Raw genomic sequence first — 57671 nt, forward strand, 5'->3', positions numbered from 1 at the left:
GCCCCCCCCCCCCCCCCCCCACGACTGCGTACGGCGGCCAGGACCGCGGCCGCGAACGGCAACGACTCGTGCACCGGCCCGTACCCCAGCCCGAACACCACCGTCCCCGGGTCCTGGTCGGCCTGCGCCGGCGAACCCTCTCCACGCACCAACCGGAGATGCCCCTCGAACACCTCCGGCGACCGCCACTCGACCCCGCTCAGCTCCGACACGGCGAAGCTCTGGTCCCCGGCTTTCCACTTCGCCGACGACGCCCCCGTCCAGAACCACCGGAACCGCACGGTCTTCCCGTCGAAGGACGCCTTCCCGTCGTACGCCTTGAAGGACAGCGGCGCCTCCGGCGGCGGTACGAGGAATCGTTCCGTCGGTTCCGACTCCTTCAGCCGGGAGCGCAGCTCGTCGGCGTAGTACTCCGCGAGCACCTCCCGCTCGGCGGGCAGCACCAGCCGGTAGGGGTCGGAGCCGTCCTTCAGCTGTCCCGCGGCCGCCTCGATCAGCGGATCGGCTCCGGCCCGCGGCTCCGCGCGCAGCACGACGGTCCCGCGCCTGCCGGGGGTGAGCGTCACCCCGGACAGCGCGGTGAGCGGAATTCTTCGTTCACCCAGCGTCGACAGCAGCCTGGGCGTGCGCATCCCCCGTTCGTAGCGGATGAGGACGGAGTCGGACTCGAACTCCCAGGCGGCATGAAATCCGGCCAGTACGTCACCCATGCGGCTCATCGTATGCGGGACACGCATCTTCGTCCCCTCCCCACGCACGCCGCAATTCCTGCGTCTCTACGCGCGTCCAGCCGTCGTCGTGTCGGACAAACCCTCCCGGCAGGCGCCGGAGTCGTCGGCGCACTCCACCGAACGGTACGCGCCAGTGCCGATGCCGGCGAGGTTGCGCAGGCTGTCGGTGCCCGGCACGAAGTAGCCGCCGTGGCCGTCCGCTTCCCTCGAGGACAGCAGCCGCGCCCCGAACACCCGGGCCATCGGGTCCTCGCCGTGCCCGAGCCCGCCGACCTCCAGATGCGGTACGTCCTGCACCCAGTCGTCGGCGTCGCGCATCGCCCACACGCGGGCGTCGGTGCCGAGCTGCGCCGCGTTCTCCACCCGCATCCCGGGGCTGCCGGCCACCGCTATGTCGGTCACCCGGGCCGGCATGGAGTGCGCGGCGACCCCGCACAGCACCGAGCCGTAGCTGTGGCAGAACATCGAGACCGGTGAGGTGCCGGGCAGGGAGCGCAGCAGGGCGTTCAGGCGTACGGCGCCGTTCTCGGCGCGCATCGCGGTCGCCGAGTCGATGCCGAGGCCGTCGGGGGAGGTGTAGTCGGCCCAGGCGATCACGGCCGTCCGGGTCGCGGGGCTCGTCTCGCGCTCCGCCGTGTACAGAGCCTCGGCCATGCCGACGGGCGCGGAGTACTTGCGGTTGGTGCGCTGGAAGGTGAGCAGGTCGGTGTCGACCCCGGGGACGACGACGGAGATCCGCTCGGCGCCGTCCAGGTCACCGAAGACCTCGGCGGCCCGGCCCGCGCCCTCCGGGTCGAAGGCGAGGATGTGCCGGCCGGTGACGCTCATCGCCTCGAAGCGGTGCATGCGCCGCCCGGCCTCCTGCTGTCCGGCGGGCGTGAGCCGGCTGTCGTGCATCCGTCTGCGCTCCACCCGCACCTGCTGGCGCAGCGCGATCCGGTTGGCTCGGTAGCGCAGCTCGACGGGGGCGCCGTTCATGTTGCCCACGGCGAGCGCGTAGTCGTGCGCGAGCCCGGTGCGCTGGGCGGCGGTCAGCGATGCGAAGAAGCGGGCGAGGCTGCCCGGGGCCGAGTCGGCCGCCGGCAACGCGTGGCCGGAGATCCGGCCGTGCTCCCAGGCCGAGCGCGAGGCCTTCAGCGCGGTGGTTCCCTGGTGGTGGCGTACGGCGGTCCAGCCGGTGGTCGCCAGCATCACGAACACCACCGCCAGGGCGGGGAGAGCGCGCCAGAGGCTCAGTTGCGGGGAGGTGTCGAAGGAAGTCACTGGGAGGACACACTAGGAGAACGGGAGGGTCTCAGGTTAATAAAGTGGCGGGTATCACGTTTCGAGCGGCGTGTCGTCGGCCATCAAAACCTTCAGGCCTCCGAAGCCTTCAGGCTTCCAGGGTCTTCAGGCCTCGCGCCAGCTCCCGAGGAGAGCGGGCCCGACCTGGTCGAGATGGCGGGACGTCAGCGCGCGGATGCCGGCCAGGCTGAACTCCTCCTGGGCCACCCACTGCCGCTCCGTCACCCGCATCACCCCGCTGAACACCGCCACCGCGAGCCGCGGCCGCGGATCGGCGTCCACGTCCAGACCCTCCCGCTCGGCGATCACACCCGCGAGGGTCTCCTCGACCTCGGCCGACCGCCGAAGATACGCGGCGAGCAGCACCGGCGTCGACTCGATCACCCGGTACATCCGCAGATACAGCTCCACGGGTACGACGTTCTCCACGACCTCGTTGATCGAGGACCAGCCGTCCAGCACGGCCTGGCGCAGCGCCTCCAGCGGGGGTTCGTGGGCCGGGCGCTCCCGCACCGCCTGCACGAACCGCTCCACGGTCAGCTCCACCAGGCCCAGCGCGGCCTCGTCCTTGCCGGCGAAGTAGCGGAAGAAGGTGCGCTGCGAGACGTCGACGGCCTCGGCGATCGCGTCCACGGTGGTGTGCTCGTAGCCCCGCGTGACGAACAGCTCCACCGCGGCCCGCAGCAGCGCGTCCCGGGTGCGCCGCTTCTTGCGTTCGCGCAGGGTCTGTTCGCGCAGTGTTCGCATAGTGTCAGTTACTGACTTGTGAACTCGTTTGTCAATTGTCAGTGGCTGTCCTTAGCCTCGACCGCATGACCAGTCAGACCACCATCGACACGAAGGGGCCGGGGGACAGGGCGTCAGCGGCCCCGTCGGACCTGCCGCCGGCCCAGGGACTGCGCGGCCATCCGTGGTTCACCCTCATCACCGTCGCCGTCGGGGTCATGATGGTCGCCCTCGACGGCACCATCGTGGCCATCGCCAACCCGGCCATCCAGAAGGACCTGGACGCCACCTTCGCCCAGGTGCAGTGGATCACCAACGGCTACTTCCTCGCCCTCGCGGTCTCCCTGATCACCGCGGGCAAGCTCGGTGACCGCTTCGGCCACCGCCAGACCTTCCTGATAGGCGTCGTCGGCTTCGCCGCCGCCTCCGGCGCGATCGGCCTGTCCGACAGCATCGCGCTGGTCGTCACCTTCCGTGTCTTCCAGGGCCTCTTCGGCGCGCTGCTCATGCCGGCCGCGCTCGGTCTGCTGCGGGCGACCTTCCCGGCCGAGAAGCTCAACATGGCCATCGGTATCTGGGGCATGGTCATCGGCGCCTCCACCGCGGGCGGCCCGATCCTCGGCGGTGTCCTCGTCGAGCACGTCAGCTGGCAGTCGGTGTTCTTCATCAACGTGCCGGTCGGCGTCGTCGCCCTCGTCCTCGGCGTGCTGATCCTGCTCGACCACCGTGCGGCCCTCGGGCGGAGCCCGGAAAACGGACACAGCGCGCCGCGGGGCTTCGACCTGCTGGGCATCGCGCTGCTGTCGGCCGCGATGTTCTGTCTGGTCTGGGCCCTGATCAAGGCCCCGACCTGGGGCTGGGGCGACGGCAGGACCTGGGCGTTCGTCCTCGGCTCCGTCGTGCTGTTCGCGGCCTTCGCCTTCTGGGAGACGAAGGTCGGCGAGCCGCTGATCCCACTGGCTCTGTTCCGCTCCGTCCCGCTGTCGGCGGGCGTGGTCCTGATGGTCCTCATGGCCATCGCCTTCATGGGCGGTCTGTTCTTCGTGACGTTCTACCTGCAGAACGTGCACGGAATGCAGCCCATCGACGCCGGTATGCACCTCCTCCCGCTCACCGGCATGATGATCGTCGGCTCGCCGCTCGCGGGCGCGATGATCACCAGGCTCGGCCCGCGCATCCCGCTGGCCGGCGGCATGGCGGCCACCGCGATCGCCATGTACGGCATGTCCACGCTGGAGACGGACACCGGCAGCGCCGTCATGTCCCTCTGGTTCGCCCTGCTGGGCCTCGGCCTCGCCCCGGTCATGGTCGGCGCCACCGAGGTCATCGTCGGCAACGCGCCGATGGAGCTGTCGGGTGTGGCGGGCGGCCTCCAGCAGGCGGCCATGCAGATCGGCGGCAGCCTCGGCACGGCCGTGCTCGGCGCCGTGATGGCCTCCAAGGTGGACGGCGACCTGCCGTCCAACTGGACCGCGGCGGGCCTGCCCGAGCTCACCCCCGCCCAGCTGGACCAGGCCTCCGAGGCGGTCCAGGTCGGGGTGGCGCCGGTGACGCCCGAGACGCCGGCCGAGGTCGCCGCGAAGATCACCGATGTCGCGCACGACACCTTCATCTCCGGTATGAGCCTCGCGTCCCTGGTCGCGGCCGGAGTGGCGGTCGTCGCCGTGTTCGTCGCGCTGCTCACCAAGCGCGGTGAGAACGCGGAGGCGGGCGCGGGGGTCGGCCACATCTGAGGCCCGTTCAGAGGCACGTGCACACGCCCGTACGCAGGCCGGTACGGAAGCCCGTGATCCGGGGGCGAACCTGACGCGACGTCAATGAAATTCCCCTATCAGGGTGACAACGCTAAAGGTCCCTCGCCTCCGGAACACGCCACACGCCACAGTTTGGTCAGGCCCTCCGGACGGGAGGGCGGCCAGGGCTGCGACGCGCTGCCGGAGGGGGACGGCGCGCCGCAGCCCTGGCCGTTCAGAGCTTGTGTCATATCCCCGGCCGGGCGCGCGACGCCTGGCACTCCCCCAGAGGGGGGACCCCCACCCCCAGAGGGGGGGACCCCAGCCGCGTTGCCGAAACACCCACGTGGCTCCTCCCCCACGCTCGGCTCCGCTCGAGCGGGAGGGGCCCCCATGACGCCGCGCGCTGATCCGACCGGGGATATGACACAGGCTCTCAGTGCTCGACCGGTGGCCGTTCCCGCAGCTCGGCGACCTCCGCGCGGAGCGCCCGGACCTCCTCGGTCAGCGCGATGATCGCCGCCGTCTGCGCCCGCTCCTCGACGTCGTCCTTCTCGAAACGCTCGATGAACCAGGCGGCGATGTTGGCGGTCACGACACCCAGCAACGCGATGCCGGACAGCATCAGCCCGACGGCGATGATCCGGCCCATCCCGGTGGTCGGCGCGTGGTCGCCGTAACCCACCGTGGTCATCGTGGTGAACGACCACCACAGGGCGTCATCCAGCGTGCGGATGTTCCCGTCCGGTGAATCCCGTTCCACCGACAGCACGGCGAGCGACCCGAACATCAGCAGCCCGACGACCACCCCCGCGACATACGTCGTCACCTGGATCTGCGTGGCCATCCGCGCCCGCCGCCCCAGCAGCAGGAGCGTGGAGACGAGCCGCAGCAGCCGCAGCTCCGCGACGAGCGGGAGCACCACCGCGCACAGGTCCAGCCAGTGGGTGCGGACGAACCGCCGCCGGTCCTCGGCCAGCGCCAGCCGCACCAGGTAGTCCGTGGCGAACGCCCCCCACACCACCCACTCGACCACGGTGCACGCGTCCGTCACCGTACGGCCGGCCGACGTGTCCACGATCGGTACGGCGTAGGCGACCGCGAACACCAGGGCGAGGGCCAGCAGTGGCCGCTGGCTCAGCTCTTCCCAACGCTCCTGCGCCGTTCGTTCGTGCATGCCCGCATCGTAAAGAACGCGTAAGGGGTGGTGGAGCCGTCGGGCTCCACCACCCCTTACGTGCTCTGTGGGCTACGCGTCGCCTCCGGCAGCCCCCGGGTCCGCCGCCGACACGTCGAGGAGCTGGTAGCGGTCGATGGCCTGCTTCAGCACCGACCGGTCGACCTTGCCCTCCCGCGCCAGCTCGGTCAGCACCGCCACCACGATCGACTGCGCGTCGATGTGGAAGAACCGGCGGGCCGCGCCCCGGGTGTCGGCGAAGCCGAAACCGTCCGCGCCCAGCGACTGGTACGACCCCGGCACCCACCGGGCGATCTGGTCCGGCACCGACCGCATCCAGTCCGAGACGGCCACGAACGGCCCCTCGGCCCCGGACAGCTTGCGGGTCACGTACGGCACCCGCTGCTCCTCCTCCGGGTGGAGCAGGTTGTGCCGCTCGACCTCGACGGCCTCGCGCCGCAGCTCGTTCCAGGAGGTCGCCGACCAGACGTCCGCCTTGACGTTCCAGTCCGCGGCGAGGATCTTCTGCGCCTCGACCGCCCACGGCACGGCCACACCGGAGGCGATGATCTGCGCCGGGACGGAGCCCGAGGTGCCCTCGCTCAGACGGTGGACGCCCTTGAGGATGCCCTCGACGTCCACGTCCGCCGGCTCGGCCGGGTGCTGGATCGGCTCGTTGTAGACGGTGAGGTAGTAGAAGACGTCCTCGCCGTGCGGATGCTCCGGCGAGCCGCCGTACATCCTCCTGAGCCCGTCCTGCACGATGTGCGCGATCTCGTACGAGTACGCCGGGTCGTACGCCACACAGCCCGGGTTCGTCGACGCGAGCAGCTGGGAGTGGCCGTCCGCGTGCTGCAGCCCCTCACCGGTCAGCGTCGTACGGCCCGCGGTCGCACCGAGCACGAAACCGCGCGCCAGCTGGTCCGACATCTGCCAGAACTGGTCACCGGTGCGCTGGAAACCGAACATCGAGTAGAAGACGTAGACCGGGATCAGCGGCTCGCCGTGCGTGGCGTACGCCGAGCCCGCCGCGATCAGCGAGGCCGTGCAGCCCGCCTCCGAGATGCCGTCGTGCAGCATCTGGCCGGTCGGCGACTCCTTGTACGCGAGCAGCAGATCGCGGTCCACCGACTCGTACTGCTGGCCCAGCGGGTTGTAGATCTTCGCACTCGGGAAGAACGAGTCCATACCGAAGGTGCGGTACTCGTCCGGCGCGATCAGTACGAACCGCTTGCCGAGCTCCTTGTCCCGCATGAGCTCCTTGAGCAGCCGCACAAACGCCATCGTCGTGGCGATCGACTGCTGACCGGAGCCCTTCTTCACACCCGCGTACGTCTTGTCGTCCGGCAGCGCGAGCGGCTTGGAGCGCACGACACGGGTCGGTACGTACCCGCCCAGCGACTTGCGCCGGTCGTGCATGTACTGGATCTCCTCCGAGTCCCGGCCCGGGTGGTAGTACGGCGGCGCGCCGGACTCCAGCTCCTGGTCGGAGATCGGCAGGTGCAGACGGTCGCGGAAGCCCTTGAGGTCGGCCACCGTCAGCTTCTTCATCTGGTGCGTGGCGTTGCGGCCCTCGAAGTTCGGGCCCAGCGTCCAGCCCTTGATGGTCTTGGCGAGGATCACGGTCGGCTGGCCGGTGTGCTCCACGGCCGCCTTGAACGCCGCGTAGATCTTCTTGTGGTCGTGGCCGCCGCGCCCCAGGTGCAGGATCTGGTCGTCGGTCATGCCCTGGACCATCGCGCGCAGCCGGTGGTCGTCACCGAAGAAGTGGTCGCGGATGTACGCGCCGGACTCGGTGGCGTACGTCTGGAACTGGCCGTCCGGCGTCGTGTTCATCTTGTTGACGAGGATGCCGTCCCGGTCCTGCGCGAGCAGCGGGTCCCAGGTGCGGTCCCAGATCAGCTTGATCACGTTCCAGCCGGCGCCCCGGAAGACCGACTCCAGCTCCTGGATGACCTTGCCGTTGCCGCGCACCGGGCCGTCGAGCCGCTGCAGGTTGCAGTTGACGACGAAGGTCAGGTTGTCCAGGCCCTCACGGGCGGCGAGGGACAGCTGGCCGAGCGACTCCGGCTCGTCCATCTCGCCGTCGCCGAGGAACGCCCACACCCGCGACTTCGAGGTGTCGGCGATCCCGCGCGCGTGCAGATAGCGGTTCATCCGCGCCTGGTAGATCGCGCCGATCGGGCCGAGGCCCATCGACACGGTCGGGAACTCCCAGAAGTCCGGCATCAGCCGCGGGTGCGGATACGACGACAGCCCGTACGGCGCCTTCGACTTCTCCTGGCGGAACGCGTCCATGTTCTGTTCGCTGAGCCGGTCCAGCAGGTAGGCGCGCGCGTAGATGCCCGGCGAGGCGTGCCCCTGGAAGAAGACCTGGTCGCCGCCGTCGCCCTCGTCCTTGCCGCGGAAGAAGTGGTTGAAGCCCACGTCGTAGAGGGACGCGGAGGACGCGAAGGTGGCGATGTGGCCGCCGACGCCGATGCCGGGCCGCTGGGCCCTGGACACCATCACCGCCGCGTTCCAGCGGGTCGCGTTCAGGATGCGGCGCTCGATCTCCTCGTTGCCCGGGAAGAACGGCTCGGCCCTGGTGGGGATCGTGTTGACGTAGTCCGAGCTGCGCATCTCCGGCACGGCCACGCGCTTCTCGCGGGCGCGCTCGATCAGACGCAGCATGAGGTAGCGGGCCCGCTCCCGGCCGCGCTCGTCGATCGCGGCGTCGAGGGAGTCGAGCCACTCCTGGGTTTCCTCGGGATCGAAGTCAGGAACCTGACTCGGAAGGCCGCCAATGATGATCGGGTTGCGATCGGATCCGGAAGCCACGCTGTTCCTTACTCTCGCTGTGAATCTCGCTGGTTCTCCAGTATCTGCACCGCCCCCATCGTGTACCTCGGAAGCCCAAACGTCATCTCTACCCCGGGGTAACCGGTGCCTGTTCGAGTCTCGTACCCTTGGATGGTTCTCAAATACGCAAACGGGGCAGATAGGTGTGGTGTACGTCACCATCCGTCCCGATGTCGTGCCTGGAGTTGCGTCGACACGGCCAGGATCGTCACCGTTTCGGCGGTCCGAACCGCCGGGTACTTGCGCGATCCGCCCCGCCCGTGTGGACTACGGCCAATGCTTCGCGCACGCGCGTGGCTGAGTTAGTTCCCAAGACATGATCAGGAGGCAACCCGTGAGCGCGACCGCGGACCACGCGGAGGAGCGGACCAACCCTGCCGTCAGGCTGGGTTTCCAGCCCGAGCAGGTGGTCCAGGAGATCGGCTACGACGACGACGTCGATCAGGAACTCCGCGAGTCCATCGAGGAAACCATCGGCAGCGAGCTGATGGACGAGGACTACGACGACGTCGCCGATGCCGTGGTGCTGTGGTTCCGCGACGAGGACGGCGACCTGACCGATGCGCTGGTGGACGCCACCACGTACATCGAAGAAGGCGGCTCGATCCTCCTCCTCACGCCGAAGACCGGCCGTGACGGCTACGTGGAGCCGAGCGACATCTCGGAAGCCGCGACGACGGCGGGTCTGTCCGCCTCCAAGAGCGTCAGCGTGGGCAAGGACTGGAGTGGCAGCCGGCTGGTGACGCCCAAGGCCGCCAAGTCCAAGAAGTGAGGTGACCCGGACGGGCCGGGCTTTTCGTGCCCGGCCCGTCCGACGGCTTCGGGCGGTGGCTGCGTAGGGTGTTCTCACCCAGACAGCCCACCCGAAGGGATATCCCCGCGATGGCGATCCAGGTCGGCGACAAGGCCCCCGACTTCGAGCTCAAGGACAACCACGGCGCCACCGTGAAGCTCTCCGACTTCCGCGGTGAGAAGAACGTCGTCCTGCTCTTCTACCCCTTCGCCTTCACCGGCGTGTGCACCGGTGAGCTGTGCGAGGTACGCGACAACCTGCCGAAGTTCGCCGACCGCGACACCCAGGTGCTCGCCGTCTCCAACGACTCCATCCACACCCTGCGCGTCTTCGCGGAGCAGGAGGGCCTGGAGTACCCGCTGCTCAGCGACTTCTGGCCGCACGGCGAGGTCTCCCGCGCCTACGGTGTCTTCGCCGAGGACAAGGGCTGCGCGGTGCGCGGCACCTTCGTCATCGACAAGGAGGGCGTGGTCCGCTGGACCGTCCTCAACGCGCTGCCGGACGCCCGCGACCTCGGTGACTACGTCAAGGCTCTCGACACCCTCTGAGCCCCAGCGGCCCCCGCCGTGGCCGACACCCGTGATTCATCGACTCCAGGGCCTGCGTGGGGCGGGAACCCGTCACTAGGATCGACTCGTTGATCCGATATCCAACGCACGACGGGGCTTCCCGCCCCGGGACACCAATGGAGGAGTCGTGGGAGTCAGCCTCAGCAAGGGCGGCAACGTATCGCTGAGCAAGGAGGCCCCGGGCCTCACCGCGGTCATCGTCGGTCTGGGGTGGGACATCCGCACCACGACCGGCACCGACTTCGACCTGGACGCGAGCGCGCTGCTGCTGAACAACTCCGGCAAGGTCGGCAGCGACGCCAACTTCGTATTCTTCAACAACCTCAAGAGCCCCGACGGCTCCGTGGAGCACACCGGTGACAACCTCACCGGTGAGGGCGAGGGCGACGACGAGCAGATCAAGGTCAACCTGGCCGGCGTCCCGGCCGACATCGAGAAGATCGTCTTCCCGGTGTCGATCTACGACGCCGAGAACCGCCAGCAGTCCTTCGGCCAGGTCCGCAACGCGTTCATCCGCGTCGTGAACCAGGCCGGCGGCACCGAGATCGCCCGCTACGACCTGAGCGAGGACGCCTCGACCGAGACCGCGATGGTCTTCGGCGAGCTGTACCGCCACGGCGCGGAGTGGAAGTTCCGCGCCATCGGCCAGGGCTACGCCTCCGGCCTGCGCGGCATCGCCCAGGACTTCGGCGTCAACGTCTGAGCCGTACGGCCCCGAAGGTTTCACCTATGCCCGGCGCCGCACCGTTTAGGGGCGGCGCCGGACGCGCAGGACAACCGAAGAAGCACCACGTGGCAGCACCAGGGGAGGACCAGCATCATGGGCGTCACGCTCGCCAAGGGGGGCAATGTCTCCCTGTCCAAGGCCGCGCCGAACCTCACACAGGTGATGGTCGGGCTCGGCTGGGACGCGCGCTCCACCACCGGAGCCCCCTTCGACCTCGACGCCAGCGCGCTGCTGTGCAACAGCGGCCGGGTGCTCGGGGACCAGTGGTTCATCTTCTACAACCAGCTCAAGAGCCCCGACGGCTCCGTGGAGCACACCGGTGACAACCTCACCGGTGAGGGCGACGGCGACGACGAGTCGCTCCTGGTGGACCTCTCGAAGGTGCCCGCCCACTGCGACAAGATCGTCTTCCCGGTCTCCATCCACATGGCCGACGAGCGCGGCCAGACCTTCGGCCAGGTCTCCAACGCGTTCATCCGCGTCGTCAACCAGGCCGACGGCCAGGAGCTCGCCCGCTACGACCTGAGCGAGGACGCGAGCACCGAGACGGCGATGATCTTCGGCGAGCTCTACCGGTACGGGGGTGAGTGGAAGTTCCGGGCGGTCGGCCAGGGGTACGCGTCGGGCCTGCGGGGCATCGCCCTGGACTTCGGGGTGGACGTCTCCTAGCGCGTCTCGCCCCTCACGTCTCGCCCAGCACGTCTCTCCTGGCGCGTTATGAGCAAAAGCCGGTCCCCCGTGGGCTCGGAAGAGGGCGCGACTAGACTGCAGCTTCAAAGTTTCGTAAAGCCGAGTACGGCGCGGGGGAGACCCGTACACACAGGGATTGGGTAGCCAGTGCTTCTGAAAACCTTCGGCTGGTCGTTCGCGGTCACCGCGCTCGGCCTGGTCGCTGCGGTCTTCTACGGGGGGTGGGAGGCCTTCGGCATCGTGGCGATCCTCTCCATCCTCGAGATCTCGCTGTCGTTCGACAACGCGGTGGTCAACGCCGGAATCCTGAAGAAGATGAACGCCTTCTGGCAGAAGATCTTCCTCACCGTCGGCGTTCTCATCGCGGTCTTCGGCATGCGGCTGGTCTTCCCCGTCGTGATCGTCGCGGTCAGTGCCAGCATGGGCCCGATCGAGGCCGTCGACCTCGCGCTCAACAACAAGGACCGCTACCAGGAACTCGTCACCGACGCGCACCCGGCGATCGCCGCCTTCGGTGGCATGTTCCTGCTGATGATCTTCCTCGACTTCATCTTCGAGGACCGGGACATCCAGTGGCTGCGCTGGATCGAGCGCCCGCTCGCCAAGCTCGGCAAGGTCGACATGCTGTCGGTCTGCATCTCGCTGATCGTCCTGCTCATCACCGCCTTCACCTTCGCCACCCAGGCCCACCAGCACGGCGGCGGTCATGCCGACAAGGCAGAGACCGTCCTGATCTCCGGCATCGCCGGTCTGATCACGTACATGGTCGTCGGCGGACTCTCCGGCTACTTCGAGGACAAACTCGAGGAAGAGGAGGAACGCGAGCACGAGGAGGAGGAAGAGGCCGCGCGGACCGGCAAGCCGAAGTCCGCGGTGCTGCTGGCCGGCCAGGCCGCGTTCTTCATGTTCCTCTACCTGGAAGTGCTGGACGCGTCCTTCTCCTTCGACGGTGTGATCGGCGCCTTCGCCATCACCAACGACATCGTCCTCATGGCCCTGGGCCTCGGTATCGGCGCGATGTACGTCCGTTCGCTCACGGTCTACCTGGTGCGCCAGGGCACCCTGGACGACTACGTCTACCTGGAGCACGGCGCCCACTACGCGATCGGCGCCCTCGCCGTGCTCCTGATGATCACCATCCAGTACGAGATCAACGAGGTCATCACCGGTCTCGTCGGCGTCGTCCTGATCGCCTGGTCCTTCTGGTCCTCCGTGCGCCGCAACCGCGCGCTGGCCGCGGCCGAGGGAAAAGATGAGGCCTCGGACGAGAAGACCGAGGTCTCGTCCGGGGTGTAGCCACGGCGTGTGGACACCCGAGGTGAGCCCGGCCGTGTGAACCGGGTTTCACCGAGGAACGCTCTTTGCGGGGCGGTCGGTGAGGACGCTGTCCTCCACGGCCGCCCCGCCGGTATGTCGTGCGAGCAACGTGGGGGCGGGAATGGGTTTCTTCGACGGGCTTCTGGGGAGCCGTACGGCCGAGTTCGACTCGGGCAGCGCGGCGACCAACGCGATCGAACTGACCAAGCGGCATCACTATGTCTCCCTGACCAAACAGGGCGCGGCCACGGGGAACCTGCGGGTCAACCTGACCTGGCGGATGCGTACCTCGGACATCGGCGGGCCCCAGCGGGAGAGTCTGCTGCGGCACCCCTTCAAGGCGCTGAGGCCGCCGGAGGTCGTCGGGCACAGCCAGAGCATGGTCAACGTCGACCTGGACCTGGGGTGTCTGTACGAGCTGTCCGACGGCACGAAGGGGGTCGTACAGCCGCTGGGCGGGCTGCTGGGGGACGTCAACGCGGCGCCGTACGTGAAGCTCAGCGGGGACGACCGGTTCGGGTCGGCGTCCGGCGAGACGATGTACGTCAACCTCGACCACCGGGACGACATCAAGCGGCTGCTGGTGTTCGTGTACATCTACGACCAGACGCCGGCGTTCGACCGGACGCACGCCATGGTGACGCTGTATCCCAGCAACGGGCCGCGGATCGAGATAGGCCTCGACGAACGGCATCCGCAGGCCCGGTCGTGCGCCGTGGTGATGATCGAGAACGTGAAGGGGGAGTTGCTGGTGCGGCGGGAGGTGCGGTTCGTGTACGGGTTCCAGGCGGAGCTGGACCGGTTGTACGGGTGGGGGCTGCAGTGGGGGCGGGGTTACAAGACCAAGGTGGAGAAATAATGCGGAGGTGTCCCCACTCACCGGCCGATGAACTGTGGCCCTTGGGGCGGTAGCTGGAAGGAACCGTCCGGGTAGGCGTAGCCGTGGGTCGGGAGGTTGTTCGGGTAGCCGTAGGCCGGCTGTTGCTGCTGTTGGGGGACCTGCGAGGTGGGCTGTTCCGGGGGGAGCGGCTGGGAGAGGCTCGGGGAGGGGGGCAGCGGGGCCGGGGTGGGGTCCGAGGAGTCGGCCGCCTCCTCCGCCTCGTCCACCGAGATGCCGAAGTCCGTCGCCAGGCCCTTGAGGCCGTTGGAGTAGCCCTCGCCCAGTGCGCGGAACTTCCAGCCCTCGCCGCGGCGGTACAGCTCGCCGCAGATCAGCGCCGTCTCCTCGCCCGTCTCGGGACGGATGTCGAACGTGGCGATCGGGTCACCGTCGGCCGTCGCGTCGTACAGCAGGATGCTGAGCGACCGTACGGTGTCGAAGGCGACGCCGTCCGCCGAAGCGACCAGGAGAATCTGGCTGACGTCGGGCTCGACACCGGCCAGATCCGTCTGGATGGTGTCGGTGAGGCCCTCGGCACCCCGCTTCTTGCCCAGCCGCCAGACCTTCCCGGAGGGGTGCCGGGGCTGGTTGTAGAAGACGAAGTCCTCGTCGGAGCGCACGCGGCCGTCGGGGCCGAGGAGCAGTGCGGAGGCATCGACGTCCGGGACTCCTTGCCCGGGCGTCCAGCGCAGTACAGCGCGTACCGTGGTTGCCTTGAGCGGGACGTTGGACCCCTTCAGCATCGCGTGCGTCATGCGGTCATCCTGCCCTCTCGGTCCTGATCACGACAACGCGGGGTACACGGACACACAGGGGAACCCACACGGGCGAGTTACCTGAAGTTCATGCCCGGAGGGAACCCCTGACATGGACTTCTACGTACTATTACCGGCCACCTCTTGTGGAATCCACAGCCTGACCTTGTAACATGGGGGAGATTTATGCGTCATTTCGGGCACCTCGCCCCAGAGGTGCGTCAGCGCCTCTTCCACCGGGAGCCCTGCGTCTTCGACGCCGACTCCCCGGCCAGGGTGCTCTCCGCGGCCCTGGGCGCCACGCTCTACAGCCCGGCCACCCGGCCCCGGCTGGCCGACGACGTCGTCAAGCAGACCGGGCGCGGCGTGGTCTCGATGGTGCTGTGCCTGGAGGACTCCATCGGCGACGAGGACGTCCTGGCGGGCGAGGAGAACCTCGTCCGGCAGTTCGCCGACCTCGCGGGGCGTGCCGACCTCGACCGGCCGCTGCTGTTCATCCGGGTGCGCACGCCCGAGCAGATCCCCGACCTGGTCCGCCGCCTCGGCCCGCACACGAACCTGCTGAGCGGGTTCGTCTTCCCGAAGTTCACCGAGGAACGCGGCATCCCCTTCCTGGAGGCCCTCGCCACCGCCGAGCACGCGAGCGGCCGCCGGCTGTTCGGCATGCCCGTCCTGGAGACCCCCGAGCTGATGTACCGGGAGTCCCGGGTGGACGCCCTGGAGGGCATCGCCCGCGCGGTCGACAAGTACCGGGGCCGAGTGCTCGCGCTGCGCCTCGGGGTGACCGACTTCTGCTCCGCGTACGGCCTGCGCCGGGCGCCCGACATGACGGCCTACGACGTCCAGATCGTCGCCTCCGTGATCGCCGACGTGGTGAACATGCTGGGCCGCGCCGACGGCACCGGGTTCACGGTGACCGGGCCGGTGTGGGAGTACTTCCGGGTCCCGGAGCGCATGTTCAAGCCGATGCTGCGGCACAGCCCCTTCCTGGAGGGACAGGCGGTGGAACTGCGCGAGAGACTGATTGAGCACGCCATGGACGGGCTGCTGCGCGAGATCTCCCTCGACCAGGCCAACGGCCTGCTCGGCAAGACCTGCATCCACCCCTCCCACGTGCCGGCCGTGCACGCGCTGTCGGTCGTCAGTCACGAGGAGTACAGCGACGCGGCGGACATCCTGCGGCCGGAACGCGGCGGTGGGGGTGTCCTCAGGTCGCAGTACACGAACAAGATGAACGAGGTGAAGCCGCACCGCGCCTGGGCCGAGCGCACCATGCTCCGGGCCGAGGTCTTCGGCGTGGCCAACGAGGACGTCAGCTTCGTCGACCTGCTCGCCGCCGGCATACCCGGCTGAAACCACCTCACTCTCTAGGGACGCATGAACAACGCAGTGAACACCGGGGTCTGGTCCGGCAGCTGGGTCGCCGAGCGGCTCGGGGTCGGGATCGTGGGGGACGACACGCTGACGCAGATGCTGGGACTGGCCCTGCGCCGCAACCCCAAGCGGGCCCATCTGCTGGTCTCCAACGTGCTCGGCAAACACGTCCCGCAGTCCCCGTCCGTGGTGTACGGCCATGGGGTCGCCCTCGGGCGCCGGGTGCGCGAACTGCTCGGTGAGCGGGACAGCGCCCGGGCGGTCGTCCTGGGCTACGCCGAGACGGCCACGGGCCTCGGCCACTCCGTCGCCGACGGCCTGGGCACGGCCCCCTACCTGCACTCCACCCGCCGCCCGGTCGCGGGCGTCGCCCGGGCGGGCGGCTTCGAGGAGTCCCACTCCCACGCCACCTCCCACCTCCTCCTCCCCGAGGACCCCTCCCTCCTGGTCGGCGACGGCCCCCTGGTCCTGGTCGACGACGAGTTCTCCACGGGCAACACGGTCCTCAACACGATCCGCGACCTCCACGACCGCTACCCCCGCCGCCGCTACGTGGTGGTCGCCCTGGTGGACATGCGCTCCCCCGCGGACGCGGCCCGCCTGGACGCGTTCGCGAGAGAGATAGGCGCGAGGGTGGACTTGGTGGCGGCAGCATCGGGCACGGTCCGCCTACCGGACGGCGTCCTGGAAAGAGGCCAGGACTTGGTAGCCAAGCACGAGTCGACTTACTCAGGGGCGCGGGGCGGTGACATATGCGGCTCCGCCGCGTGGGCGCGATCAACCCCCACCGACCCGCACCCGACACACAACCGAATAGACCTCAACTGGCCCCCCGGCCTCCCCGACGGAGGTCGCCACGGCTTCACCCCCGCCCACAGGGCACAACTGAACGCCGCACTCCCCGCAATGGCCGCCCGCCTGGCAACCGCACTGCCGAAAAACGCACGCCGCGTGCACATCCTCGGGTTCGAGGAACTGATGTACACCCCCCTCCGCCTGGCCGAGGAACTGGAGCGGACGCTCGACACGGAGATCCGCTACTCCACCACCACCCGCTCCCCGGTCCTCGCGGTCGACGACCCCGGCTACGCGATCCGCAGCCGAATCGTTTTCCCCGCCCATGACGACCCCGCCGACGGCCCCGGCGACCGCTATGCCTATAACGTCGCCGGTGCCGGGTTCGACGCCGTGATCGCGGTCGTCGACTCCGTGGCGGACACCCCCGCCCTGCACGCCCCCGACGGCCTTCTCGCCCAGCTCGCCGCGCACACCCCGCACGTGGTCCTCGCGGTCGTACCGTCGTACGTCCCCGAGCCGCTGTACGCGGCCGCACTGCCCGAAAAGAGACCCGCCATGCTGCCCGAGCCCCTCCGCGGCCCCGCCTTCTCCTCGTACGCGCCCGAGGAGGTCGGCTGGCTGCTCCAGGACCTCTCGGACGTGACGCTGGAGGCGCCGACCGAGGAGCGGGAGGAGGCCATCCAGAGCGGCGGCGCGCACTACGCGGAGTCGCTGCCGGTCGAGTACCAGCCGAGCGAGCAGTACCAGGAGCTGTTCCAGGCGGCGCTGGAGACGTCGGCGGCGCGCATCGCGCAGGCCGTGGGTGTCGTCACCGAGACGGTGATCGCGGAGCGGTCGCCGCGGCCCGTCCTCGTCTCGCTCGCCCGCGCCGGCACCCCGGTCGGCGTCCTGATGCGCCGCTGGGCGCAGTACCGGCACGGTCTCGACCTGCCGCACTACGCCGTGTCGATCGTGCGCGGCCGGGGCATCGACGCCAACGCGCTGCGCTGGCTGGCCGCCCACCACGACCCGCGGGACGTGGTGTTCGTGGACGGCTGGACCGGCAAGGGCGCCATCACCCGGGAACTGGCCGCGGCGATCGAGGAGTTCGAGGCGGCGGGCGGTGCGGCCGGGTTCGACGCGGAGATCGCGGTGCTGGCGGACCCGGGCTCCTGCGTGCGGACGTACGGCACCCGGGAGGACTTCCTGATCCCGTCCGCGTGCCTCAACTCGACCGTCTCGGGGCTTATTTCGCGGACCGTGCTCCGCGCCGACCTGGTCGGCCCGGACGATTTCCACGGCGCGAAGTTCTACCGCGAGCTGGCCGGCGCCGATGTCTCCGTCGCCTTCCTGGACGCCGTCGCCGCCCGCTTCGGCGAGGTCGCGGACGCGGTGGCCGCCGCTGTGAAGGAACTGCTCGCGAGCGACCGTACGCCCACCTGGGAGGGCTGGGCGGCCGTCGAGCGGATCAGCGAGGAGTACGGCATCCACGACGTGAACCTGGTGAAGCCGGGCGTCGGTGAGACCACCCGGGTGCTGCTGCGCCGGGTGCCGTGGAAGATCCTGGCGCGGGCCGGGGCGGGCGCCGACCTGGACCACGTACGGCTCCTCGCGGAGCAGAGAGGGGTGCCCGTGGAGGAGGTCGGCGAACTGCCGTACACCTGTGTGGGGCTGATCCACCCGAAGTACACGCGCGGGGCGACCGGCGCCGACGGCAAGGCGGTGACGGTCTGATGGCGGTGCTGGTGGCGAGCGACCTCGACCGTACGCTGATCTACTCCCCGTCGGCCCTCGCGCTGACCATGCCCGACGCGCGGGCGCCGCGGCTGCTGTGCGTGGAGGTGCACGAGGCCAGGCCGCTGTCGTTCATGACGGAGACGGCGGCCGCGCTGCTGACCGCCCTCGGGGACGCGGCGGTGTTCACGCCGACGACGACCCGGACGCGCAAGCAGTACCTGCGGATCAATCTTCCGGGGCCGGCCCCGAAGTACGCGATCTGCGCCAACGGCGGCCACATCCTGGTCGACGGCGTCTCCGACCAGGACTGGCACGCGGGTGTCCTGGCCCGGCTGGCGGAGCAGTGCGCGCCCCTCGACGAGGTCCGGGCGCATCTGGAGGCCACCGCCGACCCGCTGTGGGTGCGCAAGCACCGGGTCGCCGAGGACCTGTTCGCCTATCTCGTCGTGGAGCGCGAGCTGCTGCCCGAGGCGTGGGTGAAGGAGCTGGCGGCCTGGGCGGAGAACCGGGGCTGGACGGTGTCGCTGCAGGGCCGCAAGATCTACGCGGTGCCGAAGCCGCTGACCAAGAGCGCGGCCGTGCGCGAGGTGGCCCGCCGCAGCGGCGCCGAACTGACCCTGGGCGCCGGTGACTCCCTGCTCGACGCCGACCTGTTGCTGGCCGTGGACCGCGGCTGGCGGCCCGGGCACGGCGAGTTGGCCGACACCGAGTGGACGGCCCCCGACATCACCGCCCTGCCCGAGCGGGGCGTCCTCGCCGGGGAGCGCATCCTGCGGGAGTTCCTGAAGGAGGCGGCGGGAGTCCGCTGACAGTCTGTCAGTCGCGGCCTCTCAGGAGCAGCAGCCTCCGCCGCAGCAGCCGCCGCCTCCGCCCCCGCCGCCCGACCGGGGCGCGGGGGCGGTCGCCGTTCCGCCGACGGACACGGTGGACAGAAGCTTCACGGAGTTCTCATGTCCGTCCGGACAGGCCGCCGGAGCGGAGGACTCCGCCATGGGACGGCTCAGTTCGAACGTGTTGTCGCAGGTCCGGCAGCGGTACTCGTAGCGAGGCATGCGGACAGGCTAGGGCCTGTCCGGCGGATCAGGTCGGAGGAAAGCAGCGGCACCTTATCGGCGCAGGTGAGCGGGGCTTGGGGCGTCTGACTGCAAGGCGGAGGAGGGCGTCGACGCGGAGCGTCGGCAACCGACGACAACGCCGCAGGCAGGCGTGCCAAGCCCCGCGTCTCCGGCATGATCCGCCGGACAGGCCCTAATCCCCATATGCCCGGAAGGGCCGTCATGAGTTTTGGCAGTGTTCGCTTCTGTCGAATTCTTATGTGGAGACTTTGCGAAGAGCGCTGGTAATTTGAGGGTGCCGCGATGAACCGCGAGGTCGGGGGGATTCAGGGTTTGCAGCCGAGTCCACGGCAACCATGTCAAACCCTCGTACGTCTGTACGTCTGCCTGTGCGAGCAACACGGAAGTGCGGAGGGAGACGCGTAGTGGCCCAGGTGGGGCAGGGGGAGGAGCCCCAAAAGCCGGACGAGACCATGCAGTTGAAGGTCCCTGCTTCTTTCCGGGCGGACGAGACGATGCAGCTGCGAGTGTCGGACATACCCAAGGTACCTGACACGTCGGCGAGTTCGGAGAAAGCGCGTACTTCGGGAAACCGCCGTAAAGCCCCCCGTCCCTCCCTCTTTGCCCGAATATCCGCGGCTTTGGCGTCCCGGTTGGCCCCCCTTCTCGCGGTCCTGGGGCCCTATGTGACTCGTGTCACTCCCTACCTCCGCAAGCTCCGCCCACAGTACCCCCGCCCCGGCCGCACCGGCTGGCGGCGCTGGATACCCTCCTGGCGGCAGTGCCTGGGGGGCTTCTTCGCGTCCCTGGGCCTGAGCACCTTCTTCCTCGTCGTCGCCTACGCGGCCACCGACATCCCGGAGAACCTCAACTCGTACGCCACCCAGCAGGACAACGTGTTCTTCTGGTCCGACGGCACGCCCATGGCCCGCACCGGCTGGGTGCAGCGCCAGGCGATGCCGCTGAAGGACATCCCGGAGGACGTCCGCTGGGCGGTCCTCGCGGCCGAGAACGCGAGCTTCTACAGCGACCCCGGCATCTCCGTGAAGGGCATCAGCCGCGCCCTGTTCCGCACGATCGGCCAGGGCGACACCCAGGGCGGCTCCACGATCACCCAGCAGTACGTCAAGAACGTCTACCTGAACCAGGACCAGACCCTCAGCCGCAAGTTCACCGAGGCGATGATCTCCCTCAAGCTGGACAACCAGATGACCAAGGACGACATCCTCGAGGGCTATCTCAACACCAGCTGGTTCGGCCGCGGCGCCTACAGCATCCAGCGCGCGGCCCAGGCCTACTACGGCAAGGACGTCGGCGAACTCAACGCCAGCGAGGCCTCGTTCCTGGCCTCCCTCCTCAAGGGCGCGGCCCTGTACGACCCGGCCGTCAGCAAGGCCAACCGCGCCCGCGCCGTAGAGCGCTGGAGCTGGACCCTGGACCGGATGGTCGAGATCGGCAAGCTGTCGAAGGCCGAGCGGGCCAAGTACAGGAAGTTCCCCGAGCCGTTGAAGAGCAACCCGCTCTACGACACCGGTGAGCAGACCGACTACCTGGTGGAACTCGCCTCCCAGTACGTCAAGAAGGCCGCGGGCATCTCCGACAAGGCCTTCGACCTGGGCGGCTACCAGATCTACACGACCTTCGACAAGAAGCGGGAGGACGAGCTCACCGAGGCCGTCACCGACGCCCGCAAGAAGGCGCTCAAGGACGCGCCGAAGAAGGCGAAGACCGCCCACTACGGCGCCGCGTCGGTCGCCTCCGACGGACGGATCCTCGCCGTCTACGGCGGCCCCGACCACCGTACGCAGGGCTACAACGAGTCCAACGCCACCACCGTCCCGGCCGGCAGCGCCTTCCTGCCGTTCGTGTACGCCGCGGGGCTGGAGAACGGCATCCACAAGACCCGTGAGGGCGACACCACCGTCGTCACCGGCCAGTCGCTCTACAACGGCGACAACAAGGTGCTGCTGACCACCCCCGAGGGCTACTACTGGGACCGCAACGGCAAGCGGGTCGCCGCCGAGAACGACGGGGGGAGGTCCTACGGCCAGATCTCCCTGCACCGAGCGCTGGAGCTGTCGGTGAACAGCCCGTTCATGCAACTCGGCATGGACACCGGCCTGGACAAGGTGCGCGAGACCGCGGAGGCCTCCGGCTTCCTGTCGTCCAGCATCGGCGCCCAGGTGCCCACGCTGTCCCTGGGCAGCTCCACGCCCAGCGCCATCCGGATGGCGAGCGGCTACTCCACCTTCGCCGCGGACGGAAAGCACACCGAGCCGTACTCGGTGCGCAAGCTCACCAGGAACGGCTCCAAGGTCGTCCTGGACACCCCGAAGCCCAAGCAGGCGATGCGCACCGCGGTGGCCGAGGAGGTCACCTCCGCGCTCACCGACGCCTTCCGCACCGCCCACCCGTCCGACGTGCCCGTCTCGAAGCCCGGGTCCGCCCCGGCGGGCAAGGCCGGCACCAACGACAAGGACACCACATCCTGGTACGTCGGTACCGCCGAGAAGGTGTCCACGGCGGTCGTGGTGTACCGCATCGACCTCACCAAGAGTCTTGAACCACTGCCTCTGGAGGGCATCGCCGGAACCACCGACGACAGCGTCCCGTACGGCATTTGGTCAGGTGCCATGAGCCCGCTCGGCTGACCACCGAACGGGCCCCGCGTCCCCAACCGGGAGAATGATCCGCACATGAAGTCACCGTCGGGCCGCCGCCGCAAGGCACCGGCCCCGCGCCGCACCGCCGCCGCGCACCCGGGGTTCCTCACCCTGGCCGCGCTTCTCGTCGTCGCCTCGCTGATGGGCGGCTACCTGGTGCTCGACCGCACCGACAACACCCAGCCCACGGCGTCCTCGGGGGACAGCAAGAAGGCGTCGGCGAAGACGAGCAAGGAGCCGGAGTGGGACGGCAAGACCCACGTCCTGGGGGACGGCTCCACCTCGTACACCGGTCCGCAGAAGGACCAGTTGAAGGCGGAACCCCTCAAGCCCGGTGAGAAGCCTCCCCAGTTCGTGGTCCTCTCCTGGGACGGCGCGCTCGCGGGCGACGACGGGCTCTTCGAGCACTACCGCCAGATGGCCAAGAAGTACGACGCCCATATGACCTTCTTCCTCACGGGCATCTACCTGCTGCCCAAGAGCAAGAGGGACCTGTACTCCCCGCCGATGCACTCCAAGGGCTCGGCGGCGATCAGCTTCCCCACCGACGAGCACATCCGCACCACGCTGGAGGAGCTCGGCGAGGCGTGGGAGGAGGGCAACGAGATAGGCACCCACTTCAACGGGCACTTCTGCGGCGCCAAGGGCGGCGACGACTGGAGCGTCGCCCAGTGGAAGAGCGAGATCGACCAGTTCTACGAGTTCGTGGAGAACTGGAAGACCAACACCGGCTACACGGACATGGACCCGCTGCCCTTCGACTTCAAGAAAGAGGTCACCGGGGGCCGGGCGCCCTGCCTGGAAGGGCAGGAGAACCTGGTGAAGGCCGCCAAGAGCTACGGCTGGCGCTACGACGCGTCCAACCCGGGCGGCTTCCAGGTCTGGCCGACGAAGAAGGACGGCCTGTGGGACTTCCCGCTCCAGATGCTGCCCTACGGTGACGTGCAGGCGCTGTCCATGGACTTCAACTTCCTGTACAACCAGTCGAACGGCGAGACCGAGGGCGACCCCTCCAGGTACGCCGAGTGGCAGCAGGAGACCATCGACTCCTACATGTCGGGCTTCAACCGCGTGTACTACGGCAGCCGGGCCCCGCTGTTCATCGGCAACCACTTCGAGAACTGGAACAGCGGCATCTACATGAAGGCCGTCGACCACGTCATCGAGAACGTGTGCACCAAGAAGGACGTCAAGTGCGTGTCCTTCAAGGAGTTGGCCGACTGGATGGACGTGCAGGAGCCCGAGACGCTGGAGCGGATGCGCAGCCTGGACCCGGCGCAGAGCCCGGACTGGTCGACCGTCGTGAAGTGAGGCGTGAGGCGGGCGCGAAGTAACCAAACCTCAACCGCCCCCCTCTTCACATCACCCACACACGCCGTGCAAAGATGCCCTCCCCGGCATCCCTCCGCCGGGCAAGAGGGGAAACATCAGTGAAGTCAAGGAAATTGAGCCGTTCGCGGCGTCGCCTCACGATAGCCGGGGCGGCCGCCGCCTCGGTCGTCGCGGGGGCGGCGCTCCTGCCGAACTGGTCCGCGGGCGCCGCGGTCGTCGACGACCCCACGGTCGACGCACAGACGAAGGCCACCTTCCAGCGGCTGGCGGACGCGGTCTTCACCGACCGCACCGACGCCCTGGTCACCGGTCGGCAGGGCGACCGTGAGAAGCCGCTGACCAACGGCTTCTCCGGCGACGTCAAGCTGTCCGCCGGCACGGCCCGCACCGAGGACGCCGCCCTGTCCTCGCTCGGACAGCGCAAGGACAAGCTGGCGAAGGCCGGCGAGAAGTACAGCAAGGCCGCCACCACCGTCACCCTGAACGCCACGCGGGTGACGGGCCGTACGGCCAAGGCAGCGGTCACCGAGACCACGACCCTGACCTACGCGAACGCCACCGCCGGACAGCCGAAGACCACGGGGTTCCAGGCCCAGCACGAGCTGACCTTCAAGGCCGACCGGCACGGCAACTGGCAGCTCACCGGCATCGCGGACACCGACCAGGGTGGCCTCGCGGTGAACACGGTCTCCAAGCCGACGTCCGTCAAGGCCACCACGGCGGACGACACCATGCCGAACGCCCCGCGCGCGGCGACCACCCGCAACCCGGCCGCCGTGCCGAAGACGGGCACCACGTACGACTACAAGGCCATGGCGGCCTACGCAGAGAAATACGTGTACACCTACAACAAGGACTACCCGGACTTCAACGGCCACGGCGCCGGCGGCGACTGCACCAACTTCGTCAGCCAGTCGCTGAAGGCGGGCGGCTGGAAGCACGTCCCGGGCTATGTCTACGACTACACCAAGTGGTTCGGCAACGCCGACATCCAGTCGGACTCGTTCGTCGGCGTCAACGAGTGGTCGTGGTTCGCCCAGAACTCCAAGCGGACCACCGCGCTGGCGAACGTCTACCAGCTCGAGGTCGGCGACGTCCTCCAGGTGGACTTCGACCGGGACGGGTCCAAGGACCACACCATGATCGTCACGTACAAGGCCAACGGCGTTCCGTACGTGACCTACCACTCCAACAACACGCTCCGCCGGTCGGTGGCGAGCCTCGTCGCGTCGTACCCGAACGCGTACTACTACGCCTACCGCACCTGATCCGACTGGTCCCGCCGCTCGGACTCGCTCTCCACGAGATCCGGGTGGCGGGCCCGCCAGTACGGGTTGTCGTGCGGCAGGGCGGAACCGACCCTGCCGTACATCCCGAAGACGAGCAGCAGGATCCCGATCACGAAGCTCAGCATGCAGTTCTGGATCTTGAAGGCCAGGAAGTTGTAGTCCGTCTCCAGCAGCGCCATGTTCAGGAAGCCGCTGAGGATGAACAGGACGCCGAAGGTCATGTTCAGCGTGGACGCGAAGTTCCCGCCGATCACCATGCCCACGAAGAGCAGCAGCCCGACGCCGATGGACAGCCAGCTCAGCGCGCCGTTGGTGTTCAGGCTCCAGACCTCGTCCCCGCCGGTGTCGAAGAAACCGATCTCGTCGATGACACCGAAGATCCCGAAGACGACGAGCCCCAGGCCCATCAGCCCCGCCCCGATCCGGTAGACCAGGTTCAGCCGGTGGTCGACGGGCAAGTGGTCGTCGAGCCTGATCCGACGCCGGGTGTGCAGTGCGTGTGCGGCCATCTCCGCCTCCTTGTGCGTGGACGTGCCGACGGAGGCTTACGTACACCCCAATATCCGCCCGCCCGGCCCAGGCGGCAAACGTCCGCGGTGCCGGCGTCCGTGGCGTCCGTCAGTGGGACGCGCCGCGCTCCTCGCGGATCCGGGCCACCACGCCCCCGACCGTCTGCCGGACCGCCTCCGTCTCGGTGAGGAAGTGCCAGTAGTCGGGGTGGCGGCCCTCCAGGGTGCCGATCGCCCGCTCCAGGCGGGCCACCGAGTCGTCCAGCGGGCGCGCGTGCCGGGGATCGGGTGTGTTGCGCCCGGCCATGGCCAGCCGCTGCGCGTCCCGGATCGCGAACCGGGTCCGGTCGATCTCCGCCTGCGGATCCTTCTGCACGGCGTTCAGCCGGTTCATCCGTTCACCGGCGGCGGAGACGGCTTCGTCGGTGGTGTTCAGCAGCGCCCGCGCCGTGGACAGCAGCGAGGTGGCGTCCGGCCAGCGCTGGGCGTCCCGCGCCGCCTGCGCCTCCCGCAGCTTCGCCTCCGCCTGGCGTACGTTCTCCACGGCCTGCTCGGGCACCCGCTGCAGGTCCTGCCAGCAGGCCGCCGCGAACCGCCGCCGCAGTTCGCTCAGGATCGGGTCGACCTGGCCCGCGCGCGTCGTCAGCGCCTGCGCTCGCGTGCGCAGCGACACCAGCCGGTGGTCGATCTCCGCGGCCTTCTCCGGCAGCCGCTCGGCCTCCGCCCGGACCGCCGCGGCCTCCCGGGAGACCCGCTCGGCCCGCTCCAGAGTCTGCGGCACGCCGTGTTGCCCGGCGCCCTGGTTCAGCTTGGTCAGCTCGGGCCCGAGGGCGGCGAGCCGGGCGGCCAGGTCGTCCGCCGTGAGCCCGGTCCGTCGTACGGCGTCCAGCGCGTTCGACGCGGCCAGCAGCGTCTGCCGGGCCCGCTCCACGGCGGGCGCGAGCCGGGCCAGCTGGGTCTCGGCCTTGCCGAGCAGCGGGCCGAGCCCCTCGGCGAAACGATCCAGCTCCTTCTTGACGTTGCCCAGCTCGTCCTTGGCCCGGGTCAGCTCGGTCCGCGCCCGCGCGGCCGTCGAGGCCTCCAGGTCGTCCCGGTCCAGGTCATGGGCGTCGACCGCCTCGATGTAGCGGCCGCTGGCCTCGTCGATGCGGCGGCCGATCTCCGCGAAGCCGGACACCGCGCGCCGCGCGGCCGGGGAGTCGTCCACCGCCGTGATCGTCTCGATGGAGATCCGCAGATCCCGCTGGGCGGTGTCCAGCTCGTAGAACGCGGCCGCCGCCGCGTCCTTCGCGGCCTGAGCCTCGGCCCGCTGGCCCTCCGCCCGCCCGCCGAACCAGCGCCGGGTGCCGCCGCCGGCGAACGCGGCGGGCAGGGCGAGCGCGACGACGAGCGGCAGGGCGAGGAGGGTGAGGGTGTCCTTCACCGCGTCGTTCACCGCGTCCCTCACCGCGATCTTCACCGCCGGGCGGTGTGCGCGCGGCACCAACGGCGAGTACGGCTGCGGTGGTGTCGCCGTCACATCCCTCTCCCGTGCTGTGATTCGCTGAACCGGTGTTCATTCTCCCACCGGTTGAAGACGAACACACGGGCCGGTCAGTTCGCCGTGCGGACCGTGACTTTCCCACCGGGGCCGTCGGGCCGATACGGGTTTGCGGGACACGGCCCCGGGCAATGTAGGCTGTCGACTCGTCCTGGGTGCGTAGCTCAGGGGTAGAGCGCCTGCCTTACAAGCAGGATGTCGGCGGTTCGAAACCGTCCGCGCCCACCAGGGAACAGCGAGGGCCTCCGGAGAGATCTGGAGGCCTTTTGCATGTCCGGGTCACGCAACCCCTAGGATGACGGCTGTGAACGGACTGTGGCGGAGGGCGGTGTGCGTGCTCGGGCTCCTCGTGGGCCTGCTCGGCATGCACGGGCTCGCGCCCGGGGGAGCCCAGTCCGCGCACGCGGAGGCGCGGCCCATGGCCGTCGTCGCGTCCGCCGAGGCCCATGACGGCTGTGCGGGCGACGAGGGCCACTGCGGGGGCGGACACGCCCGGCATGCCGACTCGACCTGCGCCTCGGCCGCGGTGAGCGGCGGACCGGTCCTGCCGGGCCTGGCGGCCGACCCCGCACCCGTGGCCGTATCGGACGAGATCCCGTGCCCGTACGCGGCCGCGGCCCCCGACGGCGCTCGCGCGCCACCTTCCCTGGCGGAACTCCAACTCCTGCGGATCTAGACACCGCTTCGCGCACCCGCGCGCCCGTACGACGGGCCGGCGGGGGTGCGCCGACGTGTCCACGCACCCTTTTCTCCCCAGGAGTTCCCGCATGACCAGCACCACCACCCGTGGCCCGATCCGCCGTGCCGCCCTGGCGGCCGTCACCGTGACCGCCGCGCTGATTCTCACCGCGTGCGGCGGTGACGCCGAGTCGGCCTCGTCGGACGCCTCCGCCGCCTCCGGTGAGGAGCACAACGCCCAGGACGTCACCTTCGCGCAGGGCATGATCCCGCACCACCGGCAGGCCCTCCAGATGGCGGAACTCGCCGCCGACCGCGCCTCCTCCACCGAGGTCAAGGACCTCGCGGCCCGTATCGAGAAGGCCCAGGACCCGGAGATCGAGAAGATGACCGGCTGGCTGAAGGCCTGGGGCGAGGACGTGCCCGAGGAGGGCGGGTCCACGGACGAGTCGATGCCCGGCATGGACCACTCGGGCTCCGGCGGCATGGCCGGGATGATGGACGACGCCGAGATGCAGACGCTGGAGAAGGCCTCCGGCGAGGCCTTCGACACCGCGTTCCTGACCTTGATGGTCGAACACCACGAGGGCGCCGTCGAGATGGCCGGAACAGAGCAGGACAAGGGCAGCTACCAGCCGGCCAAGGACACGGCCGAGGACATCGTCACCGGCCAGACCGCGGAGATCGCCGAGATGAAGGAGCTGCTCGGCAAGAAGGGCTAGGCGGGTCGGGCCAAGTCCGCTGCGGTGTGGCAGCGCCCCAAAGGGGCGCGGGGAACTGCGCGACCAGCCACAACGGCGCCGCAGACGAACACCGGCACATCGCGCCACGTCCAGCGGAACGCTCAGCCCTCGCCCCCGGATGGGGTCCCGTGCGCGTGCTTGAGGTGCGTGCGGGCCTCCACCCGGTCCTCGGTGGCGACCTCCGACCAGAAGCGGTGGCAGCTCACGAACACCGCGAGCTCGTGCTCACGCCGCCGCAGCTTCTCCACCTCGGCCTGCTCGTCGGCCGTCCAGCCCGGGGACGCGGGGCGCTCGATCTTGCGCCAGCCGCCCGCGTCGCTGAATCCGTCCAGGGGCTCCACCGACCAGGGGAGACGCTTCAGCAGGGCCGACAGCTCGGCCCGGACCTGATGCAGCTCCTCCTGACCGGCGCGCAGGTCGCTCGGAAAGTCATAGGTCTTAGCCACACGGCAATGGTACGCCTGTTCGATTTTGCGAGGCGAGCTCCTTTGGGGTGTTCGTGTGAACATACGTTCGATTGCTTGAGGGGGGAGACTGGTGACATGTGCCGGAGTATCAAGACCCTGCGTCCGCCCGCGTTGCCCGAGCAGGCGACCGAGGAGGACATCCACGCCGCCGCCCTGCAGTACGTCCGGAAGGTGTCCGGGTTCCGGGCGCCCGCCGCGCACAACAGGGAGGTGTTCGACCACGCCGTGGAGGCGATCGCCGAGGCCACGGCCCAGCTGCTGGGCGGGCTGGAGGTGCGGGGGGCGGCGAGCAGGGTCTCGTAGAAACCGGGCTCAGGCCGACGGGCGCCGCATGACGTACGCCGCTCCCGCGCCCGCGCCGAACAGGGCCAGCACGGAGACTCCCGTCGCCAGCCAGCCGGCGCCCAGCCAGTGCGCGCCGAAGTAGCCGAGGGCCACGCTGTACGCGGTCCAGGACAGTCCGGCCAGCGCGGACCAGGGCAGGAAGTCACGGGCGCGGCGGTGCGCGGCACCGGCGATCAGGGAGACGACCGAGCGGCCCGCGGGAGCGAACCGGGCCAGGACGACCAGGGCGCCGCCGCCCCGGGCGAGGGCCTCGCCGAGACGTTCCTGCGCGGTGGTCAGCCGCCGGGAACGGGAGATCGCGCGGTCCAGGCGGTCACCGCCCCGCCAGGCCAGCCGGTAGGCCACCAGGTCGCCCAGGACGGACGCGGTCGTCGCGGAGAGGATCAGGGCGAGGATGTCCGGCACCTGGTGCGGCACGCTGCCGGTCGCCGCGCCCGAGCCTGCGGCCGCCGCGGTGGCCGCCGTGATGACGAGCACCCCGCTCGGCAGGACCGGCAGGAACACGTCGAGGAGGACCGACAGTCCCACCAGCGCGTAGATCCAAGGGCTGCCCAGCAAGGCCCCCACACTCTCGAACACCCGATCGCTCCCCCGTGACAATGACAGCCATACAGCGTACGCGTGAGATGTGACAGAAGGGTCACGAGGGGTGTTTGGGTACCGCATGTCCTGTTCACTCCCGGCCTGTGAACGCGGGTGCCCTCCCCGCCGCTGCGGAGAGGGCACCCGGTGTACCTGTCTCAGGCCGCGGCGGTGGCCTGCCGTGCGGCCGGCTCACGCGACGTGGCCGAACGCCTGGTGATCAGCCGGTCCACGCCCAGGGCGCCGGAGCCGGTGAAGACCAGCAGCAGGAAGGCCCAGCAGAACATCGCGGAGGCCTCGCCGCCGTTCTCCAGCGGCCACAGGGCGCCCGGCTGGTGCACCTTGAAGTAGGCGTACGCCATGGAGCCCGAGGCGAGGAACGCGGCGGCCCGGGTGCCGAGGCCCAGCAGTACCAGGACGCCGCAGACCAGCTGGATCACGGCCGCGTACCAGCCGGGCCAGGTGCCGGCGCCGATGGTGCCGCCGTCCGTGCCGACGGCTCCGCCCAGGACGCCGAACAGGGAGGCGGCGCCGTGGCAGGCGAACAGCAGGCCCACGACGATGCGGAACAGCCCTAGCGCATAGGGCTGTGCGGTGTTGAGGCGAGCGGACATGGTGGGGGGTGCTCCTTCGGTGTCGTGTCGGTCGGACCGTCCGTGCTGGGGACTGGGACGGCCCGTCGGTGGGGGCGGCGGTACCGAATGAGCGATCAACGTTAGGCGGACCTAATCAATGCTTGCAAGTTCAACATTCAGCCATGGCCCGGGGTCCGTCCGGGGCCCAGCTTCCACGGTCGCCGCACGTAGGACGGCTCTCGCCACCGCGTCCGCGTCCGAAAGCGTGACCGAATCCACGCCCGGGCGGGCGCCCGCCGCCGTCACCCAGTGCACACCTTCCGTGGGCACCCCGAAGGCGAACCGCCGTGCGTGCGGACGGCCTTGACGGTCTATCAGGTGATACGGGCGGTGTGTCACGTCCAGTCCGCCGGTGACATGACCGTCGACCGTGTGAGGGCGGCACCGCCCCGTCTTCAGCAGCCGGGCGAGGAGGACGTCGGCGGTGCGGCGCAGCTCCGGTTCCGGCAGCCGGGCCTCGACGAGGGTGGTCACCCGGACCGCCGAGCCCGGCACGTCCGGGGAGTGCGCGGACCAGGCGCCGTCCTCCTCGCGGACCTCCAGACGCGGGCCGAGCACCTCCACCACGCCCGCCTCGATCAGCGCGGTCAGCTCCTCGACACGGCGGCGGGGCGGGCCGATGGAGAGGAAGGCGTTGAGCGGGGTGTACCAGCGGTCCAGGTGGGCGCGGCGGGAGGCGCCGGAGAGACCGCCGTGGTCGACGACCATCCGCAGCTCGTTGCGCAGATCGCGCAGTACGTCCAGGGCCGCCTTCAACGGCCCCTCCACGTTCCCGCGCGCCGCGTCCTCCGCGTCCCGCCGCAGATACGCCAGCAGCCACTCCCGCCACTGCCCCGGGTGCGCGAACCGGCGTTCCGCGTACGGCCGGGAGATCCGGTCCCAGCTCCAGCGGTCGGCCTCCGCCACACCGAACTCGTCGAGAATCCGGGCCTCTTCGGGATCCCGGTGCGGCACGGCGAGGAACCGGTCCCCGAACTCCGCCGCCCGTCCCGTCAGGGCCGCGTAGTAGACCGTCTCCACCTCCTTGGCCACCAACGGCCAGATGTCCGCCAGGAAATCGGGTGCCTCCCCGGAGTCCGCCCGCTTGCGCAGCCCCGCGATCACCTCCGGCGTCAGCACCAGCGGGACATGGCGGCCGTACGGCCCCTTGGCGTTGTCCCCGCGCGCCTGGTACGGAACCCCGCGCCGCGAACCGGCGTGGATACGGGGTTCACGGCCGGAGGGTATGTACCGCAGCCCGCCCGACGCCGCGTGCGTGCCCGTGTCCGTGTCCGTGCCCGTGCCCGTGTCCGTGCCCGTGCCCGTGTCCGTGCCCGTGCGGACGAAACGGCCGCCCCTCCCCGTCGTCAGGAGGGCCATGTGGTCGAAGAAGTTGAGGCCCAGGCCGCGCAGGAGGACCGGCTCGCCCGGGGCGAGGGGGGAGAGGTCGACGTCGGCCGGGTTGGCGGGCGGGATGTGGCGCAGGCCGTGCCGCGAGGCGTAGGCGGTGTGGCGGTGCTGGGCGCTGTCGGCGACCAGCGGCAGATGGCCCTGGGCCAGGACGACGGCGGACAGGGCGAGCAGGACCCGGCCGTCGTCCAGGGTGAGGACCTGGCGGCCGTCGGCGGCGTCGTCGAGACGGACGGCGCGTGCCGCGTGGGTCTCGACACGCACCGAGGGCGGCGCCTCACGCACGGTCCGGGCGAACACCCACTCCAGGTAGCGCCCGTAGTGGGCGCGGGTCGGGTACTCGTCCGGGCCCAGCGCGCCGCCCGCCCACGCGTGGAGGGTGGGTCCCGGGCGGACCGGGCCGGCGCAGTCCACGCTGTCGTCGGTGAACAGGGTCACCTGCGAGGCCACGGTGTTCATCAGCAGCTCCGGCGACTGCGCGGTGCGCCACACCCGGCCGGGCCCCGGTGGATCGGGGTCGACGACATGGACGGTGAGCCGTACCCCCGGCGGGAGGAGGTCCGGAGCGGACGCGCACAGGCGTTCCAGGACGCTGGTCCCGCGCGGCCCGGCGCCGACCAGGGCGACGGCGACGGACACCGTTTGCGCGTTCGCTCGCGCGTTCTCTGAGGGCAAGAGGGTGACTCCCGGGCGTGTGGGGCGCGATGGAGTGGGCCGTCCGCGAGGCGTGCCGGAGGCGGACGGTCCGCCTCATCATGCCGTTGCCCGTCACGGAAGCCAACGCGGGCCCCACCGGCCCCGGTTGTCCCGGATGAACCTCATCGGGAGGTCAAGTCGGACTCCTCCACCGTGGCCAACGTGCCCTTCCCCTGGTGTCTTGCGAGGAGGCCCCGGCGTTCACGCCGGGGTGGGGGTACCTCCCGCTTGCGGGGGAGAGGCGCATCCCGTGCAGCGACGCCGAGCGTCGCCGTATCCGGCTTCTCGGGCGCGGAGCGCCACCGGTCTCTGCCCGGAGGGGCCGGGGGGCGAACGTGTGTTTCTGTGTTCGCTGATGGGGGTGATCGCGGCGGGAGATGGGTGTGGGTGTGCGGATCTCGCTCGTATGGTCGTGTGAGCCCAGGGGTGGGTGACGGGAACGGGAGCGGGGGTGTCGGCATGGCGGAGGCGGCGGGGCCCGATGGTGTGGATCATGCCCGGTACACCTACCGGCTGCGCGTGTCCTCCGCCGCCCGCACAGCCTTGGCGGCGGAGTGGGACCGGTGCCGGTGGACGTGGAACGAGTGTGTCGCCAAGTCCAGGGCGGTGCACCGGCACAACAAGGCCACCGGGCAGAAGACGACGTGCGGCCCGGCGCAGCTCGATCGGATGCTGACCGAGGCCCGTAGCCGTACGCCGTGGCTGCGTGAGGGCTCGTCGGTTCCCCAGCAGCAGGTCATCCGTGACTTCGGCCGCTCCCGCGCCAAGGCGCACAAGGACATCCGGGAGGGGTTGCCGATGGCCCGCCGGGCCGGGATGCCCGGGCACAAGAAGAAGCGCGAGGCGCCGGCGAGTCTCAACTACACCCGGCGCGGTTTCCGGCTGAAGGACGGCCGGCTGCATCTGGCGGGCGGCATCGTCCTGACGGTGGTGTGGTCGAGGGACCTGCCGGCCGAGCCGTCCTCGGTGCGCGTGTACCAGGACAGCCTCGGGCACTGGTACTGCTCGTTCGTCGTGCCCGCCCAGGTCCAGCCGCTGCCGGAGACCGGCCGTGTACTCGGCGTCGACTGGGGCGTGAAGGAGACCGCGACCACCACGTCCGACGACCACGACCTGCCGCACGCCGGGCACGGCAGGAAGGCCCGGGCGAAGCTGACCCGGTACGACCGGATGATGGCCCGCCGCAGACCGAAGAAGGGACAGCCCGCCTCGAAGGGCTACCGCGAGGCAAAGCACCTGCGGGCGAAGACGTACAAGAAGGCCGCCCGACAGCGGCAGGACACCGGCCGTAAATGGGCCAAGAAGGTCGTCCGTGACCATGACGCTGTCGCCGTCGAGGACTTCAAGCCGAAGTTCCTCAGCCGGACCACCATGGCCCGCAAAGCCGCGGACGCCGCCATCGGCGCCACCAAGCAGGCCCTGATCGAGATGGGCCGCAAGCACGGGCGGGACATCCGCCTCGTCCACCCCGCGTACACCACGATGGACTGCGCGCACTGCGGAGCGAGAGCCAAGCACGCAATGCCGCTGGGTGAGCGCACCTACACCTGCACCACGTGCGGAACCGCGTCCCCACGGGACAAGAACTCCGCACGCGTGATGCTCGTCCGGGCTGGTCTCAACCCGGCTGGTGCCGAGGGCGCAAGACCTCCTGGAGCGCTGCTCCAGGAGGCTGCCTGAGCCAGGAATCCCCTCCCCTTCAGGGAGGGGAGGATTCAATCTCCTCCGTCGCCCCGTACGGTACGCAGCGGCGGAGGAGCGTGGGGAGTGCCTGGCGCACACCGGTCGATCAGCAGCTGGCCAGGTAGCTGGTCAGCGCGGACTTCTCGGCCGAGTCGACGGAGAGGTCGTAGTAGTACTTCACCTGCACCCAGGCGCGGACGTAGGTGCAGCGGTAGGAGGTGACCGACGGCATCCACTCGGCCGGGTCCTGGTCGCTCTTGGACTGGTTCACGTTGTCCGTGACGGCGATGAGCTGCGGGCGGGTCAGGTCGTTGGCGAACTGCTGGCGCAGGGAGCTGCTCCAGCTGTCGGCGCCGGAGTCCCACGCCTCGGCGAGCGGGACCAGGTGGTCGATGTCGAGGTCGGAGGCGGCGGTCCAGGTGGCGCCGTCGTACGGGGAGTACCAGGTGCCGCTGGTGGCGGCGCAGGCGGAGCTGGTGACGACGTTCGTACCGTCGCGCTTGAGGACCGTCTCACGGGTGTTGCAGGTGCCGGAGATGGTGATCCAGTGGTTGAACAGGTCGCGGTCGTAGCCGGTGCGGTCCTCGGTGGCCACGGTGAGCGAGGCCAGGTAGGTGCGGGCGGTGGCCGCGCTGACCGGGGTGGGGAGGGCGGCGGAGGCGGTGGGGGAGTTGAAAAGCGCGGCGGAGGCTATGAGAGCGGTGAGCGCTGCGAGTATGCTCATGCGTCGACGCGCGTAGAACTTGGCCATGCGAACTCCCTTGAGGGGTGGGGGTGTTGGCGCGAGCGCTTGGAATGCTCGCCGCGCCGCGTTGCGGGGAGGTATGCGTCAGGTAAGAAGTTAATGACGCGTACATGACACAACAAGCTTTACGGCGAAACGATCTCCAGCGGTTTCTCGTACACTGGGCGGAGCAGAAGGGGAGTAGCTCTTCGCCGGACCGTCGACATACTGCTCAGCTCGTCTGAGCCGGCGCCCGGAGGCAGGCCCGTCGTGTACGGGTCGGCCGGCGAGACCTTCGGCAAGCAGTGCACATCCGTGCCGGTCGGCGCGGATGCCGTGTGCTGCCGTGCCGAGGTGTTTTGCTCGCGAAGTGCTCGCGAACCGCACGGACTCTCGGTGGGGCGGCCCCCGACCGATTGAGGAACCTTGATCAGCTTCACCGTCATGGCGCTCGTCTTCGGTGTCGTCTTCCTGGCCGAACTGCCGGACAAGACCGCGCTCGCCGGCCTCGTCCTCGGCACCCGCTACCGCGCCTCCTACGTCTTCGCGGGCGTCGCCGCCGCCTTCGCGCTGCATGTCGCGCTCGCCGTGGCGGCCGGGAGCGTGCTGACGCTGCTGCCGCAGCAGATCCTGCACGCGCTGACGGGCGTGCTGTTCCTGGGCGGCGCGGCGATGCTGCTGCTGACGAAGGGCGGGGCCGATGGTGACGCGGAGGTCCGGCGGCCGGAGAACCAGTCCTTCTGGAAGGTCGCGGGCGCCGGATTCATGCTGATCCTGGTCGCCGAGTTCGGCGACCTGACCCAGATCATGACCGCCAACCTCGCCGCCCGCTACGACGACCCGCTCTCCGTCGGCCTCGGCGCGGTGCTGGCGCTGTGGGCGGTGGCCGGACTCGGGATCGTCGGTGGAAAGGCGCTGATGAAGCGGGTGCCGCTGAAGCTGATCACGCAGATCGCCGCGCTGCTGATGCTTGCGCTCGGCGTGTGGAGCCTGTGGGAGGCGATCGCGGGCTGAGCTGGGGGCTGAGCTGAACGCTCGGTGAACGCTTTCGGGGGTGGGTGGCGGCGGGCGCCGATTGTTTTGTACCGTGGGGAAACAAAGTGGCTCCCGCCCGTTTTCCCTGACCGGCGGGCGGGGCCGCCTTGTTTTTGCGTACGCCTGTCCCTTATGCCTGTCTCTTATGTGTGTCGCGTGTGTGGGGAGCTGCTCATGCCGGTCCTGTCCGCCCGTGCCCTCCTGCTCGACATGGACGGCACCCTCGTGAACTCCGACGCCGTGGTCGAGCGGATCTGGCGGCGCTGGGCAGAACAGCAGGGGCTGGACGGCGACGAGGTGATGAAGGTCGTCCACGGGCGCCAGGGACACGCCTCGATGGCCGTGCTGCTGCCCGACCGGCCGATGGAGCGGAACCTCGCGGACAACGCGCGGATGCTCGCCGAGGAGACCGCCGACCTGGACGGTGTCGTGCCGGTGCCGGGGGCGCCGGAGTTCCTCGCCTCCCTGATCGCGCAGGAGGTGCCGCACGCGCTGGTGACCTCGGCGGACGTACCGCTGTCCACGGCGCGGATGGCGGCGGCCGGGCTGCCGCTGCCCGAGGTGCGGATCACCGCGGAGTCGGTGGGGGCGAGCAAGCCGGATCCCGAGGGCTTCCTCAAGGGCGCGGCGGAACTGGGGATCGCGCCGGCGGAGTGCGTGGTGTTCGAGGACTCCGGGGCCGGGATCGAGGCGGGGCACGCCGCCGGGATGCGGGTCGTGGGGGTCGGCGCGCGGGCCGGGATGTACGGGCCGGACGCGGCGGTGCGGGATCTGCGCGAGGTGCGGGTGGAGGCTGTGGGGGACGGGGTCCGGATTCACCTGGTCTCTTGAGAGGAGGCACCGGCGTTCACGCCGGGGTGGGGGTACCTCCCGCTTGCGGGGGAGAATCGCGTCCCGTGACGGCAACGCGGGGCGTCGCCGTGGAGCGCTGCTCCAGGAGGCGGCCTGAGCCAGGAATCCCCTCCCCCACGGGGTCCCCCTCCAGGGAAGGGAGGATTCAAACGTGTAGCAGCCGCTCGGTCAGTTCGCGGTAGTCACGCAGGGCCAGCCGGAGTTGCTCGGTGTCCGAGCCGGTAGCCCCGTCCTCCTTCTCCCCGGGCTGCCAGGAGCCGCGCAGGCTGCGGCGGCGCCGGTTCACGGCGTCGGTGAAGCGGTCGGCGAGTTCCTCCAGGACGTGGTCGGCCTCCGCGACGGCGTCCCGGGGTCCGTCCACGAAGCCGACGACGGCGTGCTGCATCCGCGAGGCGAGCTCGTCGCACTCGTCCTGCGGCAGCAGCGCCTCGGGCCCGGCGGTGCGGGGGCGCACGGCAGCGGCCCGGGCCTTCTCCATCGGTGTGCGGGGCCGGCGGCTCTCCGCCTCCCGCATCGTGATGTCGGTCATCGCACGTCACCTTTCACCAGGTCGTCGAAGAGGGCGCGGGCCTCGACCATCGCGGCCCGCATGTCCTCCGTACCGGGCTCCGAACTGCGCCGCTCGCCACCGTGCAGCTCCCCACTGTGCCGCTCGCCCGTCGCCACGGCCGCATCCACCTCGCCCCCGGCACCTGCCCGCGCCCCTGCCGCCCGGTGCACGCGCCGGTAGCCGTGCACATGGTCGGCATGGTGGACGGTGAGCGCGGCGAGCTGTTCCTCGTAGCGGGTGCCGTCCGGGAAGCCGCGGGCGCCGGCCACCTCGGCGAGGAGCCGGTCGGCCTCGGCGACCGCCTCCCCCGGGGAGTCGACGAACCGCTCCTGCGCGGCCGTCCAGCGGGTCTCGAACCGCTCGCGCTCCGCGGGCTCCAGCGGCCTCTCGCGCAGTCCACCGTGCCGCTCCATAAGCGCGCCGAGTTCCCGCTCGGCCCCCTCGACGTCCCCGTCGTGCCGGGCCACGGCCCGGTCGTACTCGGGCCCGAAGCGCTGCTTCAGGCCCCGTCCGCCGTGCGCGCCCCGGGCCCGCAGGAACAGGACCGCCGCCACGGCGACGACGGCCGCCGCGGCCACGATCAGAACGATGATCACGCCTGTGGACATGGTTGCCTTCCGGTGCGTCGGCCCCACGGGCCGGTTCCCGTCCCGGGTTGCCCGCGGGGCCCCTCCCAAACGGGTGCAGAGCTCTTGGAGTCCGCATGCCCGTCCACGCTGGAACCGGCCCGGGAGGCCGCCGGGGGTCACGCATATCCGGTTGCGCACCCCGTCCGCCCTCTCCGCAGAATGAGCGGATGACCTGGACCGTCGCCCCGGAATCCGCCGACTCCGCCGTCGCCGCCGCCCTCTGGCGGGAGTACTACACGGAGGTCAGCGACCGCTGGTACCTGCTGCACGAGGGCCGGCGCACCGACCCGGACGAGCTGGAGCGGGAGATCGCCGCCCGGAACTGGGCGGAACTGATCCCGCCCGGCGGCCGGTTGCTGGTGGGGCGGTACGACGGTGAGCCGGGCGGCTGTGCGGGCGTACGGCTGCTGGACGCGGCGACCGCCGAGCTCAAGCGGGTGTTCGTACGGCAGGAGCTGCGCGGGAAGGGCGGCGCGCCGCTGCTGGTGCGGGCCGCCGAGGACGCCGCCCGCGCACTCGGTGCCACGCGGATGATCCTGGACACCCGCAGCGACCTGGTCGAGGCGCGTGCCCTGTACGCGCGGCTGGGCTACGAGGAGACCGGGCGGCACAACGACGACCCGTACGCCGAGCACTGGTTCACCAAGCACCTCACCTGATCCGGGGCTCCGGACGCCGGGGCTCCGGACGCCCGGCGCGCGGCTGTTCGCGGTCGGAGCCGCACAGCTCGTCGTTGAGTTCCCTGACCAGCTGCACGAGGTCGGTGGGCCGGTCGGGCCCCCACCAGTCGCCGAGCAGTTCCGCCAGCGACTCCTCCCGCACCCGTGCGAGATCCTCGGCGACCTCCCGGCCCCGCGGGGTGAGCGTCAGGTCGAGGCCCTCGCGCACGGCGAGCCGCCGCTCCTCGACCTGGCGTGCCGCCTCGATGACCACCGGGAGCGGGACGCTGCTGCGCTCGGCGAGCACGCCCGGCTCGACACTGCCGTACCGCTTCATCCGCAGCAGCAGCCAGCTCGCCGCCGGGAGGAGGTCGTGGCCGGCGCGGGCGGTGATCGTGCGGTAGACCTCGCGGCGGCCCTCGCGGGTGCCGAGGACGGACAGCGCGCGGCACACCTCGTCGTACGAGGAGCGTTCGACGGGGTTGCTGGCGAGGGTCTCGGTCACGTCGGGCGCGGTGACCGAGCCGCGCAGCGGGTCCTCCTTGAGGAACCAGGCCAGGACGAAGCCGAGGAGGGCGACGGGGGCGGCGTACACGAAGACGTCGGTGATGGCGGAGGCGTACGCGTGCAGGGCCTGCGGCTGGAGGGAGGAGGGCAGCTCGGCGATGTCGCGCGGGTCGGACTCCAGGGCGTGCGCCGAGAGGCCGGGGGGAAGTTCGGTGCCCCGGAAGGCGTCCGTGAGCTTGTCGCCGAGACGGTTCGCGAAGACCGTGCCGAAGACGGCGACGCCGAAGGAGGCGCCGATGGAGCGGAAGAAGGTGGCGCCGGAGGTGGCGACGCCGAGGTCCTCGTAGGCGACGGCGTTCTGCACGATGAGGACGAGGACCTGCATGACCAGGCCGAGGCCGAACCCGAAGACGAAGAAGTACGTGCTCATCTCGGTCGTCGTGCTGTTCTCGTCGAGCTGGTGCAGCAGGAGCAGGCCGATCGTGGTGACGGCGGTGCCGAGGACGGGGAAGACCTTCCAGCGGCCGGTGCGGCTGACGATCTGCCCGGAGCCCGTGGACGACAGCAGCATGCCGGCCACCATCGGCAGCATGTGCACCCCGGACATGGTCGGGGAGACGCCCTGCACGACCTGGAGGAAGGTCGGCAGGTAGGTCATCGCGCCGAACATCGCGAAGCCGACGATGAAGCTGATGACGGCGGAGAGCGTGAAGGTGCGGACGCGGAACAGCTTGAGCGGGAGGACCGGTTCGGCGGCCCCGCGCTCCACGGCCACGAACGCGACGGCGAGTACGACGCCGAGGACCGCGAGTCCGACGATCTGCGGGGAGCCCCAGTCCCAGGTGGTGCCGCCGAGGGAGGCGACCAGGACCAGGCAGGTGGCGACGGAGGCGATGAGGAGGGTGCCGAGGTAGTCGATGACGTGCCGGGTGCCCTTGCGCGGGATGCGCAGGACGGTCGCGATCACGGCGAGCGCGACGACGCCGACGGGCAGGTTGACGTAGAACACCCAGCGCCAGCTGAGCTGTTCGGTGAACAGGCCGCCGAGCAGCGGGCCGAGGACGCTGGTGGCACCGAACACCGCGCCGAACAGGCCCTGGTAGCGACCGCGTTCACGGGGCGGGACGATGTCGCCGACGATCGCCATCGACAGCACCATCAACCCGCCGCCGCCGAGCCCCTGGACCGCCCGGAAGGCGATCAACTGGGGCATGTTTTGCGCCATTCCGCAGAGCGCCGAACCGATCAGGAAGAGCACGATCGCGGCCTGGAAGAGCCTCTTGCGCCCGTACTGGTCGCCGAGTTTGCCCCACAGCGGGGTCGCGGCCGTCGAGGCGAGCAGGTACGCGGTGACGACCCAGCTCAGATGCTCGAGACCGCCCAGGTCGCTGACGATCGTGGGCAGGGCGGTCGACACGATCGTCTGGTCCAGGGCGGCGAGGAGCATGCCGAGCAGCAGGGCGCCGATGGAGACGAGGACGTTTCCGGACACGTGTTCCTCACGGGGATCCGCGGCCCTGCTGTGCGCGTCCAACGCCATGGATACCTCCTGAGGCTTATGTGCCACTGTCCATCGTGATCGGTGTGGCCGGTTATGGCCTCCCGAGCCCTCCCGGGGCCTTGCGGGCACCGAGGGAAAACCCGACGGAATGCGGCATTCCGGGGCTGGGCGAGTCGGCCGTGTGGAGGATCTGCATAAACTCTGGAGTTCTCATGGGGAGGGGCGAACACGTGAGCGATCGGACGGGGTGGCAGGGGCGACCGGGGCCGCCGCAGGGGCACCCGTGCCCGGAGTGCGGGGCGCTGCGCGCACCCGACAACACCCCGTCCTGCGCCTGCGCCCAACGCGCGTCCGACGCCCTGCGCGACGCCCGCACGGCGGAGGCGGCCGCGGCGGAGGACTTCGATCCGCTGCGGATACGGCCGTACGTCGAGCTGGGAGACACGGGCGGCACGCGAACTCTGGACGGGGGCGCTGGGGCGGCGGGCGGAGGCCTCGGCCGCCCCGGGGGCTCGCGGGCCGACGGGCACTTCGCGGGGGCCCCGGGCCCGACCAGGGGCACAGGGGCGAGCGAAGGCCTCGGCCTAAGCGGGGGCCGGCCAGCCGGAGAGGGCTCCGCAGGGGCCCCGGCCCCGACCAGGGGTACGGGCGCGAGCGGAAGCACGGGGACGGCCGGCGGAGGCCTCGGCCGAGGCGGGGGCCGGCCAGCCGGAGAGGGCTCCGCAGGGGCCCCGGCCCCGACCAGGGGTACGGGCGCGAGCGGAAGCACGGGGACGGCCGGCGGAGGTCCCGGTCGAGGCGGGGGCCCGCGAGCCGACGGGGACTTCGCAGAAGGCCCGGTTCCGGCCAGGGGCGCCGGGGCGAGGGAAGGACTCGGCCGGGGCGTGGACTTGGGAGGGGGCGCAGGCACTGCAGGCGGTTCGGGGAACGGCGTTGGCGCTGCGGGCAGTTCGGGAGCCGGTGTTGGCTCCGCAGGCGGTGCGGGGGTCGGCGTTGGCACCGCAGGCGGTGCGGGGGTCGGCGTTGGCACCGCAGGTGGTCCGAGGGCCGGGGTAGGCGCGGGAGCAGGCCCGGGCTCGAGCGGGGGCCCGTGGGCGGGCGGAGGCGCGGCGGGGAACGCCGTCGATACGACCATGCCCTTGCGGGCGGTGCCCGCCGCCGACGAGACGATGCGGCTCCAGCGGATCCCGTCGGGCGCCGCGGACGAGGCGCGGCCGATCCAGCGCATACAGCCGGGCGCCGCGGACGAGACGCGGCCGATCCAGCGCATACAGCCGGGCGCCACCGACGAGACGCGGTCGATCCAGCGCATACAGCCGAGTGCCGTGGACGCGACACGGCCGATCCAGCGGATCCTTCCGGGTGCCGAGCCCAGCACGAGCGATCTGAGCCTGTTCGAGACGCCGGACATGGGGAACCGGGCCCACCCGGACGACGAGGAGCCGCCGCGCGGGCGGCGCCGGCGCACGCTGGTGATCGCGGCCGCCGGTGCCGCCGTGGCGGTGGTGGCGGCGGCCGGGTTCGCCAGCGGGCTGTTCACCTACGAGAAGCCGACCCGCGACAAGGCCGCCCCCGAGGACGTACGGGCCGCCGTGCCCGACACCTCGACCAGCGCGGCCTCCGCGTCCACCCCGAGCGGCTCCGCCTCCCCCTCGGCGTCCAGCGCCCCGCCGTCCCCCTCGGAGAGCGGGAGCCCGTCGCCGAGCGCGGCGGAGTCGAGTGCCCCGCCGTCCTCCTCGCCCTCAGCCACGGAGAGCACGACGGCCCCCACGGCCCGCGCCACCGGAACCATCGGCGCCGAGAACCAGGCCGACAACAGCCAGGAGACCATCTCCGCGCCCGTCCTCCGCCTGGGCGACAAGGGCGACGAGGTCACCGAACTCCAGCTGCGCCTGCGCCAGTTGTACCTGTACAACGGCGAGGCGAACGGCACCTTCACGAGCGACGTGGAAAGCGCCCTGCGCAACTACCAGTGGTCCCGCGGCATCCAGGAGGACGAACTCGGGGTCTACGGGGCGACGACGAGAGCGAGCCTGGAGTCGGAGACCAAGGAGCCGTAAACGACTCAGCCGAGGTGACTGTCCTCCGCGGTCCCGTCCGCGGTCCCGTCCGCGGTCCCCTTCGTGGTTTCCTCCGCAGTCCCTGCCGCGGCCCGGCGCTCCCCCCACTCCCGTACGACCGCTTCGACGTCGTACGGCTTCATGCCCAGCGGGGGGCCGGGCGGTGGCTTGAACATCATGTCGCGGAGCTTGACGTTGACGTCCGTGATGATCTTCCGGGCGATGCGCTCCGAGGGCGCCGCGTACGCCGCCGCGAGCGCGTCCTCCGCCTCCTTGCGCAGAGCGAGGGACGGGGGCAGGACCGAGAGCCCCTCACGGGCCATCTTGCCCTTGATCCACCAGAGTTCGTCGTACGAGCTGTCGGTCCCCGGCGGCAACGGCTTCCCCGCGCCGGGAAGTTGGTCGAACTCCCCGCGCCGTTCGGCGTCACGGATCTGCTTGTCGACCCACGACTCGAACGGGACACCCGGTGGCTTTCGCTCGGTCATGCCTCCATTGTGCCGGACGTGACCGGCCCGGGCGATTTATCATGCCGCCGCTGTGCAAACACTGTTCAGCGGCTTGTCCAGTCGCCACCCAGCCGTCGATTCACGGCTTCACGAAGGAGCGCACGTGCTCGAACTCACCATGGCTACCGTCTCCGGGACGGAAGAGGGCGCCACGGCCGGCATGCTCATGGCCGACGCGCCCAGTGACCCGGGCGCCGTGCTGCGGGTGGGCCGGGACAAGTCCGTGTGCCGTCTCGTGACGCCCGAGGACTGGCTGTTCGTCTCCCGGGTGCACCTGGAGTTCCTGTGCGGCCCCGAGGGCACCTGGCAGGTCTCCTGGCTGCGCGGCTCGCAGGACGAGCCGTCCTCCGAAGTACGACTGCTCGTCGGGGAGTACGCCCAGCAGATCGCCTACGGCGGCACGGTACCGCTGCCGCGCGGCGGCTCCGGCGAGATCGTCGTCGTCGACCGCACCGGGCCGCGCAGCGTCAACGTGGGCTTCTTCCACGAGATGTAGGCCCTCGTGAGTCCCTCTCGTAAGTCCCTCTCGTAGGTCCCTGAGGGCTACGCCAGGACGCGGGCCAGCGCGAAACCGTCGTAGCCCTTGGTACCCACCGTCTGGATGGCCGTCCCGCTCAGCCGGGGGTGGGAGCCGATCAGTTCGATCGCGCCCCGGCTGCCCCGGATGTCCCCGTCCGCACTGGTCGCGTCGACCACCCGCCCACCGCGTACGACGTTGTCGACGACGATCAGGCTGCCCGTGCTGGTCAGTCTCAGCGCCCACTCCAGGTAGTGCGGGTTGTTGCCCTTGTCGGCGTCGATGAAGACCAGGTCGAACGGGGGCGGGTTCTCGTCGGCCAGCCGGGGCAGCGACTCCAGGGCCGCCCCGACCCGTACCTCCACCACCTTGTCCAGGCCCGCGCGGGCGATGTTGCGGACGGCGACCTCCGCGTGCCGCGGGTCGTACTCCAGCGAGATCAGCCGGCCGTCGGAGGGGAGCGCGCGGGCCATCCAGATCGTGCTGTACCCGCCGAGCGTGCCGATCTCCAGGATCGTCCGCGCGCCCTGGATCTCGGCCAGCAGCTGGAGCAGCTTGCCCTGGTTCGCCGTGACGTTGATCCCGGGGAGCCCGGCGGCCTCGCTGTCGCGCAACGCGGCCGCGGTCACCTCGTCGTCCGGGGCGAGGTGGGCCGTGAAGTAGGCGTCGACGGCCTCCCAGACCTGCGACTCGCTCATGCGCTCTGCCTCCCGTGTGCCTGCGACAGGTTAGAACCGCTAACCACTCCTGTGAACGGACCTCGCCGTGCGCGGGTTCCCCGCCCAAGGGTCCTCCCCGGTTCCCCGCCCCGCGAATTCACCCGTTCGGGCGAGGCACCACGGGGAGGGTGAAGGGCTTCGGGGACACGGGGGTGCGCGGGGGCGCGAACGGCGGACGGGGAGGGCGTGGAGGGGCGCTGGGGGGCGTGGAGGCGGAGGAGGCGGCGGCGGAGGAGGCGGGTGTGGGCGTGGGTGTGGGGGACGGGGGCGCGGTTTCGTGTGCGGTGGGAGGGTGGGGCGGGGGCGGGGGCGGGGGTGTCTGCTGGGTCCGGCGCGCTCGTTGCTCCCGCTGCGCGGACTGTGCGGACTGCGCATGACGCCCTGTTGGCTGCGCCTGCTGTGTCTGTTGCGTCTGCTGCGGCCAAGGGGGCATGTGCGGCATGGGCGGTACGGGCGGTACGGCTGCTCCGGCGGGACGTGCGGTCGGCCTCGGAGGTAAGCCGGTGCCGGAGGGACGGCCGGCCGGCCTGGGGGGCACGGTTGCCCCGGTCGGGCGAGCCGTCGGCATCGGAGGGACACGGGTCGGGGTGGGGCGTGTGGTCGGCATCGGAGGGACACCGGTCGGGGTCGGGCGTGTGGTCGGCATCGGGGGCGTGGGCGGGGTGGCGGGCCGCCCCGGAGTCCCCGCCGGGGGAGCGGCCGGCGTCCCCGCCGGGGTCGCCGGATGGTGGCCCGAGGCGTGGCGGGGGCCCGGCTGGGCCGCTCGGTCGGCCCTGCGTCGGTGGAGGGCGAGGGCGACGGAGGCCGCGGAGGCGACCGTGAGGCCGCCGATCACCGTCACCAGCCACGCCGGGACGCCGAGCACCCTGAGCAGCCGGTCCTCGTAGATCACCTGACGGAACGCGGTGTCGGCGGGCGCCTGCCGCAGCTCGTGGTCCCCGGAGATCGCCGAAGGACGCGGGAACTCCTGGGCGACCGCCGTCAGGAACGGCGTGCCCTCCGCCAGCTCACCGAGCGGGCCGCGGGCCGAGGAACCGACGCGGCCCGCGAAGGTGACGCGGGGCCGCTCGCCGCCGATCCGGGACGCCGGTTCCATGCGGTGGGCGGCGAGGACGTACAGGCCCAGCGACTGCGGGGTGGTCGCGAGCCGGGACAGCCGCATCGGGTACACGGGGGTGTCGGCGGCGAAGGTGAGGTGCAGCGGCTGGAGCTCGCCGTCGAGGACGTCGCCGGCGGTCTCGGGGGTCAGCTTGACCGCGACGTACTCCCATCGCCGTTCGACGTACGGCCGCAGGGCAGTCTCGAGGCGGGGCGGGAGGGCGAAGTCGTTCGAACTCAGCCAGTCGTCCAGGGCGGCCGGATCGGTGGCGGTCAGCCGGGCCACGTCGAACGGCCCGAGCCGCTCACGCCCGACCACGCCCACCTCGGCGCCGGTCCCCGGCGGGGGCGGCGGCCCGCCCCGGCCGTCCCCGGCGGTCAGCGGCCAGTCGCCGTCCTGCGGCCAGAAATGGGTACGCGTGCGCTGCACGGGCGCGGTGGCGGAGGCCAGCTGGTCGAACAGTTCCGCGTCGCCGAGCTCCACCGTCGCCCGGTTCGGGACCGGCATGATCCAGGCGGCCCGTTCGGCGTCGCCGCCGACCCGCAGGCTCATCACGATCTGCTCCTGCCTGCCGTCCCAGCGCACGGCCGACACCTCCCGGCCGACCGTGAGCTGCCGACCGTCGCCCGGGACCAGGGCACCGCAGGCGCAGGCGTACGCCGGCGCGACGAGCGACCCGAGCTGGAGCGCCAGCAGCGCCAGGAGGACGGCGACGACCCGCGCGTACGCCCGCGCCCCGGCGTCCCGCCGCCCGCTGCCGTGCATCTCCGTCACCCTCTTCACCCTGCCCCTTCACCCTTCCCCTTCGGCTGCCTGTCGGCATCCGCGCGTTCACGACTCGCAGCCGTCCCGCTGCCCTCGGTGTCGTACGGGCGTACGACGGTACGGCTGAAGCGGGCGTTCCGTTCGTGAGAAGTGCCAGTTCCGGCCGCGCTGTGACCCACATCGCGCCCTGCGGAGGCAACCTTCCCCCCGGCGCACTATCGTCTTCCGGACAAAAGGAGGACCGACGTCAGGTGAAGCGGGGATGGCCTGCGTCTCTCTCCGGGGGCGGTCCGAGCCTCATAGGGTTCGTTCAGGACACACCCACGCGAAGACGTGTGGGACGCACGGGGCGGGAGGCCGACGAGGCGTGGCGAATGCGGAGCACAGCGGGCGACCGGCGGAGGCCTTCGGGGCGACGGCGGTCGGCACGACGAGGGCGGCACGTCTGCGCGCCGCCCGTCTCGGCCTCTGGCTGCTCGCGGCGGTCCTCGCCGTACGCCAGGTGGCCGTCGTCCTCGGCACCCCGCGCGGGGAGCGGCTGACGGACCTGGAGACCTGGGTCGGACCGAACGGCGTACTGCACGTCAACGGCTCGCTCTACGACTCCACGCGCTTCACCGGCACCCCCTTCGGCGGGCTCGTCCTCAAGCCCCTCACCCGGGCGGCGGAACAGGCCCTCGGCTGGGGCTGGACGTTCGGCACGCTGCTCCTGGTCGCCGCCCTGGGCCTGGTGGTCGCGCGCGCCCTCCCGCAGCCGGTGAGCAGACGTACGTCCCTGCTCGCCGCTCCCGTCGCGATCAGCCTGCTCATGCTGTCGCTGCCGGTGCGCAACACCCTCTGGCTCGGCCAGACCAGCATCATCCCGGTGCTGCTGGTGCTGCTCGGCTGCTTCGTCGTACGGGGCCAGAAGGCGGGCGGCGCGCTGATCGGCCTGGCCGCCGCCCTGCAGCCCACGGTCCTGCTCTTCGCGGCGCTGCTGTGGTTCACCGGCCGCCGCCGGGCCGCCGCCGCGACCGGTGCGACGTTCGCCGGAGTCACCGTGCTCGCCTGGGCGGCGATGCCGCACGACTCGTACACCTACTGGGTGCACCACATGGCGGGCGTCGGCCTCGGCGGCAAGGCGGACGCCCTCGCCAACCAGTCCCTGCACGGCGCCCTGCTGCGCCTCGGTCTGACCGGCCCGCTGGAGATCGGCCTGTTCCTGGCGCTCGGCGCGGCCGTCGCCACCCTCGGCGTACGCCGCGCGGTCCGCTACGCCCACGACGGCCAGCTCCTGCTGGCGGTGGCCGTCACCGGCTGCGCGGCGATCGCGGTCTCCCCGACGACCTGGCAGCACCAGCTGCTGTGGGTACTGCTCGCGGTGGTCGGCAGGGTCGGCAAACGCGCCTCGGACCGCTACGTCTGGCCGGTCGCCGTGGTCCTCGTCATGACCCTCCCGGCGAAGATGATGCTGCCGAACATGCCGGCGCTCCACCCGCTGCGGGACAACGCTGTCCTGCTGGCGGCCGTCGCCGCGGCGACGGCGATCCCGTTCCTCTCGCGCACGTCCCCGTACTACCGCGCCCCGATCCCCACGGAGTACGCGCCCCAGGTCCCGGCGCGCCTGAGCCACGTCCCTCTGCTGCCGTTCCTGCGCCGCGTCCTGACCCGCCCGAACCTCCTCCTGGAACTGCTCCTCATCCGCGTCACCTACGCGGCGTACCAGCAGGTCCGCCTCGCCGCGACGGGCGGCTCCAACTCCGCCGGCCGGGTCCGCGCGGAGGCCCACGGTCAGGAGATCCTCGACCTCGAACGCTTTCTGCACATCGACATCGAGCACGCTGTCAACCACTGGATCGTCGGAGTCGAGTGGCTCCGCGACTTCTTCGACTTCTACTACGAGTCCTTCCACTTCGTCGTACCGCTGACCGTCCTCGCCGTCCTGTACTGGCGCCGCCCGGTCGACTACCGCTGGGCCCGCGCTTCCCTGGGCTTCGCGACCCTGCTCGCCCTGGTCGGCTTCTGGCTCTACCCCCTGGCCCCGCCGCGCCTGATGCCGGCCCTCGGCATCATCGACACGGTCCACGGCGTCCAGGACTTCTCCAAGCCCGACTACGGCACTCTCACCGCCCTGACCAACCAGTACGCGGCGATGCCGTCCCTCCACTTCGGCTGGTCCCTGTGGTGCGGCATGGTCATCGCGATCGTCGCCCCGAAGTGGTGGATGAAGGCCCTCGGCCTCCTCCACCCCTTCTTCACGGTCTCGGCGATCGTCGCGACGGGCAACCACTGGGTCCTCGACGCGGCAGGCGGCGCGGCCGTCGTCGTCGCCGGTTTCGGCCTGTCGTACGCCCTGATGGGCCCCCGCGCCCACTCCGCGCCCCTCCCACAACGAACGGACCCGGTCCCGGCACCGAAGACACCGACCCCAAGCGCCTGACCAAGCCCAAGCCCAAGCCCGAAACCCGACACCAAACCGTTGGCAAACGGCCCGCTCCGCGGAGCGGGCCAACGGGCATGCTGAGGTCGGAGGTTGGACGACCGAGGGGGCGGCTTGACGACACCGACGAAACACACCGACCACGGCAGACGCACCGCCGCGCTTCTCCTCGTGCTCACCGCCCTGGCCACCTCCGGCTGCACCCACTTCCTCCCCTCCCACCCGATCCCCCCGTCCCTGGGCGCCCGCCTGGAGGGCGACACGATCGTCGTCAAGTTCCCCGTGTGCCCCACGGACGAGATCCGCCGCGTCGAGGTCTACGACTGGGACGACGACAAGGCCGACACCCCACGCGTCGTGTGGTGGGCCTCCGACCCGACGTCGGCGACGGTCCGCGAGGGAGTCGTGAGTCTCTGGACCGGAGAGGGCTTCGCCAAACACTCCCCGCGTCCGGCCGAGTCCTCCATCCCGCCCCACATCGGAGTGGCCTACGAGGACCCCACCGGCGACGGCCGCGACGGCCTCTTCACGGTACGAACCATCAAGCAGGCGAGCCTGAATCCGGGCGACTACTGGACGGACGACGGCCCTATGACGGCCGACGAGATCGACGGACAGCTCGAGTGCGCCCAGTGATGATCCCTTGACGCAAGGTATGAAGCGGGTTTGACTACGTTCACATTTTGAAGATCTTGTGCGTCTGGGCGGGGGATCAGTGCTGTTGATGCAAGGTGTTAAAGAGGAAAAGTTATGTCATGGGCATGACTGGCGAGCGAAGATGGTGGCCGCGACGGCCGGGCTCGCCACAGTGATGGTCCTGCTGGTGGCACCTGCTCAACAGGCAGCCGCTGCGACAGGCGAGTCCGATGCCGTCTCCCTCACCGAGGCACAACAGGCGCTTTCCGACGCGCAGGAGTCCGGCGAGCGCGTGGAAGTGACGGGAGAACGCACGGACCGGACGACGTTCTACGCCAATCCCGACGGCTTCACCTTCACTCTCGAGGAGTCCGTCGTGCCCGTGAGGGTGGCCAAGCCGGGTGGTGGCTGGCAGGCGCCGGATGCGACTCTGGAAACACGTTCCGACGGCTCGGTGGGGCCGAAGGCGGCCGCCGTGTCGATCGACCTCTCCGGGGGAGGCGGCAACGTACCTCTGGCCCGGATCGAAGATCAGGGGAGGGCGCTGGAGCTCGAGTGGTCGGGCAACCTTCCGGCGCCGCAGTTGGACGGCGCCAGCGCCGTCTATTCCGACGTGTTGCCGGGTGTCGATCTGCAGGTGACGGTGACACCCGAGAGCTTCCAGCCGGTGTTCGTCGTGAAGACCCCGGAAGCGGCGGCGAATGACGACCTGAAGAAGCTCACGTTCGGACTCAAGTCGCGGGGACTGGACATTCGTGAAGGCGCGGCCGGCAATCTCGCGGCCGTCGACGGCAGCGGCCGGACGGTGTTCAAGGCGCCGCCCGCCCGGATGTGGGACTCGGCGGGCGACGGCGCGGCCCCGACAACCGAAGAATCCGGCACGCAGACGCAGTTGTTGCGGGCCCAGACGCTCGCCACGGAGGCGACCACGTCGTCCGATCCTGCTGAGGTGGCCCCCTCCGGTTCAGGGCTGGAGCCCGGCCAGGGTGACAAGGTTGTCAAAATGGACGTCGCGGTCACCGAGGACTCGTTGTCCGTTGTTCCGGACACGGCAATGCTCGCCAAGACGGAAGCGTCGGCATTCCCGCTCTTCATCGACCCGAAGGTTTCCTGGGGCGAGTCGGAGCGCACCCTGCTGCGCAGTGACGGCTACGAGTCCTACGGATGGGGCAACGGTGATGACGACCAAGGCAAGGGCGCGGGCAAGTGCGGCACCTGGAACGGCTATTACTGCGGACCGGGGTACGTGCAGAAGCTGTACTTCGAATTCTCCCCGGCCAGCCTGAAGGGCAAGAAGGTCCTCGACGCCACGTTCCGCGTGACCGAGCCGTGGGCATTTCAGTGCGACCCGCGCATGGTGGACCTCGTTCGCACGAACAACATCTCCTCCGCCACCACTTGGGCTTCGCGACCCACGGAACTCGACCTGATGGGGGACCAGAACGTCTCCGCCGGACGCGGCTCGCTGTGCGACCCGGACTCACCGGACGCACCCATCGAGTTCCATGACAACCCGGCGGAGACCAACGAGAACCTGACCTCAACGGTGTCGAACTTCGCGGCAGGCAAGTTCTCCCGGCTGACGCTGGAGATCAAGGCACACGACGAGTCCGACCCCTCGGCCTGGAAGCGCTTCAAGAACGATGCCACGCTCGAGGTGAAGTTCGTGGCGGTGCCCGCGCTACCGACCCAGGTCGGCCTGGTCACAGGTACCGGCTATGTGTGCTCCACCAAGTCGACAGATCCGGACGTGGTATCCGACCCGACTCCGCAGGTGCAGGGACGGCCCCGCACCGCGTCCGGCGGCGAGTCGTACGCCCACCTGCGTATCCGCTGGAGGGTCGACAAGTACGACGGAACAACCTGGACGCTCGCGACCACCGACGTCGACAGCCCCACGTCAGGCTACGCCGGAAACCTCAAGTTGCAGTCCCGTAGCTTGGCCACCCTCCAGGAGGGGGTGTTGTACCGGGTGAAGGCGCTGACTCTCTCCTATGACGAAGAGGGCGCGAACCGCTTGAACACCGGCTACACCACGCCCTGTTATTTCAAGGTCGACCCTACGGCCCCCAAGGCACCGCTGATCTCCGTGGCCTCCCCGTACACGCAGTGCACGACCAACGACTGCACCGCGCACGGTGGCCCGGGGGTGGAGGCCATGTTCACCTTCAATCCCGCTGCGGGGGACGAGGAGAGCAACGTCGCCTACCAGTACAGGCTTTCCTCGACGGCGGAGTGGTCGCCCGATCAGCCTCACGCCTCGGTATCAGTCGGCATCACACCGCCGAAGGAAGGCACGTACCGCCTTTACGTGAGGGCCAAGGACACTGTCGGTCGCCCTGGGGCACAGTCGGTCTTCGACTTCCTGGTCGCCGACGGCGAGGAGCCGGTCGGCCGGTGGAACTTCACCGAGGCAGACGGCGCCGCGGTGGACTCCGCGACATGGGACGGTTCGGACAACGCGACTCTGGCAGGCGGTGCGGCCCGGGACGACCGGGGGCGACGCGGGCTGATCACCCACGATGCCAGCGGTGTGGCGCTGGAGTCCCCGGTCACGGACAGGGGCATGACTCTCGATGGAAGCTCGGGCTACGCGGCCACGGCCGCCACGGTGCTGGACACCTCCGCCTCGTACACCGTTTCCGCCTGGGTGCGTGTCGACCCCAGTGCCTCACGCACGTTGACGGCGCTCAGCCAGGCGCCGGACAGCCCCAGCCCCTTCACGAAGAAGTACATCCCCTTCGGGCTGTCGTACGCGGGCGGAGGGGGCAACACCTGGAGCCTGAGCGTGATGGGCACCGATGGATCCCTCCGTAAGGCGAACGCCCAGCAGGCCACGCCGCGTGGTGTGTGGACGCATGTGGCGGGGGTGTACGACGCCGAGCAGAAAAGAGTCAGCCTCTACGTCAACGGAGTGCTCCAGAGCACCGTCGAATCCGTCACGGCCTGGCAGGGGTCGGGGCCGCTGCAGATCGGCCGCGGAATCTGGGCCGACGCCTTCACCGACTACTTCAGCGGCGGCATCGACGAGCCGACCGCATGGCAGCGGGCGCTGTCGGGGCAAGAGATCGTTGACGAGGCACGGGCGATGATCTCGAAGGAGTACGCCGCAGTGGAACTCGTCGCCGACTGGTCGGCCGACCGGGGATCCGGCACCACGATCGCGGACACCACCTCGGGCTACGGCCGGTCGCTGAACCTGGGCGGCAGTGCGTCGCTGGACGGGGAGTCGATCGTGCTGGACGGTGTGGACGGCGCGGCAACCACTGAGGGGCCGGTCGTGGACGACACCGGGTCCTTCACGGTCACCGTCCTGGCGTCCCTGGACGCCGACGCCCTCAAGGGTAAGAGCGTCGGCTATATCGGCCAGGTGGTCGGGCAGCGGACGGCGGACGGCTCGGCGTGGGGCTTCTGGTACAAACTGACGGGCAACCGCACGGTGTGGGACGAGGATGCGGGCGAGGAGAAGACAGTCCCGGTGGGGCTGTGGCACTTCGGTCGGCTCAACACCGACGGCTCGTTCAGCTCGGTGGAGTCGGTGACAGTCGCGGACGTGGACGAGATGGTCAGGATGACCGGCGTCTACAACGCTCAGGACGGCACGATCAGCCTGTATCTGGGAGCAGTCCAGGACGGTGACGACAAGGCGTTCACCGCCAGGACCGGCTCCGGTGACTTCGCCGTCGGCAAGGGCTTCAGCGGTGACGCGTGGGGGCACTACCTGCCGGGACGCGTTGCGGAAGTCAGGCTGTGGGCGGGCGCGATGTCCGGATTCGGCCAGGTCGAGGAGACCGTGGGCGACTGACGCCATTACCCGACCAGGGCGCTCTTTCAAGTCTTCTGAACTTTCTCGACGGGACCGGGGGCAGTACGTGATCCTTGGCAGGAGCAGATCAATCGCGCAGTGGACAGGCACCGGCCGACGTCCGCGCGGTCGGATGCTGGTGCAGTCGTTGGCCTTGGCGCTCATCGTGCCTCTGGGCGCGGCACAGGTCGCCCAGGCTGCCGGATCGGGCGGGCTGGGCCGCCCGGACGTGCCCCAGTCCCGGGTGAGTGAGGTCAAGGCGTTCGACGGCACGGGCGCGAAGAAGGCTCGTGAGCGGGCCGCACGCGATACGAAGGCCAACAAGGCCCAGGCTGAAAAGGCTCGTACGGAGCAGAAGGCGATCTGGCCCGGAGACGGGGAGGCCACGCTCCGCCTCAATGCGGGGAAGAGGGCCACCGCCGAGCCGAGCGGCCTGCCGGTCACCCTCGCCCCACAGACCGGAGGCAAGGCCGCGGCAGCCGGCGAGGCCCACGTCACCGTGCTGGATCAGAAGTCCGCTCGTGCGGCGGGGGTCACGGGCGTGCTGTTGACCGCCGAGGCGGACACTGGCGGTAACACCGAAGTCAGTGTCGACTACAGCCGCTTTGCTTCCGCCGTGGGCGGCGGATGGTCCCAGCGGTTGCGTCTTGTGCAGCTTCCCGCCTGTGCCCTGACGACCCCTGAGAAGACCGAGTGCCGCACCCAGCGCCCGCTCGCGTCCGACAATGACGTGACGCGCCAGTCGGTGTCGGCGAAGGTGACCATTGCCGAGGCATCGAACGGCCCGACGCCCCAACTCCTCAAGGCGGCGGGCAGCGCCACCTCCGCAGCCACCGTGCTGGCCGTCACTGCTGCCGCGGCCGGCTCCGGGGAGTCCCCCAAGGGCACCGGGAACTACTCGGCAACTCCGCTGTCGGAGTCCTCGTCCTGGGAGGCGGGCGGCAGTTCGGGCGCCTTCACATGGTCGTACGGCTTCACCATGCCCCCGGCCGCCGCGGGCCCCCAGCCGCCGCTGGCGCTGTCGTACGACTCCGGCAGCGTGGACGGTCGCACGGCCACGTCCAACAACCAGGGCACATCGGTCGGTGAGGGCTTCACACTCACCGAGTCCTACATCGAACGTACCTACGGATCGTGCGACGACGACGGCCACGACGACGTCTTCGATTCCTGCTGGAAGTACGACAACGCGCGCCTCGTGCTGAACGGCAAGTCGTCGAGGCTCGTCAAGGACGACGACAGCGGGAAGTGGCGACTGGAGAACGACGATGCCTCCATCGTGACCCGTTCAACCGGCGCGGACAACGGCGACGACAACGGCGAGCACTGGACCGTCGTCACCGGCGACGGCACAAAGTACGTATTCGGCCTTGACAAGCTGGACGGCGCGGACACCCAGCGCACCAACTCGGTTGCGACCGTACCCGTCTTCGGGGACGACGAGGACGAACCCGGCTACTCCGAGGGCGACGCCTTCGCCGACCGTGCCCTCACCCAGGCCTGGCGGTGGAACCTCGACTACATCGAGGACACGCGTGGCAACGCGGCCACGTACTGGTACACGAAGGAAACGAACTACTACAAGAAGAACAAGTCCGAGACCGCCAATGCCGCCTACACCCGCGGCGGTTACCTGGAGCGGATCGAGTACGGCCTGCGCAAGGGCGCGCTCTTCATCGACAAGGCGGACGCGAAGGTCACCTTCAGTTACGCGGAACGCTGCACTGCCGCCGACTGCTCCAGTCTCACCAAGGACACGGCCGACAACTGGCCCGACGTACCGTTCGACTCCATCTGCTCCAAGGACGACGACGAGTGCGACGCGAGCGGCCCGGCGTTCTTCTCCCGCAAGCGCCTCACCGGGATCGACACCTTCTCCTACAACGCCACCAGCGCCGCCTACGACCCGGTGGACTCCTGGGACCTGGCCGAGCAGTACCTCGACGGCGGCGACATCGGGGACAGCTCCGACCAGGTGCTCACGCTGAAGTCGATCAAGCGCACCGCCAAGGCGGGTACGTCGGCCATCGCGATGGACCCGGTCTCGTTCACGTACGAGCTGCGCCCCAACCGCGTCGACGCCACCGACAACATCCTGCCGCTGACCCGCCCGCGCCTCTCCACCGTCACCTCCGAGACCGGTGCCATCACCACGGTGACGCTCTCGGGTGAGGAGTGCGTGCGCAGCCAGGTCATCAGCGCGCCCCCGGACTCCAACACCCGATCCTGCTACCCGCAGTTCTGGCACATCAACGGTGCCGAGGACGCCTCGATCGACTGGTTCCACAAGTACCGGGTGCTGGCCGTCACCGTCTCCGACCCGACCGCCGCCAACGAGACGGTCGAGCACGCCTACTCCTACAGCGGAGCCGCCTGGCACTACGCCGACGACCCGTTCACGAAGAAGGGTGAGCGGACCTGGTCCGACTGGCGCGGCTACGCCCAGGTCACGGCGTGGACCGGCGCGACGGACGTGACCCGCTCGCGGACCGTCTCCCTGTACCTCCAGGGCATGGACGGTGACGAGAAGAGCGACGGCACCACCAAGTCCGTCTCCGTGGCTCCGTTGTCGGCTCCGGCTCTCGGGGCGTCGTCGGTCACGGACAAGAACGAGTACGCGGGCCAACTGCGGGAGCAGGTCACGTACGACGGCTCGACGGCGATCTCGGCCACGGTGAACGACCCCTGGTCACAAGAGACCGCCCGGCAGACCCCACCCGGTGCCGGCGACCACATCGCGCGTTACATCCGCACGCAGAAGGTGCACGGCTACACCTACCTGACGGTCCCCCAGAGTTGGCGCGAGCGGCTGACGAGCACGTCCTTCGACAGCTACGGCATGCCTGTCACGGTCGAGGACGCCGGTGAGGTCGGCACAGCGAAGGACGAGACGTGCACCCGCACCTGGTACGCCCGTAACACCGACCTGGGCATCATCAGCACCGTCTCCCGCATCCGCTCGGTCGCCCGCACCTGCGCCACCACGGACACCCAGCTCACCCTGCCTGCGTCCATGGATCCGGCCAAGCCCGACCGAGGCGACGTCCTCGCGGATGTGAGCACCGTCTTCGACAACACTTCAGCCACTGCCTGGTCGGCGAGCCAGACGCCCACCAAGGGCCTCGCCACCTGGACCGGGCGGGCAACCGGCTACGCCGCCACCGCGAACACCGACGGTGACCGCCTTCCCAACGGCTGGCAGCGGATCTCCGCAACGACGTACGACACGCTGGGCCGCCCCGTGAGCAAGAGCGACGCAACCTCGAACCCGGCCACGGTCCTCGCCTACACCCCGACCGACGCGGGCCCACTGACCAGGACCATCACCACCGACCCCAAGACGTACAAGACGACGAGCTTCCTCGATCCCCGGCGTGGCCAGCCCCTGCGCATCTACGACGCCAACAGCAAGAAGACCGAGCTGGCCTACGACGCCTTGGGCCGGCTGACCCAGGTCTGGCTGCCCAACCGCGACAGCGCCATCCAGTCGCCCAACCAGAAGTTCGCCTACCAGCTGAACAATGCCAAGCAGTCCTGGGTGTCGTCGTCGACGCTGAAGAAGGACGGCGAGACCTACAACACCAGCTACACGATCTACGACGCGCTCCTGCGCCCGCTCCAGTCCCAGTCGCCGACACCCGAGGGTGGCCGTCTGCTCACGGACACCCGGTACGACACCCGGAGCCTCGCGTACGAGACGTACGCCGACATCTTCGACAACACCAGCACACCCACCAGCACGTACACCCGGGCCGAATACGGCGAGTCCCCCACCCAGACCGAGACGCTCTTCGACGGGGCGGGCCGCGCCACCACATCGACCCTCTACGTGTACGGCGCCAAGAGGTGGTCCACGACCACCAGCTACACGGGTGACTCCGTTGCCACGACGGCCGTCGAGGGCGGCTCGGCCCAGCGCACCATCACCGACGTCCGCGGCCTTATGACGGAGACCCGCGAGTACGCGAGCACGAGCCCGGCCGACACCGCCTACGGCGGCGGCACCGGAGCCTCGTACACCTCCACGAAGTTCACCTACGCACTGGACGGCCAGCAGAAGACGATCACCGGGCCGGACAACGCCGCCTGGTCATACGTCTACGACCTGTTCGGCCGCCAGGCGAGCGCCACCGACCCCGACAAGGGGACGACGGCAACCGAGTTCGACGTCCTCGACCGACCCGTCAAGTCCACGGACTCCCGGGGCGTTTCGGTCCTGACCGACTACGACGTGCTGGGGCGTGTCACCGGCACCTGGAAGACCGCCAAGACGGACGCCAACCAGCTCACCGGTTACGTCTACGACACCGTCCTCAAGGGCCTGCCCACCTCCTCCACGCGCTACCTCGACGGCAAGACGGGCACCACGTCCTACACCCAGTCGGTCACCGCCTACGACAGCCTGGGCCGTGCCACGACCAGCGAGCTTCAGCTGCCCTCGACCGACGCGTTCGCGGTGGCCGGCGCCGCGTCCAAGCTGTCGTTCGAGACGTACTACAACCTTGACGGCACGGTGCAGCAGACGAAGGAACCGGCCGCCGGAGGCCTGCCCTCGGAGACGATCGGTTACGGCTACGACGCCCTCGGCGACGTCACCTCGGTCGGTGGCGCGACCGGCTATCTGCTGGACGTCGACTACTCGGCCCTCGCTCAGCCCAGGCTGCTGACGCTGGGCCCGGGCGGCACCGACAACAAGAGCTTCTACGTCGCCAACGACTTCGAGGAGGGCACCGGCCGCCTCACCCGCAGCTACGCCACGGACCAGACCCACGGCTTCATGCTGCAGGACCTCAACTACGGCTACGACCAAACCGGCAACGTCACCTCGATCAGCGACCCGACCACGCAGGGCGGCGCGAGCTCGGCGGACACCCAGTGCTTCACGTACGACGGCCACCAGCGTCTGCTGGAAGCCTGGACGCCAACCTCCCAGAAGTGCTCCGACGCACCGAGCGCGTCGAGCCTGTC

General features: G+C 70.1%; 45 protein-coding genes, 1 tRNA gene and 2 pseudogenes (2 of these 48 running past the window's edge). 28 read left to right on the forward strand and 20 right to left on the reverse strand.

All coding sequences use genetic code 11. The annotated features are described in order from the left end of the window. The 3 genes and pseudogenes from ACLZN2_RS40045 to ACLZN2_RS40055 form a co-directional block, all read right to left on the reverse strand. Nucleotides 1–710: pseudogene (locus ACLZN2_RS40045) on the reverse strand (DUF4429 domain-containing protein); it reaches 140 nt to the left of the window's first position. A gap of 66 nt (nucleotides 711–776) precedes the next feature. Further along, complete coding sequence (locus tag ACLZN2_RS40050) at nucleotides 777–1994, reverse strand: alpha/beta hydrolase (protein ID WP_416984549.1); 1218 nt, start codon at nucleotides 1992–1994, stop codon at nucleotides 777–779. Nucleotides 1995–2120: 126 nt separating this feature from the next. Beyond that, complete coding sequence (locus ACLZN2_RS40055) at nucleotides 2121–2762, reverse strand: TetR family transcriptional regulator (protein WP_416984550.1); 642 nt, start codon at nucleotides 2760–2762, stop codon at nucleotides 2121–2123. A 65-nt stretch (nucleotides 2763–2827) separates the two neighbouring features. Here ACLZN2_RS40055 and ACLZN2_RS40060 point away from each other — a divergent pair, with 65 nt between their 5' ends. Further along, nucleotides 2828–4474, forward strand: coding sequence for an MFS transporter (locus ACLZN2_RS40060; RefSeq protein WP_416984552.1), 1647 nt, complete (start codon nucleotides 2828–2830; stop codon nucleotides 4472–4474). A gap of 436 nt (nucleotides 4475–4910) precedes the next feature. Here the strand turns inward: ACLZN2_RS40060 and ACLZN2_RS40065 are convergent, their stop codons facing one another. Both ACLZN2_RS40065 and aceE read right to left on the reverse strand, forming a co-directional pair. Then, nucleotides 4911–5651 carry a potassium channel family protein gene (locus ACLZN2_RS40065; protein WP_416984553.1) on the reverse strand — a complete coding sequence of 247 codons (741 nt, stop codon included), beginning with the start codon at nucleotides 5649–5651 and terminating at the stop codon, nucleotides 4911–4913. Between the two features lie 72 nt (nucleotides 5652–5723). Continuing rightward, the gene (gene aceE / locus ACLZN2_RS40070; RefSeq protein WP_416984554.1) at nucleotides 5724–8471 is read right to left on the reverse strand and encodes a pyruvate dehydrogenase (acetyl-transferring), homodimeric type; all 2748 of its coding nucleotides are present in this window, start codon (nucleotides 8469–8471) and stop codon (nucleotides 5724–5726) included. Between the two features lie 355 nt (nucleotides 8472–8826). Here aceE and ACLZN2_RS40075 point away from each other — a divergent pair, with 355 nt between their 5' ends. From ACLZN2_RS40075 to ACLZN2_RS40100, 6 genes are all read left to right on the forward strand, one after another. Further along, complete coding sequence (locus tag ACLZN2_RS40075) at nucleotides 8827–9264, forward strand: DUF3052 domain-containing protein (protein ID WP_340380034.1); 438 nt, start codon at nucleotides 8827–8829, stop codon at nucleotides 9262–9264. Between the two features lie 110 nt (nucleotides 9265–9374). Next, nucleotides 9375–9833, forward strand: coding sequence for a peroxiredoxin (locus ACLZN2_RS40080; protein ID WP_416984556.1), 459 nt, complete (start codon nucleotides 9375–9377; stop codon nucleotides 9831–9833). A gap of 148 nt (nucleotides 9834–9981) precedes the next feature. Next, nucleotides 9982–10557 (forward strand): calcium homeostasis/redox stress adaptation protein, encoded by a 576-nt coding sequence (locus tag ACLZN2_RS40085; RefSeq protein ID WP_390845430.1) that lies wholly within the window; start codon nucleotides 9982–9984, stop codon nucleotides 10555–10557. Nucleotides 10558–10674: 117 nt separating this feature from the next. Further along, a complete protein-coding gene (locus tag ACLZN2_RS40090) occupies nucleotides 10675–11250 on the forward strand; it encodes a TerD family protein (RefSeq protein ID WP_416984557.1) in 576 nt (191 codons plus the stop codon). Nucleotides 11251–11418: 168 nt separating this feature from the next. After that, on the forward strand, nucleotides 11419–12567 hold the full coding sequence (locus tag ACLZN2_RS40095; RefSeq protein ID WP_416984558.1) for a DUF475 domain-containing protein: 1149 nt from the start codon (nucleotides 11419–11421) through the stop codon (nucleotides 12565–12567). A gap of 142 nt (nucleotides 12568–12709) precedes the next feature. Beyond that, nucleotides 12710–13447, forward strand: a complete 738-nt coding sequence (locus tag ACLZN2_RS40100; RefSeq protein WP_416984559.1) for a TerD family protein — start codon at nucleotides 12710–12712, stop codon at nucleotides 13445–13447. 17 nt (nucleotides 13448–13464) lie between these two features. On the opposite strand, the gene ACLZN2_RS40105 is transcribed toward ACLZN2_RS40100, so the two are convergent. Beyond that, nucleotides 13465–14223 (reverse strand): TerD family protein, encoded by a 759-nt coding sequence (locus tag ACLZN2_RS40105; protein ID WP_416984561.1) that lies wholly within the window; start codon nucleotides 14221–14223, stop codon nucleotides 13465–13467. A 186-nt stretch (nucleotides 14224–14409) separates the two neighbouring features. Here ACLZN2_RS40105 and ACLZN2_RS40110 point away from each other — a divergent pair, with 186 nt between their 5' ends. Genes ACLZN2_RS40110 through ACLZN2_RS40120 form a run of 3 tightly spaced genes read left to right on the forward strand, consistent with a single transcriptional unit; the run spans nucleotide 14410 to nucleotide 18920 of the window. After that, complete coding sequence (locus ACLZN2_RS40110) at nucleotides 14410–15576, forward strand: HpcH/HpaI aldolase/citrate lyase family protein (RefSeq protein WP_416984562.1); 1167 nt, start codon at nucleotides 14410–14412, stop codon at nucleotides 15574–15576. Nucleotides 15577–15600: 24 nt separating this feature from the next. Further along, on the forward strand, nucleotides 15601–18108 hold the full coding sequence (locus ACLZN2_RS40115; protein ID WP_416984564.1) for a phosphoribosyltransferase: 2508 nt from the start codon (nucleotides 15601–15603) through the stop codon (nucleotides 18106–18108). Then, the gene (locus ACLZN2_RS40120; RefSeq protein ID WP_416984565.1) at nucleotides 18108–18920 is read left to right on the forward strand and encodes an HAD family hydrolase; all 813 of its coding nucleotides are present in this window, start codon (nucleotides 18108–18110) and stop codon (nucleotides 18918–18920) included. Before ACLZN2_RS40115 ends, ACLZN2_RS40120 begins: the two co-directional genes overlap by 1 nt. Before the next feature lie 21 nt (nucleotides 18921–18941). Here ACLZN2_RS40120 and ACLZN2_RS40125 read toward each other — a convergent pair whose 3' ends face one another. Then, on the reverse strand, nucleotides 18942–19163 hold the full coding sequence (locus ACLZN2_RS40125) for an FmdB family zinc ribbon protein (protein WP_416984567.1): 222 nt from the start codon (nucleotides 19161–19163) through the stop codon (nucleotides 18942–18944). 476 nt (nucleotides 19164–19639) lie between these two features. Between ACLZN2_RS40125 and ACLZN2_RS40130 the strand changes: the two genes are divergently transcribed. The 3 genes from ACLZN2_RS40130 to ACLZN2_RS40140 all read left to right on the forward strand — a co-directional run bounded on the left by ACLZN2_RS40130 (nucleotide 19640) and on the right by ACLZN2_RS40140 (nucleotide 24429). Then, nucleotides 19640–21817 (forward strand): transglycosylase domain-containing protein, encoded by a 2178-nt coding sequence (locus ACLZN2_RS40130; protein ID WP_416984622.1) that lies wholly within the window; start codon nucleotides 19640–19642, stop codon nucleotides 21815–21817. 45 nt (nucleotides 21818–21862) lie between these two features. Beyond that, nucleotides 21863–23140 (forward strand): hypothetical protein, encoded by a 1278-nt coding sequence (locus tag ACLZN2_RS40135; RefSeq protein WP_416984568.1) that lies wholly within the window; start codon nucleotides 21863–21865, stop codon nucleotides 23138–23140. 119 nt (nucleotides 23141–23259) lie between these two features. Next, nucleotides 23260–24429, forward strand: a complete 1170-nt coding sequence (locus ACLZN2_RS40140; protein ID WP_416984569.1) for an amidase domain-containing protein — start codon at nucleotides 23260–23262, stop codon at nucleotides 24427–24429. Here ACLZN2_RS40140 and ACLZN2_RS40145 read toward each other — a convergent pair. Together ACLZN2_RS40145 and ACLZN2_RS40150 are read right to left on the reverse strand one after the other, a co-directional pair. Continuing rightward, nucleotides 24417–24959, reverse strand: a complete 543-nt coding sequence (locus ACLZN2_RS40145; RefSeq protein ID WP_416984570.1) for a DUF4383 domain-containing protein — start codon at nucleotides 24957–24959, stop codon at nucleotides 24417–24419. The two genes, ACLZN2_RS40140 and ACLZN2_RS40145, sit on opposite strands and share 13 nt — an antisense overlap. A 109-nt stretch (nucleotides 24960–25068) precedes the next feature. Next, nucleotides 25069–26478 carry a hypothetical protein gene (locus tag ACLZN2_RS40150; RefSeq protein WP_416984571.1) on the reverse strand — a complete coding sequence of 470 codons (1410 nt, stop codon included), beginning with the start codon at nucleotides 26476–26478 and terminating at the stop codon, nucleotides 25069–25071. Between the two features lie 174 nt (nucleotides 26479–26652). Here ACLZN2_RS40150 and ACLZN2_RS40155 point away from each other — a divergent pair. The 3 genes from ACLZN2_RS40155 to ACLZN2_RS40165 all read left to right on the forward strand — a co-directional run bounded on the left by ACLZN2_RS40155 (nucleotide 26653) and on the right by ACLZN2_RS40165 (nucleotide 27899). Then, nucleotides 26653–26727, forward strand: a tRNA-Val gene (locus ACLZN2_RS40155). Between the two features lie 76 nt (nucleotides 26728–26803). Continuing rightward, complete coding sequence (locus ACLZN2_RS40160; protein WP_416984572.1) at nucleotides 26804–27175, forward strand: DUF6153 family protein; 372 nt, start codon at nucleotides 26804–26806, stop codon at nucleotides 27173–27175. A gap of 91 nt (nucleotides 27176–27266) precedes the next feature. Continuing rightward, nucleotides 27267–27899: a DUF305 domain-containing protein gene (locus ACLZN2_RS40165; protein WP_416984573.1), complete on the forward strand. Its 633-nt coding sequence runs from the start codon at nucleotides 27267–27269 to the stop codon at nucleotides 27897–27899. A gap of 122 nt (nucleotides 27900–28021) precedes the next feature. On the opposite strand, the gene ACLZN2_RS40170 is transcribed toward ACLZN2_RS40165, so the two are convergent. Next, entirely contained in the window at nucleotides 28022–28366 is a 345-nt protein-coding gene (locus tag ACLZN2_RS40170; protein WP_416984574.1) for a hypothetical protein, read from the reverse strand. A gap of 96 nt (nucleotides 28367–28462) precedes the next feature. Here ACLZN2_RS40170 and ACLZN2_RS40175 point away from each other — a divergent pair, with 96 nt between their 5' ends. Continuing rightward, nucleotides 28463–28690: a DUF2277 domain-containing protein gene (locus ACLZN2_RS40175; RefSeq protein WP_416984576.1), complete on the forward strand. Its 228-nt coding sequence runs from the start codon at nucleotides 28463–28465 to the stop codon at nucleotides 28688–28690. 9 nt (nucleotides 28691–28699) lie between these two features. Here the strand turns inward: ACLZN2_RS40175 and ACLZN2_RS40180 are convergent, their stop codons facing one another. The 3 genes from ACLZN2_RS40180 to ACLZN2_RS40190 form a co-directional block, all read right to left on the reverse strand. Further along, nucleotides 28700–29311, reverse strand: a complete 612-nt coding sequence (locus tag ACLZN2_RS40180) for a DedA family protein (RefSeq protein WP_416984577.1) — start codon at nucleotides 29309–29311, stop codon at nucleotides 28700–28702. Nucleotides 29312–29472: 161 nt separating this feature from the next. Next, complete coding sequence (locus tag ACLZN2_RS40185) at nucleotides 29473–29928, reverse strand: DoxX family protein (protein WP_416984578.1); 456 nt, start codon at nucleotides 29926–29928, stop codon at nucleotides 29473–29475. 111 nt (nucleotides 29929–30039) lie between these two features. After that, entirely contained in the window at nucleotides 30040–31977 is a 1938-nt protein-coding gene (locus ACLZN2_RS40190; RefSeq protein WP_416984579.1) for an FAD/NAD(P)-binding protein, read from the reverse strand. A 516-nt stretch (nucleotides 31978–32493) separates the two neighbouring features. On the opposite strand from ACLZN2_RS40190, the gene ACLZN2_RS40195 reads away from it, so the two are divergent. After that, the gene (locus ACLZN2_RS40195; RefSeq protein WP_416984581.1) at nucleotides 32494–33714 is read left to right on the forward strand and encodes an RNA-guided endonuclease InsQ/TnpB family protein; all 1221 of its coding nucleotides are present in this window, start codon (nucleotides 32494–32496) and stop codon (nucleotides 33712–33714) included. 109 nt (nucleotides 33715–33823) lie between these two features. Here ACLZN2_RS40195 and ACLZN2_RS40200 read toward each other — a convergent pair whose 3' ends face one another. Beyond that, nucleotides 33824–34468 (reverse strand): HNH endonuclease family protein, encoded by a 645-nt coding sequence (locus ACLZN2_RS40200; protein WP_416984583.1) that lies wholly within the window; start codon nucleotides 34466–34468, stop codon nucleotides 33824–33826. Nucleotides 34469–34867: 399 nt separating this feature from the next. Here ACLZN2_RS40200 and ACLZN2_RS40205 point away from each other — a divergent pair, with 399 nt between their 5' ends. Further along, entirely contained in the window at nucleotides 34868–35455 is a 588-nt protein-coding gene (locus ACLZN2_RS40205) for a TMEM165/GDT1 family protein (RefSeq protein WP_416984584.1), read from the forward strand. Nucleotides 35456–35650: 195 nt separating this feature from the next. Further along, a complete protein-coding gene (locus tag ACLZN2_RS40210) occupies nucleotides 35651–36307 on the forward strand; it encodes an HAD family hydrolase (RefSeq protein ID WP_416984585.1) in 657 nt (218 codons plus the stop codon). Between the two features lie 166 nt (nucleotides 36308–36473). Here ACLZN2_RS40210 and ACLZN2_RS40215 read toward each other — a convergent pair whose 3' ends face one another. After that, nucleotides 36474–36857 (reverse strand): hypothetical protein, encoded by a 384-nt coding sequence (locus ACLZN2_RS40215; RefSeq protein WP_416984587.1) that lies wholly within the window; start codon nucleotides 36855–36857, stop codon nucleotides 36474–36476. Continuing rightward, nucleotides 36854–37486 (reverse strand): hypothetical protein, encoded by a 633-nt coding sequence (locus ACLZN2_RS40220; protein WP_416984589.1) that lies wholly within the window; start codon nucleotides 37484–37486, stop codon nucleotides 36854–36856. The genes ACLZN2_RS40215 and ACLZN2_RS40220 overlap by 4 nt, the downstream gene beginning before the upstream one ends. 188 nt (nucleotides 37487–37674) lie before the next feature. Between ACLZN2_RS40220 and ACLZN2_RS40225 the strand changes: the two genes are divergently transcribed. Next, nucleotides 37675–38166, forward strand: coding sequence for a GNAT family N-acetyltransferase (locus ACLZN2_RS40225; protein ID WP_416984590.1), 492 nt, complete (start codon nucleotides 37675–37677; stop codon nucleotides 38164–38166). Here ACLZN2_RS40225 and ACLZN2_RS40230 read toward each other — a convergent pair. After that, on the reverse strand, nucleotides 38159–40213 hold the full coding sequence (locus ACLZN2_RS40230) for a DHA2 family efflux MFS transporter permease subunit (protein ID WP_416984591.1): 2055 nt from the start codon (nucleotides 40211–40213) through the stop codon (nucleotides 38159–38161). The two genes, ACLZN2_RS40225 and ACLZN2_RS40230, sit on opposite strands and share 8 nt — an antisense overlap. A 173-nt stretch (nucleotides 40214–40386) precedes the next feature. Between ACLZN2_RS40230 and ACLZN2_RS40235 the strand changes: the two are divergent. Together ACLZN2_RS40235 and ACLZN2_RS40240 are read left to right on the forward strand one after the other, a co-directional pair. Next, a pseudogene (locus tag ACLZN2_RS40235) lies at nucleotides 40387–40617 on the forward strand (peptidoglycan-binding protein); the annotation flags it as partial. Between the two features lie 690 nt (nucleotides 40618–41307). Beyond that, on the forward strand, nucleotides 41308–42234 hold the full coding sequence (locus ACLZN2_RS40240) for a peptidoglycan-binding protein (RefSeq protein ID WP_416984623.1): 927 nt from the start codon (nucleotides 41308–41310) through the stop codon (nucleotides 42232–42234). 5 nt (nucleotides 42235–42239) lie between these two features. On the opposite strand, the gene ACLZN2_RS40245 is transcribed toward ACLZN2_RS40240, so the two are convergent. Continuing rightward, a complete protein-coding gene (locus tag ACLZN2_RS40245; protein ID WP_416984593.1) occupies nucleotides 42240–42722 on the reverse strand; it encodes a DUF1992 domain-containing protein in 483 nt (160 codons plus the stop codon). Between the two features lie 124 nt (nucleotides 42723–42846). Here ACLZN2_RS40245 and ACLZN2_RS40250 point away from each other — a divergent pair, with 124 nt between their 5' ends. After that, nucleotides 42847–43239, forward strand: a complete 393-nt coding sequence (locus ACLZN2_RS40250) for a hypothetical protein (protein WP_416984594.1) — start codon at nucleotides 42847–42849, stop codon at nucleotides 43237–43239. 47 nt (nucleotides 43240–43286) lie between these two features. Here the strand turns inward: ACLZN2_RS40250 and ACLZN2_RS40255 are convergent, their stop codons facing one another. Together ACLZN2_RS40255 and ACLZN2_RS40260 are read right to left on the reverse strand one after the other, a co-directional pair. Beyond that, a complete protein-coding gene (locus ACLZN2_RS40255) occupies nucleotides 43287–43958 on the reverse strand; it encodes an O-methyltransferase (RefSeq protein ID WP_416984595.1) in 672 nt (223 codons plus the stop codon). 118 nt (nucleotides 43959–44076) lie between these two features. Continuing rightward, nucleotides 44077–45843 carry a DUF2330 domain-containing protein gene (locus ACLZN2_RS40260; protein WP_416984624.1) on the reverse strand — a complete coding sequence of 589 codons (1767 nt, stop codon included), beginning with the start codon at nucleotides 45841–45843 and terminating at the stop codon, nucleotides 44077–44079. A gap of 367 nt (nucleotides 45844–46210) precedes the next feature. Between ACLZN2_RS40260 and ACLZN2_RS40265 the strand changes: the two genes are divergently transcribed. The 4 genes from ACLZN2_RS40265 to ACLZN2_RS40280 all read left to right on the forward strand — a co-directional run. Continuing rightward, a complete protein-coding gene (locus tag ACLZN2_RS40265; protein WP_416984597.1) occupies nucleotides 46211–48262 on the forward strand; it encodes a bifunctional glycosyltransferase 87/phosphatase PAP2 family protein in 2052 nt (683 codons plus the stop codon). 114 nt (nucleotides 48263–48376) lie between these two features. Next, nucleotides 48377–48898: a hypothetical protein gene (locus ACLZN2_RS40270; RefSeq protein WP_416984598.1), complete on the forward strand. Its 522-nt coding sequence runs from the start codon at nucleotides 48377–48379 to the stop codon at nucleotides 48896–48898. 175 nt (nucleotides 48899–49073) lie between these two features. Continuing rightward, nucleotides 49074–52703, forward strand: coding sequence for a LamG domain-containing protein (locus ACLZN2_RS40275; protein ID WP_416984625.1), 3630 nt, complete (start codon nucleotides 49074–49076; stop codon nucleotides 52701–52703). A gap of 133 nt (nucleotides 52704–52836) precedes the next feature. Continuing rightward, a protein-coding gene (locus ACLZN2_RS40280) for a polymorphic toxin-type HINT domain-containing protein (RefSeq protein WP_416984599.1) crosses the window boundary here: on the forward strand, nucleotides 52837–57671 show its 5' portion. Its footprint extends 2056 nt past the window's final position; only the first 4835 of its 6891 coding nucleotides appear in the window; its start codon is at nucleotides 52837–52839; its stop codon lies beyond the right edge, outside the window.

The sequence above is a fragment of the Streptomyces sp. T028 genome (assembly GCF_048159505.1).
Lineage (GTDB): Bacteria > Actinomycetota > Actinomycetes > Streptomycetales > Streptomycetaceae > Streptomyces.

Bases quoted from the DNA above. Each gene is read 5' to 3' on its own strand.
- ACLZN2_RS40220 (WP_416984589.1), bottom strand. From the start codon at position 37,486: ATGTCCACAGGCGTGATCATCGTTCTGATCGTGGCCGCGGCGGCCGTC.
- ACLZN2_RS40240 (WP_416984623.1), top strand. From the start codon at position 41,308: ATGCCCTTGCGGGCGGTGCCCGCCGCCGACGAGACGATGCGGCTCCAG.
- ACLZN2_RS40130 (WP_416984622.1), top strand. From the start codon at position 19,640: ATGCAGTTGAAGGTCCCTGCTTCTTTCCGGGCGGACGAGACGATGCAG.
- ACLZN2_RS40200 (WP_416984583.1), bottom strand. From the start codon at position 34,468: ATGGCCAAGTTCTACGCGCGTCGACGCATGAGCATACTCGCAGCGCTC.
- ACLZN2_RS40115 (WP_416984564.1), top strand. From the start codon at position 15,601: ATGAACAACGCAGTGAACACCGGGGTCTGGTCCGGCAGCTGGGTCGCC.
- ACLZN2_RS40060 (WP_416984552.1), top strand. From the start codon at position 2,828: ATGACCAGTCAGACCACCATCGACACGAAGGGGCCGGGGGACAGGGCG.
- ACLZN2_RS40245 (WP_416984593.1), bottom strand. From the start codon at position 42,722: ATGACCGAGCGAAAGCCACCGGGTGTCCCGTTCGAGTCGTGGGTCGAC.
- ACLZN2_RS40230 (WP_416984591.1), bottom strand. From the start codon at position 40,213: ATGGCGTTGGACGCGCACAGCAGGGCCGCGGATCCCCGTGAGGAACAC.
- ACLZN2_RS40275 (WP_416984625.1), top strand. From the start codon at position 49,074: ATGGTCCTGCTGGTGGCACCTGCTCAACAGGCAGCCGCTGCGACAGGC.
- ACLZN2_RS40125 (WP_416984567.1), bottom strand. From the start codon at position 19,163: ATGCCTCGCTACGAGTACCGCTGCCGGACCTGCGACAACACGTTCGAA.
- ACLZN2_RS40255 (WP_416984595.1), bottom strand. From the start codon at position 43,958: ATGAGCGAGTCGCAGGTCTGGGAGGCCGTCGACGCCTACTTCACGGCC.
- ACLZN2_RS40135 (WP_416984568.1), top strand. From the start codon at position 21,863: ATGAAGTCACCGTCGGGCCGCCGCCGCAAGGCACCGGCCCCGCGCCGC.
- ACLZN2_RS40215 (WP_416984587.1), bottom strand. From the start codon at position 36,857: ATGACCGACATCACGATGCGGGAGGCGGAGAGCCGCCGGCCCCGCACA.
- ACLZN2_RS40260 (WP_416984624.1), bottom strand. From the start codon at position 45,843: ATGCACGGCAGCGGGCGGCGGGACGCCGGGGCGCGGGCGTACGCGCGG.
- ACLZN2_RS40090 (WP_416984557.1), top strand. From the start codon at position 10,675: ATGGGCGTCACGCTCGCCAAGGGGGGCAATGTCTCCCTGTCCAAGGCC.
- ACLZN2_RS40210 (WP_416984585.1), top strand. From the start codon at position 35,651: ATGCCGGTCCTGTCCGCCCGTGCCCTCCTGCTCGACATGGACGGCACC.
- ACLZN2_RS40105 (WP_416984561.1), bottom strand. From the start codon at position 14,223: ATGACGCACGCGATGCTGAAGGGGTCCAACGTCCCGCTCAAGGCAACC.
- ACLZN2_RS40100 (WP_416984559.1), top strand. From the start codon at position 12,710: ATGGGTTTCTTCGACGGGCTTCTGGGGAGCCGTACGGCCGAGTTCGAC.
- ACLZN2_RS40175 (WP_416984576.1), top strand. From the start codon at position 28,463: ATGTGCCGGAGTATCAAGACCCTGCGTCCGCCCGCGTTGCCCGAGCAG.
- ACLZN2_RS40080 (WP_416984556.1), top strand. From the start codon at position 9,375: ATGGCGATCCAGGTCGGCGACAAGGCCCCCGACTTCGAGCTCAAGGAC.
- ACLZN2_RS40225 (WP_416984590.1), top strand. From the start codon at position 37,675: ATGACCTGGACCGTCGCCCCGGAATCCGCCGACTCCGCCGTCGCCGCC.
- ACLZN2_RS40185 (WP_416984578.1), bottom strand. From the start codon at position 29,928: ATGTCCGCTCGCCTCAACACCGCACAGCCCTATGCGCTAGGGCTGTTC.
- ACLZN2_RS40110 (WP_416984562.1), top strand. From the start codon at position 14,410: ATGCGTCATTTCGGGCACCTCGCCCCAGAGGTGCGTCAGCGCCTCTTC.
- ACLZN2_RS40065 (WP_416984553.1), bottom strand. From the start codon at position 5,651: ATGCACGAACGAACGGCGCAGGAGCGTTGGGAAGAGCTGAGCCAGCGG.
- ACLZN2_RS40195 (WP_416984581.1), top strand. From the start codon at position 32,494: ATGGCGGAGGCGGCGGGGCCCGATGGTGTGGATCATGCCCGGTACACC.
- ACLZN2_RS40055 (WP_416984550.1), bottom strand. From the start codon at position 2,762: ATGCGAACACTGCGCGAACAGACCCTGCGCGAACGCAAGAAGCGGCGC.
- ACLZN2_RS40120 (WP_416984565.1), top strand. From the start codon at position 18,108: ATGGCGGTGCTGGTGGCGAGCGACCTCGACCGTACGCTGATCTACTCC.
- ACLZN2_RS40145 (WP_416984570.1), bottom strand. From the start codon at position 24,959: ATGGCCGCACACGCACTGCACACCCGGCGTCGGATCAGGCTCGACGAC.
- ACLZN2_RS40165 (WP_416984573.1), top strand. From the start codon at position 27,267: ATGACCAGCACCACCACCCGTGGCCCGATCCGCCGTGCCGCCCTGGCG.